53 protein-coding genes (2 of these 53 running past the window's edge) are annotated in these 57,671 nt (G+C 38.2%); 16 read left to right on the top strand and 37 right to left on the bottom strand.

The annotated features are described in order from the left end of the window. Positions 1-450: the 3' portion of a peptide deformylase gene (gene def / locus AC6CHJ_RS03250; RefSeq protein WP_249775626.1), read on the top strand. It extends 105 nt beyond the left edge of the window; the window shows 450 of its 555 coding nt (coding positions 106-555); the start codon falls outside the window, past its left edge; it ends in the stop codon at positions 448-450. Positions 451-492: 42 nt separating this feature from the next. Here the strand turns inward: def and AC6CHJ_RS03245 are convergent, their stop codons facing one another. Beyond that, positions 493-1,266 (bottom strand): Cof-type HAD-IIB family hydrolase, encoded by a 774-nt coding sequence (locus AC6CHJ_RS03245; RefSeq protein WP_249775625.1) that lies wholly within the window; start codon positions 1,264-1,266, stop codon positions 493-495. Between the two features lie 269 nt (positions 1,267-1,535). On the opposite strand from AC6CHJ_RS03245, the gene AC6CHJ_RS03240 reads away from it, so the two are divergent. Further along, positions 1,536-1,745, top strand: a complete 210-nt coding sequence (locus tag AC6CHJ_RS03240) for a DNA-dependent RNA polymerase subunit epsilon (RefSeq protein ID WP_066785028.1) — start codon at positions 1,536-1,538, stop codon at positions 1,743-1,745. A gap of 3 nt (positions 1,746-1,748) precedes the next feature. Then, a complete protein-coding gene (gene rnjA, locus AC6CHJ_RS03235) occupies positions 1,749-3,416 on the top strand; it encodes a ribonuclease J1 (RefSeq protein WP_147194377.1) in 1,668 nt (555 codons plus the stop codon). 48 nt (positions 3,417-3,464) lie between these two features. Here the strand turns inward: rnjA and AC6CHJ_RS03230 are convergent, their stop codons facing one another. The 6 genes from AC6CHJ_RS03230 to aceA all read right to left on the bottom strand — a co-directional run bounded on the left by AC6CHJ_RS03230 (position 3,465) and on the right by aceA (position 8,983). Continuing rightward, entirely contained in the window at positions 3,465-4,124 is a 660-nt protein-coding gene (locus AC6CHJ_RS03230) for a potassium channel family protein (protein ID WP_066785017.1), read from the bottom strand. Between the two features lie 196 nt (positions 4,125-4,320). Continuing rightward, entirely contained in the window at positions 4,321-4,776 is a 456-nt protein-coding gene (locus tag AC6CHJ_RS03225; RefSeq protein WP_066785014.1) for a TlpA disulfide reductase family protein, read from the bottom strand. A 78-nt stretch (positions 4,777-4,854) separates the two neighbouring features. Continuing rightward, the gene (locus AC6CHJ_RS03220) at positions 4,855-5,403 is read right to left on the bottom strand and encodes a peroxiredoxin (RefSeq protein ID WP_066785011.1); all 549 of its coding nucleotides are present in this window, start codon (positions 5,401-5,403) and stop codon (positions 4,855-4,857) included. Positions 5,404-5,742: 339 nt separating this feature from the next. Then, a complete protein-coding gene (locus tag AC6CHJ_RS03215) occupies positions 5,743-5,865 on the bottom strand; it encodes a YhfH family protein (protein ID WP_190323377.1) in 123 nt (40 codons plus the stop codon). Positions 5,866-5,899: 34 nt separating this feature from the next. Next, positions 5,900-7,501, bottom strand: coding sequence for a malate synthase A (gene aceB / locus AC6CHJ_RS03210; protein ID WP_498287269.1), 1,602 nt, complete (start codon positions 7,499-7,501; stop codon positions 5,900-5,902). 192 nt (positions 7,502-7,693) lie between these two features. After that, positions 7,694-8,983: an isocitrate lyase gene (aceA, locus tag AC6CHJ_RS03205; protein WP_498287267.1), complete on the bottom strand. Its 1,290-nt coding sequence runs from the start codon at positions 8,981-8,983 to the stop codon at positions 7,694-7,696. Positions 8,984-9,149: 166 nt separating this feature from the next. Between aceA and AC6CHJ_RS03200 the strand changes: the two genes are divergently transcribed. Beyond that, positions 9,150-9,821: a LytR/AlgR family response regulator transcription factor gene (locus AC6CHJ_RS03200; protein WP_392994760.1), complete on the top strand. Its 672-nt coding sequence runs from the start codon at positions 9,150-9,152 to the stop codon at positions 9,819-9,821. Between the two features lie 52 nt (positions 9,822-9,873). Here AC6CHJ_RS03200 and AC6CHJ_RS03195 read toward each other — a convergent pair whose 3' ends face one another. Beyond that, positions 9,874-12,015, bottom strand: a complete 2,142-nt coding sequence (locus tag AC6CHJ_RS03195; RefSeq protein WP_498287265.1) for a M28 family peptidase — start codon at positions 12,013-12,015, stop codon at positions 9,874-9,876. Positions 12,016-12,488: 473 nt separating this feature from the next. On the opposite strand from AC6CHJ_RS03195, the gene AC6CHJ_RS03190 reads away from it, so the two are divergent. The 6 genes from AC6CHJ_RS03190 to AC6CHJ_RS03165 all read left to right on the top strand — a co-directional run bounded on the left by AC6CHJ_RS03190 (position 12,489) and on the right by AC6CHJ_RS03165 (position 18,431). Continuing rightward, complete coding sequence (locus AC6CHJ_RS03190) at positions 12,489-13,031, top strand: helix-turn-helix domain-containing protein (protein ID WP_066784997.1); 543 nt, start codon at positions 12,489-12,491, stop codon at positions 13,029-13,031. A gap of 16 nt (positions 13,032-13,047) precedes the next feature. Beyond that, positions 13,048-14,151: an ABC transporter ATP-binding protein gene (locus tag AC6CHJ_RS03185; RefSeq protein WP_066784993.1), complete on the top strand. Its 1,104-nt coding sequence runs from the start codon at positions 13,048-13,050 to the stop codon at positions 14,149-14,151. Beyond that, positions 14,144-14,965, top strand: a complete 822-nt coding sequence (locus tag AC6CHJ_RS03180) for an ABC transporter permease (RefSeq protein WP_147194394.1) — start codon at positions 14,144-14,146, stop codon at positions 14,963-14,965. Before AC6CHJ_RS03185 ends, AC6CHJ_RS03180 begins: the two co-directional genes overlap by 8 nt. Beyond that, positions 14,949-15,743, top strand: a complete 795-nt coding sequence (locus AC6CHJ_RS03175; protein WP_066784988.1) for an ABC transporter permease — start codon at positions 14,949-14,951, stop codon at positions 15,741-15,743. The genes AC6CHJ_RS03180 and AC6CHJ_RS03175 overlap by 17 nt, the downstream gene beginning before the upstream one ends. Beyond that, complete coding sequence (locus AC6CHJ_RS03170; protein WP_150283821.1) at positions 15,740-16,813, top strand: ABC transporter substrate-binding protein; 1,074 nt, start codon at positions 15,740-15,742, stop codon at positions 16,811-16,813. The genes AC6CHJ_RS03175 and AC6CHJ_RS03170 overlap by 4 nt, the downstream gene beginning before the upstream one ends. A gap of 445 nt (positions 16,814-17,258) precedes the next feature. Next, positions 17,259-18,431, top strand: coding sequence for an MFS transporter (locus AC6CHJ_RS03165; protein ID WP_147194401.1), 1,173 nt, complete (start codon positions 17,259-17,261; stop codon positions 18,429-18,431). Between the two features lie 92 nt (positions 18,432-18,523). Here AC6CHJ_RS03165 and AC6CHJ_RS03160 read toward each other — a convergent pair whose 3' ends face one another. From AC6CHJ_RS03160 to AC6CHJ_RS03135, 6 genes are all read right to left on the bottom strand, one after another. Next, a complete protein-coding gene (locus tag AC6CHJ_RS03160) occupies positions 18,524-19,651 on the bottom strand; it encodes an N-acetyldiaminopimelate deacetylase (protein WP_392994767.1) in 1,128 nt (375 codons plus the stop codon). 14 nt (positions 19,652-19,665) lie between these two features. Continuing rightward, complete coding sequence (dapD, locus tag AC6CHJ_RS03155) at positions 19,666-20,379, bottom strand: 2,3,4,5-tetrahydropyridine-2,6-dicarboxylate N-acetyltransferase (RefSeq protein ID WP_147194407.1); 714 nt, start codon at positions 20,377-20,379, stop codon at positions 19,666-19,668. A gap of 51 nt (positions 20,380-20,430) precedes the next feature. Beyond that, entirely contained in the window at positions 20,431-21,324 is an 894-nt protein-coding gene (gene ccpC / locus AC6CHJ_RS03150) for a transcriptional regulator CcpC (protein ID WP_066791831.1), read from the bottom strand. A gap of 86 nt (positions 21,325-21,410) precedes the next feature. After that, positions 21,411-21,854 (bottom strand): cyclic-di-AMP-binding protein CbpB, encoded by a 444-nt coding sequence (gene cbpB / locus AC6CHJ_RS03145; RefSeq protein ID WP_147194410.1) that lies wholly within the window; start codon positions 21,852-21,854, stop codon positions 21,411-21,413. A 133-nt stretch (positions 21,855-21,987) separates the two neighbouring features. Next, on the bottom strand, positions 21,988-22,233 hold the full coding sequence (locus AC6CHJ_RS03140) for a hypothetical protein (RefSeq protein WP_147194412.1): 246 nt from the start codon (positions 22,231-22,233) through the stop codon (positions 21,988-21,990). Between the two features lie 81 nt (positions 22,234-22,314). Further along, positions 22,315-24,312 carry a putative bifunctional diguanylate cyclase/phosphodiesterase gene (locus AC6CHJ_RS03135; RefSeq protein ID WP_498287263.1) on the bottom strand — a complete coding sequence of 666 codons (1,998 nt, stop codon included), beginning with the start codon at positions 24,310-24,312 and terminating at the stop codon, positions 22,315-22,317. Positions 24,313-24,804: 492 nt separating this feature from the next. Between AC6CHJ_RS03135 and AC6CHJ_RS03130 the strand changes: the two genes are divergently transcribed. Next, positions 24,805-25,278 (top strand): YkyB family protein, encoded by a 474-nt coding sequence (locus AC6CHJ_RS03130; RefSeq protein WP_147194418.1) that lies wholly within the window; start codon positions 24,805-24,807, stop codon positions 25,276-25,278. 26 nt (positions 25,279-25,304) lie between these two features. On the opposite strand, the gene AC6CHJ_RS03125 is transcribed toward AC6CHJ_RS03130, so the two are convergent. The 4 genes from AC6CHJ_RS03125 to ykzS all read right to left on the bottom strand — a co-directional run bounded on the left by AC6CHJ_RS03125 (position 25,305) and on the right by ykzS (position 27,981). Further along, positions 25,305-26,210, bottom strand: coding sequence for a chemotaxis protein (locus tag AC6CHJ_RS03125; protein ID WP_147194421.1), 906 nt, complete (start codon positions 26,208-26,210; stop codon positions 25,305-25,307). A gap of 134 nt (positions 26,211-26,344) precedes the next feature. Further along, positions 26,345-27,214 carry an NAD(P)-dependent oxidoreductase gene (locus AC6CHJ_RS03120; RefSeq protein WP_498287261.1) on the bottom strand — a complete coding sequence of 290 codons (870 nt, stop codon included), beginning with the start codon at positions 27,212-27,214 and terminating at the stop codon, positions 26,345-26,347. Between the two features lie 311 nt (positions 27,215-27,525). Next, positions 27,526-27,717 (bottom strand): aspartyl-phosphate phosphatase Spo0E family protein, encoded by a 192-nt coding sequence (locus AC6CHJ_RS03115; RefSeq protein ID WP_147194427.1) that lies wholly within the window; start codon positions 27,715-27,717, stop codon positions 27,526-27,528. Positions 27,718-27,792: 75 nt separating this feature from the next. Further along, the gene (ykzS, locus tag AC6CHJ_RS03110) at positions 27,793-27,981 is read right to left on the bottom strand and encodes a protein YkzS (RefSeq protein WP_066784949.1); all 189 of its coding nucleotides are present in this window, start codon (positions 27,979-27,981) and stop codon (positions 27,793-27,795) included. Positions 27,982-28,097: 116 nt separating this feature from the next. On the opposite strand from ykzS, the gene AC6CHJ_RS03105 reads away from it, so the two are divergent. Next, positions 28,098-28,289, top strand: a complete 192-nt coding sequence (locus AC6CHJ_RS03105) for a YkvS family protein (RefSeq protein ID WP_066784945.1) — start codon at positions 28,098-28,100, stop codon at positions 28,287-28,289. A 228-nt stretch (positions 28,290-28,517) separates the two neighbouring features. On the opposite strand, the gene AC6CHJ_RS03100 is transcribed toward AC6CHJ_RS03105, so the two are convergent. Next, positions 28,518-28,967 (bottom strand): MarR family winged helix-turn-helix transcriptional regulator, encoded by a 450-nt coding sequence (locus AC6CHJ_RS03100; RefSeq protein ID WP_147194433.1) that lies wholly within the window; start codon positions 28,965-28,967, stop codon positions 28,518-28,520. A gap of 78 nt (positions 28,968-29,045) precedes the next feature. After that, a complete protein-coding gene (locus tag AC6CHJ_RS03095; protein WP_498287259.1) occupies positions 29,046-30,521 on the bottom strand; it encodes a PAS domain-containing sensor histidine kinase in 1,476 nt (491 codons plus the stop codon). A gap of 298 nt (positions 30,522-30,819) precedes the next feature. Here AC6CHJ_RS03095 and AC6CHJ_RS03090 point away from each other — a divergent pair, with 298 nt between their 5' ends. Then, positions 30,820-32,580: a B12-binding domain-containing radical SAM protein gene (locus tag AC6CHJ_RS03090; RefSeq protein ID WP_147194440.1), complete on the top strand. Its 1,761-nt coding sequence runs from the start codon at positions 30,820-30,822 to the stop codon at positions 32,578-32,580. Positions 32,581-32,654: 74 nt separating this feature from the next. Here AC6CHJ_RS03090 and AC6CHJ_RS03085 read toward each other — a convergent pair whose 3' ends face one another. The 5 genes from AC6CHJ_RS03085 to AC6CHJ_RS03065 all read right to left on the bottom strand — a co-directional run bounded on the left by AC6CHJ_RS03085 (position 32,655) and on the right by AC6CHJ_RS03065 (position 39,597). Further along, positions 32,655-34,004 (bottom strand): TrkH family potassium uptake protein, encoded by a 1,350-nt coding sequence (locus AC6CHJ_RS03085; protein WP_147194443.1) that lies wholly within the window; start codon positions 34,002-34,004, stop codon positions 32,655-32,657. 164 nt (positions 34,005-34,168) lie between these two features. Further along, positions 34,169-34,942: a TerC family protein gene (locus AC6CHJ_RS03080; RefSeq protein ID WP_147194445.1), complete on the bottom strand. Its 774-nt coding sequence runs from the start codon at positions 34,940-34,942 to the stop codon at positions 34,169-34,171. A gap of 258 nt (positions 34,943-35,200) precedes the next feature. Then, on the bottom strand, positions 35,201-36,775 hold the full coding sequence (locus tag AC6CHJ_RS03075; protein WP_147194448.1) for a peptide chain release factor 3: 1,575 nt from the start codon (positions 36,773-36,775) through the stop codon (positions 35,201-35,203). A 268-nt stretch (positions 36,776-37,043) separates the two neighbouring features. Next, positions 37,044-38,525, bottom strand: a complete 1,482-nt coding sequence (locus tag AC6CHJ_RS03070) for a UDP-N-acetylmuramoyl-L-alanyl-D-glutamate--2,6-diaminopimelate ligase (RefSeq protein WP_147194451.1) — start codon at positions 38,523-38,525, stop codon at positions 37,044-37,046. Between the two features lie 16 nt (positions 38,526-38,541). After that, positions 38,542-39,597 carry a M42 family metallopeptidase gene (locus AC6CHJ_RS03065; RefSeq protein ID WP_147194454.1) on the bottom strand — a complete coding sequence of 352 codons (1,056 nt, stop codon included), beginning with the start codon at positions 39,595-39,597 and terminating at the stop codon, positions 38,542-38,544. Between the two features lie 111 nt (positions 39,598-39,708). Between AC6CHJ_RS03065 and AC6CHJ_RS03060 the strand changes: the two genes are divergently transcribed. Continuing rightward, positions 39,709-41,289: a two-component system sensor histidine kinase NtrB gene (locus AC6CHJ_RS03060; RefSeq protein WP_392994871.1), complete on the top strand. Its 1,581-nt coding sequence runs from the start codon at positions 39,709-39,711 to the stop codon at positions 41,287-41,289. Between the two features lie 269 nt (positions 41,290-41,558). On the opposite strand, the gene AC6CHJ_RS03055 is transcribed toward AC6CHJ_RS03060, so the two are convergent. Genes AC6CHJ_RS03055 through AC6CHJ_RS03045 form a run of 3 tightly spaced genes read right to left on the bottom strand, consistent with a single transcriptional unit; the run spans position 41,559 to position 44,088 of the window. Further along, positions 41,559-42,017, bottom strand: a complete 459-nt coding sequence (locus tag AC6CHJ_RS03055; protein ID WP_498287256.1) for an NUDIX hydrolase — start codon at positions 42,015-42,017, stop codon at positions 41,559-41,561. Between the two features lie 32 nt (positions 42,018-42,049). Further along, positions 42,050-42,649 (bottom strand): NDxxF motif lipoprotein, encoded by a 600-nt coding sequence (locus AC6CHJ_RS03050; RefSeq protein WP_147194462.1) that lies wholly within the window; start codon positions 42,647-42,649, stop codon positions 42,050-42,052. 47 nt (positions 42,650-42,696) lie between these two features. Continuing rightward, on the bottom strand, positions 42,697-44,088 hold the full coding sequence (locus AC6CHJ_RS03045; protein WP_498287255.1) for an aldehyde dehydrogenase: 1,392 nt from the start codon (positions 44,086-44,088) through the stop codon (positions 42,697-42,699). 148 nt (positions 44,089-44,236) lie between these two features. Between AC6CHJ_RS03045 and AC6CHJ_RS03040 the strand changes: the two genes are divergently transcribed. Next, complete coding sequence (locus AC6CHJ_RS03040; RefSeq protein ID WP_173668467.1) at positions 44,237-44,389, top strand: hypothetical protein; 153 nt, start codon at positions 44,237-44,239, stop codon at positions 44,387-44,389. Between the two features lie 86 nt (positions 44,390-44,475). Beyond that, positions 44,476-46,629 carry a YhgE/Pip domain-containing protein gene (locus AC6CHJ_RS03035; protein WP_498287253.1) on the top strand — a complete coding sequence of 718 codons (2,154 nt, stop codon included), beginning with the start codon at positions 44,476-44,478 and terminating at the stop codon, positions 46,627-46,629. 457 nt (positions 46,630-47,086) lie between these two features. Here AC6CHJ_RS03035 and AC6CHJ_RS03030 read toward each other — a convergent pair whose 3' ends face one another. From AC6CHJ_RS03030 to purQ, 9 genes are all read right to left on the bottom strand, one after another. After that, the gene (locus tag AC6CHJ_RS03030; RefSeq protein WP_147194472.1) at positions 47,087-48,085 is read right to left on the bottom strand and encodes an inorganic phosphate transporter; all 999 of its coding nucleotides are present in this window, start codon (positions 48,083-48,085) and stop codon (positions 47,087-47,089) included. A 14-nt stretch (positions 48,086-48,099) separates the two neighbouring features. After that, positions 48,100-48,720 (bottom strand): DUF47 domain-containing protein, encoded by a 621-nt coding sequence (locus AC6CHJ_RS03025; RefSeq protein ID WP_066784901.1) that lies wholly within the window; start codon positions 48,718-48,720, stop codon positions 48,100-48,102. A gap of 204 nt (positions 48,721-48,924) precedes the next feature. Next, positions 48,925-50,178 (bottom strand): phosphoribosylamine--glycine ligase, encoded by a 1,254-nt coding sequence (gene purD, locus AC6CHJ_RS03020; protein ID WP_498287251.1) that lies wholly within the window; start codon positions 50,176-50,178, stop codon positions 48,925-48,927. 15 nt (positions 50,179-50,193) lie between these two features. Beyond that, positions 50,194-51,729 (bottom strand): bifunctional phosphoribosylaminoimidazolecarboxamide formyltransferase/IMP cyclohydrolase, encoded by a 1,536-nt coding sequence (purH, locus tag AC6CHJ_RS03015; RefSeq protein WP_498287249.1) that lies wholly within the window; start codon positions 51,727-51,729, stop codon positions 50,194-50,196. An 11-nt stretch (positions 51,730-51,740) separates the two neighbouring features. After that, positions 51,741-52,325 (bottom strand): phosphoribosylglycinamide formyltransferase, encoded by a 585-nt coding sequence (gene purN / locus AC6CHJ_RS03010; protein ID WP_498287247.1) that lies wholly within the window; start codon positions 52,323-52,325, stop codon positions 51,741-51,743. After that, entirely contained in the window at positions 52,325-53,341 is a 1,017-nt protein-coding gene (purM, locus tag AC6CHJ_RS03005; RefSeq protein ID WP_498287246.1) for a phosphoribosylformylglycinamidine cyclo-ligase, read from the bottom strand. The genes purN and purM overlap by 1 nt, the downstream gene beginning before the upstream one ends. A 54-nt stretch (positions 53,342-53,395) precedes the next feature. Next, on the bottom strand, positions 53,396-54,832 hold the full coding sequence (purF, locus tag AC6CHJ_RS03000; RefSeq protein WP_498287244.1) for an amidophosphoribosyltransferase: 1,437 nt from the start codon (positions 54,830-54,832) through the stop codon (positions 53,396-53,398). Next, positions 54,817-57,039 (bottom strand): phosphoribosylformylglycinamidine synthase subunit PurL, encoded by a 2,223-nt coding sequence (purL, locus tag AC6CHJ_RS02995; RefSeq protein ID WP_498287242.1) that lies wholly within the window; start codon positions 57,037-57,039, stop codon positions 54,817-54,819. Before purL ends, purF begins: the two co-directional genes overlap by 16 nt. Next, positions 57,023-57,671, bottom strand: the 3' portion of a protein-coding gene (gene purQ, locus AC6CHJ_RS02990; RefSeq protein WP_498287240.1) for a phosphoribosylformylglycinamidine synthase subunit PurQ. 38 nt of this gene lie beyond the right edge of the window; the window shows 649 of its 687 coding nt (coding positions 39-687); its start codon lies beyond the right edge, outside the window — the gene reads right to left on this strand; the stop codon is at positions 57,023-57,025. The genes purL and purQ overlap by 17 nt, the downstream gene beginning before the upstream one ends.

Below are 57,671 nucleotides of genomic sequence, written 5' to 3'. Positions count from 1 at the left end.
GACCTACTTCAATTTTTGATAAATAGCCAAGACGTAGAATTAGCCGATAAACATGGTTTACGGTCAGGAATTGGAATTGCTGCACCTCAAGTAGATGTTTCAAAAAGAATGTTCGCTCTGCATTTACCAGACAGTGCGGGCAAGCAAATCAGCCTAATTGCCGTTAACCCCAAGATAGTAAGCCATTCTGTAGAAGAAGCATACGTTCCTTCTGGTGAAGGATGCCTTTCAGTAGACCGTGATGTGCCCGGCTATGTACCTCGACCAGCACGCATTACGGTCAAATTTTTCACTCTTGATGGTGAAGAAAAGAAAATGCGGTTAAAAGGATTGCCAGCTATTGCTTTCCAACATGAGTTGGATCACTTAAATGGTGTAATGTTTTATGATCACATTAATAAAGAGAATCCATTTGAAAAGAAACCAAATGCCAATCCGCTGGAAGATTAAAAAAAACGGACTTGATGAACCTTCATCAAGTCCGTTTTTCATTTACCATAATCCCAGTTTTTTCATGGCTTTAGATAAACCATCGTCATCCACATGATCTGTAACAAACGTCGCTGCTTCTTTAGCTTTCGGATGCCCATTTCCCATCGCTACGCTTGTCCCTGCTGCTTGCAGCATTTCCACGTCATTTAATCCATCTCCAAATGCAATAGCATCTTCTATTTCAAATGCAGTATGCTTTAAAAATTGCTGAATGCCATAGGCTTTTGAAACATCTTTATTTATTACATCAACTGAAAACTCATGCCAACGAATCAATTTCAGCTCAGGAAATAGGTTTGCATATCGTTCCTCCCCATGCTCGTCAACATACAATAATATTTGATACGTATTGGATTGTTTATAATATTCAGCGTCCACTTCCGGCATAGGATAGAATAAGGAATCCATGCTTGTACGTACTTTGACATCGTCCTTAGCTGCTGATGTCATCCTCGCATCATCCAAAAATACAACAGGATTATTCTCTTCCTCTGCTTGGACCACCAGTTTCTCCACTATCTCCATGGGAATCGGTCTTTCAGAAATCACTTTTCCTTTATAAACGACATACTGCCCGTTAAAGCTTATGAATGAATTTAGGCCAAGCTCCTCTAATACAGGTTTTAGGAAGAACGGAGAGCGACCTGTCGCAATGACGGCTTCATGTCCGTTTTCCTCAGCTTTTTTGATTGCCTCAAATGTTGCAGGGGGCAATTTTTTCTCCGAATTGTATAACGTACCATCAATATCAAAAAATAAAATTTTCTTATCCACTTGTTAATCCCAACCTTTCTGTCTGTTAAGTGAATTTTCTTTACATTTTCTTTTTAAATGAATATAATAGGGGCAAGGAGTGATCTGCCATGTTCAAACGTCTTAAAAAACAATTGTTGAAAAGGCTTCGTGGCTTGCTCGAGAAAAAAACGATCGCTTAAAGTTATGTTGCCCTTCATATTTTGAAGGGCTTTTCTTTATTTTAGTTTACCTACGTGCTAATATAAAGGAAATGAATTTATTTTGAACGTGTTAAAGGAGAGCAAACAATGATTTATAAAGTATATTATCAAGAAAATATCCTTGAAGTGCCTGTTCGCGAAAACACTAAAAGCTTGTATATTGAAGCTGATGAAGTGCGCGAAGTCCGCGAGAAGCTTCAAGGCCGCGGTTATAACATCGAGTATATCCAATCGCTTGAAGGAAACTACTTGGAATATGAAAAAGCAAGCGAAGATTTCAAATTGGAGAATATCTAATTAATGAAATTCGTCAAAAATGACCAAACTGCAGTTTTCGCACTCGGCGGACTGGGCGAAATCGGCAAAAATACGTATGCTGTTCAATTTCAAGACGAAATAATCTTGATTGATGCCGGCATTAAATTTCCAGAAGACGATTTACTAGGGATTGATTATGTAATTCCCGATTATACCTATCTTGTTCGAAATGTCGATAAAATTAAAGGGTTATTTATTACCCATGGTCATGAAGACCATATCGGCGGCGTTCCATATTTACTTCGCCAAATTAATGTCCCTGTATATGGAGGCAAATTGGCGCTTGGGTTGTTGCGCAATAAGTTGGACGAGCATGGATTGCTTCGCCAAACAAAGCTAATTGAAATCCAGGAAGATGATGTCATCAAATTCCGCAAAACTTCAGTAAGCTTCTTTAGAACAACGCATAGTATCCCAGATGCATACGGAATTGTAGTCAAGACACCACCTGGCAATATCGTGCATACGGGTGACTTTAAATTTGATTTCACGCCAGTTGGCGAACCAGCAAACTTGACAAAAATGGCTGAAATCGGGCGCGATGGCGTTTTATGTTTACTGTCCGACAGTACTAATGCCGAACGTCCTGAATTTACTATGTCGGAACGCAAAGTTGGCGAAAGCATCGATGAAATTTTACGCAAAGTAGAATCTCGCATTATTTTCGCAACATTTGCTTCTAATATCCACCGTTTAAAGCAAGTGACAGATGCTGCTGCTAAACATGGCCGCAAAGTCGCTGTATTTGGACGTAGTATGGACAATGCCATTAACATTGGCCGTGAGCTTGGTTATATTACTGCACCAAAAGAAACCTTTGTAGATGCACAAACATTAAATCGCCTTCCTGCCAATGAAGTGATGATTTTATGTACCGGAAGCCAAGGTGAACCAATGGCTGCATTATCACGAATTGCTAACGGTACGCACCGTCAAATTCAAATACAGCCTGGAGACACTGTTGTGTTCTCTTCTTCACCGATTCCTGGTAATACAACCAGTGTAAATAAGATTATCAACTTATTGTACCGCGCTGGAGCTGAAGTTATTCATGGATCATTGAATAACATCCATACTTCTGGTCATGGCTCACAGCAAGAACAAAAGTTAATGCTACGTTTAATTAAGCCAAAATTCTTTATGCCAATTCATGGTGAATACCGCATGTTGCGTATGCATGGAGACTTGGCAGAAGACTGCGATGTACCAGCAGATAATATCTTTATCATGGAAAATGGTGAGGTATTGGCATTAAGTGCTAATGAAGCTCATGTTGCAGGACGGATACCATCAGGAGCAGTTTATATTGATGGAAATGGTATTGGAGATATCGGCAATATTGTTTTGCGCGATAGACGAATTTTATCAGAAGAAGGTCTTGTTATTGTGGTCGTTAGCGTAGACATGCAGCTACAAAAAATGGTAGCAGGCCCTGATATTATTTCACGCGGTTTCGTTTATATGAGAGAGTCTGGTTCGATGATTAATGAAGCACAGCAAATGTTAAGCAAACACTTGCAACAGCTCTTAATTGAAAAAACACCTCAATGGACGGAATTAAAGAATGAAATTACTGATCTTCTAGAGCCATACCTATTTGAAAAAACAAAACGGCGCCCAATGATTTTGCCGATTATTATGGAAGTATAATAGATTATAATAAGGCCTCCAATACTTAATTGGAGGCCTTGTTTTCGCTTAATTCAGCATTTTCTTCTCAAAGCGGCTTATATCATCATCTTCTCCGATGACAATTAATATATCACCTTCATGTATAACATCCTCTGCTTGAGGTGATACGATAATTTCTTTTTCCCTTTTAATAGCTACAATGTTGATGCCGTACCGTGCACGAATATCTAATCCTATAATGGTATGGCCTTCAAGTAGATGATTTGCCTTTATCTCCATAATCGAGTGTTCATCGGACAACTCTAAGTAATCCAAGACATTATTGGACATCATATTGTTAGCAATCCGAATGCCCATATCACGTTCTGGGTGTACCACGTGATCAGCGCCAATCTTCCGTAGCACTTTTTCATGATAGTCATTCTGCGCTTTTACTGTAATTTTTTGCACACCAATTTCTTTTAAAATTAATGTCGTTAGGATACTCGATTGAATATCATCTCCAATGGCTACAATAACATGTTCAAAATTACGTATACCTAATGATTTAAGTACAGATTCGTCTGTTGTATCTGCTACAACTGCTTGAGTAGCAATTGACGCAAACTCATCTACACGCTCTTGTTGCTTATCGATGGCCATTACATCCGCATCTTGCTGAACAAGCTCTTGAACAATACTACCTCCAAAACGGCCTAATCCAATCACAACAAATTCTTTCTTCATGCCAAATACCTCCGATTTCCCAGCACTTCCTACAAGGTTCTGTATCCATTTTAACAAACAACGTAAAAACATGCTCAGGAAATTTTCATTCTCTCCAATACTACCTACTCTACATTTTGAGCTGTATCCTTGTTCTCATTCACAGAAAAAGGCAGCTGTCTGTACATTAGCTGTACAAACAACTGCCTCCGAATGCTTATTCAGCATTTCTTACTTCATCAAGTACACGATTGACACGTTTTTCAAGCATTTTCATGCCGCTACCACCAGCTTGGAAGTGGCGTAGCTTACCGTCTTTATCGAATACATAGTAAGCTGGAACGTATTGATTTTCAAAAGCATCTGTTAATTTCATATCACTGTCTACAAAAATAGGTTGAGTGATACCATGTTCGTTAGCTACCTCTTTGATTTCTCCTAAATCTAGGTCTTTCTCAGAGCGTGGCATATGAACTGCAATAACATTTAGCTCATCTTTATATTGATCACGGAAGTTGTTTACATCCGGCATAGCTTCCTTGCATAAATGACAGCTAATAGACCAGAAATGAATAAGTGTTGGTTTATCACCCACTAGCTCACTTTTTGTCACTTGGCCATTTAACCAAGCTGTTTCGCCTTGTAATTCAGGCATATCTGCTCGTAATTTCATGCTATTCACCTCTTCATTTAGTTAACATCTGTTTAAAAAAGGGACCTAACATTTGTTAGTCCCTTCGCTTTGCAATGCTTAGCCTTTCAACGTAGCATCGCCAGGACGCCAGTTTGCTGGGCAAAGACCGCCAGTTTGCAATGCTTGAAGCACACGCAATGTTTCGTCTACATCACGGCCAATGTTGTTGTGGTTTACAACTTGGTATTGTAGTTCGCCTTCTGGGTTAATAATGTATAGGCCGCGCAATGCAACACCTTCATCTTCAATAAGCACGCCATAGTCACGTGATACACGTTGGTTGTGGTCTGCAGCTAATGGGAATTTCAACTCGCCGATACCATTTTGGCTGCGGTCAGTGTTGATCCATGCTAAGTGTGTATGAACTGTATCAGTTGAAACGCCGATTACTTCAGCATCTAAATCTTCAAATTCGTCGTAACGGTCTGACATTGAAGTGATTTCAGTAGGACATACGAATGTAAAGTCCATTGGATAGAAGAATAGAACTGTCCATTTGTCATTTTTCATGTTTTCTTCTAAGCTTACTGTGCCAAATTCTTTATTTGGCATTACTGCTTGCATTTCGAATACTGGTGCTTGTTTTGCTACCATACGTTCTGCCATGATAAATCCCTCCAAAAGTTAATATAAATGTAAGTAGCTTATTGCTACGATCCACATTCTACAATAGCAAATAATACTATTAAACGCAAAGGTTTCATGGTATATTTTGAATATTTGATTATTCCTTTTCCCATATTACGAGCTGAAACAAGTTTTCTTAAAGTCATCGGGAAATACCAATTTATGCTATTCCCTTATTATAAGTTGTACTGCTTCTCTGCCACTTCTATGCGAGGCATAAAAAATGTCCCCATCATTATATGAGGACACGGAAATATTGTTATTCGATTGAATGCCAAAATTCATAATCCATCCTTTGTCTCAAGCATTTCTCTATCTTTATTCCTCTTTCGCTCCTAAACACCGTTCACACTCATATAATGTGGATTCTACTTGTTCCACTATTTCACAACCACATTCTAAGCAAAGCTTCGGATACTTTTGAGTGTTTTCGTTTTTCATTAGATCTCCTCCTTAAAATGTTTTATTCCCTTTATCAAATAGACTGATAGCTTGGAATCGTTAGAAATTCTTCAAATGTATCTTGGAGAATTAAACTCTTGAAAATGTCTGTAGCCTTGTCTAATCGGCTTTGCACATAATTCTCTTCACCGAGTTGATTTTTTAAAATCGAAACTTCTTCTTCTAAAATTTTTTGTACATAATGCGCGTCTATTTTTTGTCCATCGATTGTATTTCCTTTTTCATGTCGTATCCATTGCCATATTTGCGTACGCGAGATTTCAGCAGTTGCTGCATCTTCCATCATATTATAAATCGGCACAGCGCCATTCCCCCGAAGCCAAGATGCAATATACTGAACGCCAACACTACAGTTGAGCCGTACTCCTTCTTCTGTAATGGAACCTATTGGCACTTCTAATAAGTCCGTTGCTGTTACATGCACATCATTTCGTTTACGATGAATTTGATTAGGTGTCTTCATATAGTAATCAAATTGCTCCATTGCCACTTGCACTAAGCCTGGATGCGCCACCCATGTTCCATCATGACCATCCTTTGCTTCTCTCATCTTATCCTCTCGTACTTTTTCGAACGCTAATTCATTCGCTTGTGGATTGTCTTTAATAGGGATTTGGGCAGCCATGCCACCCATGGCTGGCGCATTGCGCTTATGACATGTGTGGATACATAATTGCGTATAAGCTCTCATAAATGGCGAATTCATGGTTACTTGGCTTCTATCTGGCAAAATGACTTCATGATGGTTACGTAATCGCTTAATATAACTAAAAATATAATCCCATCTGCCGCAATTTAAGCCGGCAGAATGCTCTTTTAATTCATATAATATCTCATCCATTTCAAAGGCTGCTGTAATGGTTTCAATCAGGACTGTTGCTTTTATTGTCCCTTTTGCTAGCTCCATGTACTTCTCTGAGTAATTAAAGATATCATTCCATAACCTTGCTTCCAAATGGCTTTCAAGTTTCGGCAAATAGAAATATGGACCTGTGCCTTGAGCAATTAACTCTTTTGCATTATGGAAGAAGTATAATCCGAAATCAAAGAAGCTCCCTGCCACAGGCTCACCATCGATCTCTATATGCCTTTCTTCCATATGCAATCCTCTTGGTCTTACGATTAATGTAGCCACCTTGTCATTTAATCGATAGACTTTCCCGTTTGAAGGTTGTGAATAAGAAATAGTTTTTCGTATGGCATCAAATAGATTCACTTGGCCTTCAATCATATTTTCCCATGTGGGTGAAGTAGCATCTTCAAAACATGCCATAAATAATTTGGCTCCTGAATTTAGCGCATTAATGACCATTTTCCGTGTCACTGGGCCTGTAATTTCCACACGGCGATCCTGTAAATCTTTAGGTAATGGTGCGATTTCCCAAGTGCTTTCACGAATTGATTTTGTTTCCTCTAAAAAATCTAGTGTGCCTCCGGCATCTAATTGACGTTGCCGCTCTAGCCGCAAATGTAATAATTCTAAGCGGCGCTGATTGAACTGACGATGCAAAGACGAAATAAACCGAAGTGCTTCTGCTGACAGAATTTGTTTTGTAGAATCGTTTACTAGTCCAGTAATGTTGATGGATGAAGTGACTGTTTGTTGGATACTCATTCGCAACAACCCTTTCTTATTTTCATTTAAATGCTTGCCATCATTGCGCGATAAAGTGAAACTTCATTCAGTGGGGGGTTTTTATCCCCTACTGAGTGTTAGTTGAACCAATCGGGCTTTTACGGGCAGTTAACCCCCACTTAAACTTCTCCGTTACATACTTACGTTTTGAAGTGGGGGTCTTACTGCCCGTTAATGCGGAATAAATTGAGCTGTTTCAGTAGAACCCTCCATCGCTGTTGTAGATGATGTCCCTCCTGAAATAACCTGAGCTACTTCATCAAAGTAGCCCGTACCCACTTCACGTTGATGTTTAGTTGCTGTATATCCATCACGTTCGCTTGAAAATTCTTCTTGTTGAAGTTTTGAATAGGCAGCCATTCCGTTGTTTTTATAATCAACCGCTAGTTTAAACATGCTGTGATTCAACGAATGGAACCCTGCTAATGTAACAAATTGGAATTTATATCCCATTTTCGCCAACTCTTTTTGATACTTAGCAATCGTCTCCTCATCTAAATTTGCTTTCCAATTAAAGGATGGTGAACAATTGTATGCAAGCATTTTCCCTGGATATTGTGCATGGATGGCCTCTGCAAATTGTCTTGCTTCCTCTAAATCCGGCTTAGATGTTTCACACCATATTAAATCGGCATAAGGAGCATAAGCTAGGCCTCGCTCAATCGCCTGATCGATTCCAGCATATGTGCGGAAAAATCCCTCTGGTGTTCGCTCGCCTGTTAAAAATTTAGCATCTCGCGGATCAATATCACTCGTGACCATATCCGCAGCATCTGCATCTGTCCGGGCGATTAGGATAGTCGGTACTCCGCATACATCAGCAGCTAATCGTGCAGCGACTAAATTTCGTATAGCATTTTGTGTGGGAAGCAATACTTTACCGCCTAAATGGCCACATTTCTTTTCAGATGCTAATTGGTCCTCCAAATGCACACCTGCTGCCCCTGCTTCAATCATCCCTTTTATTAACTCAAAAACATTTAGTGGTCCTCCAAATCCTGCTTCTGCGTCGGCAATAATCGGAGCAAACCAATCAAAGCTGTCTTCTCGTCCTTCAACTCCATCAATTTGGTCTGCTCTTTGCAATGCTTGATTGATACGTTTGACCACTTGCGGCACTGAATTAGCGGGATACAAGGATTGATCAGGATACACTTGCCCAGATAAATTGGCATCTGCTGCTACTTGCCAACCACTAAGATAGATAGCTTGTAAACCAGCTTTTACTTGTTGTACTGCCTGATTGCCGGTCAATGCACCTAGCGCATTAATATAGTCTTCTTGCTGCAGTGTGTCCCACAAACGTTTTGCGCCTTTTTCAGCTAACGTATGCTGAATGTCTACTGAACCCCGAAGCTTGATTACCTCTTCCGCACTATACGGACGTTTAATGTCTTGCCATCTTTCATCATTTGCCCAGCTCTTTTCAAGTTTCTCAATTTGTTTTTGCCTTGTTGTCATTTGAATCACACCTTCCGACTTTTTATCATTTTACTGTTGCACAACAGATTTAGTTGTTATAATGTAATATATAACAATAATGCTTTTTTGTATTATTTTTTGGATAAAATGCAACTATTTAGCGATGAAACATTGTTTTTGCATGACAAACAAGGGGGCTTTGGATGTGAGAGATAATGACATCTCGTTTTTATCAAAAAATGTGGCGGAACAGTATTATAATCTGATGAGTGATTGGTTGCCTGAGGAATCTTCAGTAGCAATAGCAGTAGGCGATACGTACGTTTATTTTAATGGCTGCCAAAAACTTCAATTATTTAATGGCAAAAAAGTAGAGTCTGGAAGTATAGTAGAACGCGTCATGAAAGAAAAAAGAAAAATTGAGGAGTTAATGAACGAAGCTTTTTTAGAAAAACCTTTTTATGGGATTGGTTACCCAATTACTTTAATGGGTGAAGCTGCTGTGTTATTGGTAATATTATCTCCCCTTTATCAAGAGATAAAAAATGATCCAATCCGTTTTATAACAGGCAAACAACAAGATGAATGGGTGTTAGTTCCAATTGAAAAAATTACACATTTCGAGAGCTTAAATAAAAAGAATTGGTGTTACACAGATGGTAAGCAGTATACAGTAAGCACAACATTGAAGAACCTTCAGAAAAAGCTGCCGAAAGATTTTCTTCGTATCCACAGATCTTATATAATCAATATCCACGCGATCGATCGTATCACCCGTGATTTTTCCTCCAATTTAATGATCCATATGGAAGATGGAACTGGACTTCCAGTTAGTCAAACCTACTTAAATGAAGTAAAACGCTTACTGGATATATAACTCATAAAAACCCCGCAAAAATAGTTTCTGCTTTTGCGGGGTCTTGTGTTCATTATTTGATTTTTTCCAACTCAGCTTTCAATTGCTGTACATCATGATTTTCTTCTTTTACTGTCTTTTTCAGCAACGAAACTTCATTTTCTAATGCTTTTTGTAATTCTTTTGTTTCTGCATCTAAATTAGCTTTTGGCTTCTTGCTTTTTTCTTGAAGTGCTGAAATGACATCATATAAGTCTTCATGGCCCATCACTCTGCCCGCTCCCCACATTAAACGGTCTGCAGGCTGGTTCATTACATAATCTGTAAAGTACTGATATGTTTCTTTATCAAAGTCGTAGGCATACCAGTTATTATCAACGGCAAACAAGTAGTCATCAAGGGCTTTTTGAGCTTTCCCCTTCTCTATTGCTTTAATGGCAGCAGATAAGTTTTCAATATTATTTTGCGCATGTTCGTGAGGGAAAATAGGTTCATCCTCCCATGTTAAACGAACAAATTGATTTTGCGCCAATTTAAATGTGTGAAGTAACTTACTGTTTACATCACGACTTTCTTTATATAATTTCGCAGCTTTTTTATCTTCGCCTGCTTGTAGCGCTTTTGCATACGCACTATTTATTTCGTTTACCTTTTTATTTGCCTGTTTTGCAGTGCTAATGGCTTCATCAATCGTACTAATGAGTGTGTCGCTTGAAACATTCGAGTCTTTTAATACATCCTGCTTCAATGTCTTCTTCATTTCTTCTAAACGTGTTGTGAAATTTAGCGGCGATACAGCTGTTTGATCATATTGCATAGCCAATAATCCATATAAATTCATATTAAATTGGAGTGCTTTAATATTATTTGTTTTTTCATTATCGAATTGTGAGTGGTAATGTGTATGCATAAACTCACTATCCTGAAAATCATTACGCAATGCTGGAACACCAGCTAACGAGAATGAAAAATCATCAGACCACGTACGGAGTGGCGCCACTACAGAAATCCCTTTTTTATAAACACCTTTGACTGTCGGTACAGTTTTAGCAAATTTCGTAAGGAAGTCTTTGTATTCATATACTGCTCGGATTTCATTTGTCTTGGTATGTTCATATGCAGGTAACTCAAAATTCAAATTGGCAATCGCCTTGCCTACCCATTCAGGATGAACACGGAAGATTTGATTGTAGGCACCTGTAGACCAGTCGTATCTTGTATTGCTTACTCCCCATTCTTCCGCAGCTAATGCATTAAAAATGATAGTTTTTTGGGGTTTATAGCCACTATCTACTAATCCTTTTGCAATCCCCATCAATAATCCTATGGACGCATTATCATCTTGGAATCCATCAAAATAGGAATCATAGTGTCCTGATAAAATTACATATGAATCCGGGTCTTTCCCTTCAATTTTCCCGTAGTAATTATATGTCTTCTGATCTTTTTTCACTGTGGATTTGGCATCAAAATCAACCTGTAATTTATTGTGTTGTTTTTTTAATGCTGCTTTTAATAATGCAGCGTCATTTTGCGACATAGAAAATGCAGGAGCATCATCAGGCCCACAAATATCCTGTGCATTTAAGGCATTTCCATCTACTTCTGCATATCCCTTGCTTTGTACTGCAATGACAGCAGCAGCTCCTTTTAAATGTGCTTGATATGTTGGATAATTAATCCACCAATCCTCGCGCTGATTAATATCTATAAGAACTAGCTTACCTTTAACATCAAGATTCTCTAAATCAGCCGCTGTCCCTCTGTTGGCATACACAACATCAAAAGTTTTAGGTCCTTTCGTATCAAAGTTCGTTTGATATCCGCCAAGAACAGCCAAATGTGTTTTTCCTCTGGCATCTGTAAACTTCAGATCTGCTTTTTTAAAGGTCCAGCTATCGACTGTAATCTCATCTTTCGAAACATCCGTAAGCCCGATTTTTTTCATTTCATTTGCTATTTTCTTACCTGTTTGCAATTCAGCAGTTGATCCAGCTGTTCGATAGCCTAGCTTCTCATTTGTTTTAAATTGCTCTAAACTTTTCGCAAATTCATACGAATAATTTGCGTCTGCTAGCTTTAAATAGCTCTTCGAATCTGTTGTTTCCACTGCTTTCTTTTGTTTTTCCTCTGTACTATTTTTCTCCGGCGTACATGCCACCAATGTAGTTGCGATCAGCGAAATCGCCAATGCACCACCTAAAAATCTTTTCATCAACCACATTCCTTTCCACTAAATTTACTTTGTTCATAGGAATCTTTATTCCCTAATTGCGAGAAAATTCAATCACACTTTTGCTAATCTAGCGAAACCAATTTTTTTCACAAAAATTATTAAATGATAACTTTCAACAAATAGCAATTACTTTTTTTATCAAAAACTTTTATTCTTTCCTTTTATTTCTTATGTAAATGCAATAATTGATACAGTAAAAAAATGTTAGTGTTAAATGCTTGAGGGTAAAGGATTAGTGTCAGTCTATTAAATTATTTGATAAAGAATATTATTTTAGAAAAAAAGGTTGAAAAATATGTCCTATTTTGTATAATAGAATACGTTTCACTAAACTAAAAGTTTTGTCTTAGTAAACTTGTGTTACTTAAAGTTCACCATAAGTAAACTTCCAATAAATGAAAATATAACTCTTTACTAAAGAAAATACTGAAAATAGAGGAGGAATGCATTTGATGCAGATAGGCAAAAAAATCAAACGCCTGCGACTGAAAAAAGGTTTGACGCAAGAAGAACTAGGCGAAAGAACCGATTTGAGCAAGGGCTATATATCCCAGGTAGAAAGGGATTTAAATTCCCCCTCTATTGAAACGCTGTTTGACTTACTAGAAGTATTGGGTTCTACCCCAAAAGAATTTTTTGATGATGAAATTGAAGACCAAAATGTTGTCTATACAGACGAAGAGCATACGACTTTTACAGATGACAAGAAGGGGTATTATTTAAAATGGTTAATCCCCACTTCAAATGAAAAAGAAATCGAGCCAGTGATGATTGTTTTTGAAGAGAATGGCGAATTCAAAAAGTTTGAGCCTTCCTTGTCTGAAACATTTATCTATGTACTATCTGGTCGGGTAAAACTGGTTTTAGGCAAACAAGAATTCGTTGCTTCACAAGGCAGCTCTATTTACTTCGATGCTTCTAACCATCATCAGTTGTTCAACGACTTTGCAGGTAAAACGGAAATTTTACTTGTTGCAACAGAATCTTATTTATAGCTTAGGGGGACCCCAGATGTCGGAAAATGCAATTATCCGCTTTGAAAATGTTTCAAAATCATTCAGTGATGGCACTGTAGTGCTAAAAGATATAAGCTTTGAAATGGAACGAGGCAAGTTCTATACACTCTTAGGGCCATCTGGCTGTGGGAAAACAACAATTCTCCGTCTCATCGCAGGTTTTATGGAACCTACCAATGGTTCAATCTATTTCAATGGCAAAACAATCAATAATGTGCCAGCCAATGAACGCCAAGTCAATACCGTTTTCCAAGACTACGCACTATTCCCTCACCTTAATGTGTTTGAAAATGTGGCGTTTGGTTTGCGTATTAAGAAAGTAAAAAATGAAGAAATCACCAGAAGAGTAGAAGAAGCATTAAGGTTTGTCAATTTAGCAGGTTATAGCCAACGTGAAATCTACGAAATGTCTGGTGGCCAAAGACAACGTGTTGCCATAGCACGCGCTATCGTAAATGATCCAGAAATCATTTTATTAGATGAGCCTTTATCTGCCCTAGATTTAAAACTGCGCACAGAAATGCAATATGAATTGCGCGAATTACAGCAGCGTTTAGGCAAGACCTTTGTATTTGTCACTCATGACCAAGAAGAAGCACTAGCCATGTCAGACGAAATCTTTGTCTTACATGAAGGCCAAATCGAGCAAAGTGGATCACCTGTGGATATCTACGATGAACCAATCAATCGTTTTGTCGCTGATTTCGTCGGCGAATCAAACATTGTGCCAGGTACAATGATTCGAGATTTTGAGGTTACGTTTGCAGGTAAGACTTTTGAATGTGTAGACCAAGGCTTGAACGCCAACGAAAATGTAGATATCGTCATTCGACCTGAAGATTTAGAGATCACAGATGTAGAGCGTGGAAAGCTTGTTGTAACAGTTGATACCCAATTATTCCGCGGCGTTCATTATGAGCTCTCTACCTATGACCAAGATGGGAATGAGTGGCTTGTACATTCATTGAAAAAAGCTGATGTTGGTGCAAAAATCGGCTTAGATTTCGACCCTGAAGCTATTCATGTTATGCGTTTAAATGAATCAGAAGAAGACTTCGATAAAAGACTTGAATCTTACGGAGAAGAAAATAATGCGTAGAAAAGGGAATTTATTATCACTAATCCCCTACTATATTTGGATTCTATTTTTCGTTATTGCACCGATCCTTTTAATTGTTTATTATTCGCTTCTTGATCTACATGGCCATTTCACAATCAATAACTATCGAAATTTCTTGACTAGCGTTTATTTGAAAATGACCTTGAGTTCGTTCTGGTATGCATTTCTCATCACGCTGTTCTCCTTAATTATTTCTTATCCAGCTGCTTATTTAATTACAAAGTTAAAATATAAGCAGTTATGGCTTATCCTGATTATTATTCCTTCTTGGATTAATCTTCTATTGAAAACCTATGCCTTTATTGGCATCTTTGGCAACAAAGGTCCAATCAACGCTTTTGTTAAAGCAATTGGACTTCCAAATCAGCAAATTCTTTTTACTGATTTTGCCTTTGTTTTTGTATCTGTGTATATTTTTATACCGTTCATGATTCTGCCGATCTTTAATGCATTAGATAAGTTAAACCCTGCATTAATTGACGCATCACGAGATTTAGGCGCTTCGAAAATCACTACTTTCAGAAGAGTTATCATTCCGTTGACCATGAACGGCGTTAAAGCGGGTGTACAGGCTGTCTTTATACCGGCACTTTCATTGTTCATGATTACAAGACTAATTGCAGGTAACCGTGTGATTACGCTTGGTACAGCAATCGAAGAGCAATTCTTAACAACACAAAACTGGGGTATGGGTTCAACCATCTCTGTATTCTTGATACTCTTTATGTTTATTATTATGTTGCTGACAGGTGAACGGAAGAAAGGAGTGGCGCGTAATGGAAAAGCTAAATAAACGATCGAAATTGTATTTGGCGCTTGTCTTTGTCATTCTATATGCGCCTATCCTTTTTCTTGTCTTCTATTCGTTCAATAGCGGCGATTCAATGACCAACTTTAAATCATTCACCTTTGCCCATTACAAAGAAGTTTTCCAAGATTCTAGGTTAATCGTTATTTTAATCAATACAGTAGTTATTGCTTTGTTATCTGCATTGATTGCTACGATCATTGGAACTCTCGGATCTATTGGCATTGTTTCTATTAAAAATAGAAAAATGCGCAATACCGTTCTTTCATTGAATAATATCCTGATTGTGAGCCCTGATGTTATTATTGGTGCTTCATTCTTGATCCTCTTTACAATGGCTGGGATTAAACTTGGCTTTATGTCCGTCTTATTATCACATGCAGCATTTAGTATCCCGATCGTTGTGCTAATGGTATTACCAAAATTGCATGAAATGAGTTCATCTTTAATTGATGCAGCGCTTGATTTAGGTGCAAGCCGACGCGATATTTTAACCCGTGTTATATTGCCTTATGTTAAGCCGGGTATCTTTGCTGGATTCTTTATGGCTTTAACCTATTCCTTAGATGATTTTGCTGTCACATTCTTTGTTACAGGAAATGGCTTCAGCACACTCTCTGTTGAGATTTATTCAATGGCTCGTGCAGGCGTCTCGTTAACTGTCAACGCACTCTCAGGTTTAGTATTCTTTGTCACATTGCTCCTTGTATTAGGTTATTACTTTATTACAAAACGCCAAACAAGATCGGGGGCTCATAAATGAAATCTTTGATACGAGCATCGATTGGCATTTTACTTGTATGCGGAATATTAATGTATACTTCACATGCAATGGATGCTACTTCCGGAAAATCCGGGAAAGATATTTTAACTATCTACAACTGGGGAGAATATATTGACCCTGCTTTAATTAAGAAATTTGAAAAGCAAACAGGCATCAATGTTATTTATGAAACGTTTGATTCAAATGAAGCTATGATGACGAAAATCGAACAAGGCGGAACGAATTATGATATTGCCGTTCCTTCTGAATATACGGTTGAACAAATGAGAGAACGCCACTTGCTTAAAAAAATTGATCACAAGCAAATCCCTAATTTGAAATATATTGAACCAGATTTTCTACATCTGGCTTTTGATAAAAAGAATCAATATTCGATTCCTTATTTTTGGGGTACTGTAGGGGTTGTTTATAATAAGAAACTTTTAAAAGACAAGAAATTTGATAGCTGGGATGACCTTTGGGATCCATCACTAAAAGGCAAGGTTATTTTAGTAGATAGCGCCAGAGAAGTAATTGGTGTTGGTCTAAATAGTATCGGTCAATCACTGAATACAACAGACTCTACTGTTTTGCAGAAAGCGACTAATAAACTAATTCGCATGGCGCCAAACGTGAAAGCGGTCATCGGTGATGAGGTAACTCAATTAATGATCAATGGGGACGCGGAAGTAGCCCTCACTTGGTCTGGTCAAGCGGCCGATATGATGTCTGAAAATGATGATTTGACATACAGCGTGCCAAAAGAAGGCTCCAATCTATGGTTTGATAATATGGTCATTCCTAAAACATCGAAAAATATAGAGGGTGCCCATAAATTCATCAACTTTATGCTAGATCCAAAAGTAGCTGCTCAAAACTCTGAGTATGTAGGCTATACAACTCCTAATAAAGCCGCATTAAAATTGATGGATCCTGAAATCGTCAATGATACACGCTATTACGTATCAAAAGACGTTCGTGAAAAATTAGAAGTTTATAAAAACCTAGGAAAAGAAAAGATCGGCGAATATAATGAACTTTTCCTACGCTTCAAAATGTCTATACGTTAATGTATTGAAGAAAGAAGCTGAATCAAAAAAGTTTCAGCTAATGAAAAGACCGAACACCTGTGAAATTTAATTTCACGTGTGTTCGGTTCTTCTTTTGTGAAATTTCGTAATGTGTTCCTTGCTGCAGACTTAGCTTTAATCTCCTCATCACTACGATCTACTAAGATTCACAGGACTCGCCGTACGACTCTCTATAGCTCTTAATTTATATTTATGAAATTGATTGGCTTATAAGGAGTTATTAATTTTTTCCCCTTCTTGTTTCTTAGATGGCATTGGTTAAGTCAGATAAAAAGTAGTCTCCCTAAAATTTTTCATCCTTCTACTTTTTCTACAGATTACTCTGTTATAAAACAGCTTTCTTGAACACCCTATAGACAAAAGGTATAATTTTGATTAGTATTGTTTTATATTTAGCATCACGAAATAATTAAGGAGAAACTAGATGAATAAAAAAAATAGAATAGCTTTAATTCTTTTAATGGTTAATATGTTTGTCACTATGAGTGCAATTGGTTTAATTATACCTATAATGCCCAACTACTTGAAGGAGTTCGGCGCTAAAGGAGCAGTACTCGGCTTTTTGATTTCTACTATAGCTTTTGCGCAATTTATCTTCTCTCCCATTGCCGGCAGTTTATCAGACAGGCTTGGCAGGAAGAAGCTAATCATCTTCGGCCTATTATTAAATGGGACATGCCAGATTTTATTTGGCCTATCTAATCACTTATGGGAACTATTTGTTTTGCGTTTTCTAATCGGTGTTGGGTCCGCCTTTATCACACCGCCTATCATGGCTTATGCTGCGGATATTACTACACTAGAAGAACGCGGAAAGGCAATGGGGCTTATCGGGGCTGCTATTTCTTTCGGCTTTATGGTTGGACCAGGGATTGGCGGCGCTCTTTCAAATGTAAGCTTACACTTCCCATTCTTTATAGCTGGTATCGCAGCTCTTATCGCAGGAATACTTTCTATCATTTTATTACCCAAAACGACACCTGCTGTTGAAGCACAACGAAGCGGAAATAATATTTTAAAAGAGATGGCAAATTCCTTTAAAAAGCCATACTTCATATTATTGCTTGTTGTATTTGTCTTCTCATTTGGTATTGCTAATTTCCAAGCTACATTATCAATGTTTTTGACATATAAATTTTCTTTCACTCCTAATGACATCGCCATCATTATGACTGTCGGTGGTTTTGTAGGTGTAATTGTTCAAGGCGTTCTGATCAACAAACTATTTAAACGCTTCGGTGAAATGAAGATCATATTAGTGAGCTTAATTGTAGCTGCTCTTGCTATGCTCGGAATGGTCTTTGTGAGTTTCTACTTCTCTATCTTGCTCGTAGCGACACTTTTCCAAACCGCAACAACCTTAATCAGACCTTCTGTTAATACAATGATTTCGAAGGTAGCGGGTAATGAACAAGGCTATGCGGCAGGTATGAACAATGCGTATATGAGTCTTGGAAACATGATTGGTCCTGCACTTGCAGGTACTTTATTGGACATCCATTTGAATACGCCATTTATTTTAGGCGCAATTATTCTAAGTATTTGTTATATCATTACCTTCACATGGAACCGTAAAAAGTTCTCCACTATGATGTAAAAAACGGCACGCAGTTCACTCACTGCGTGCCGTTTTCTAATTTAAAGGCTGTAATTCTATTCTATGCATTTCGTTTACATCCTATAAAATATCTATCTCTTTTTAAAATCTCTTAAAAATTGTTCTACAAAACGAACATTGATGTCCAATAACATTTCATCCGGCTGCAATGATGCATGATGCAGACCATATGGTGAATTTGCGCCAGTCCAAAACATCGCACCAGGAATCTCCTTTAAAAAGAAGCCGAAATCCTCTCCAGTCATGGCAGGCGGACATTCATACGGTGTGGTGCCGGCAACCTTTTCTGCTGTCTCTAGCAACTGCTTTGCACAATAGTCCTCATTGTATACTTGATAGTATGACGCCCCATAATCTATGCTTACTTCGCAATCATACGCTATTTCAATTGATTTACAGAGTGCTTCAATACGCTCTTTCATCAAAAGCATCGATTCGGCAGACATGGTACGAATTGTTCCTTCTAATCGAGCATCTTCTGCAATACTATTTTGGACATATCCTGAAACCATTTTACCGATGGTAATAACACCGCTATCTAATGGATTTAAATTTCGACTTACGATGGTTTGTAGCTGCATGATTAAATTAGCTGCTGCTACAGTCATATCCTTTGTATGCTGTGGAAAAGCTGCATGCCCTCCTACACCATGCAAATCAATAAATAGTTCTGATGTATTAGCAAATAACAAGCCTGCTCTTGTCGCAATTGTTCCTACAGGATATTCAGGTGCGATATGAAGCGCAAATAGATAGTCAGGTAATAAATCCTTACGCTCCCTTTCCATCCATTCAAGCATCGGTTTAGCGCCACCCGGTCCTTCCTCTGCAGGCTGGAAATAGATAATGGTCGTATTTATAGGCTGTTGCTCTGAAAAAGCTTTTATAAGCCCTATAGCAATGGCCATATGAAAATCATGACCGCATGCATGCATAAAACCCTGGTGTGTTGATTCATATGGCAAGCCTGTATTCTCTTCGATTGGCAAACCATCTATATCTGCTCGCCAACCTATTTTGAATGAAGGCCTCGTACCCTGGATTGTGAGAATAATACCTGTCTTCCATAGGTCTACTTGGAAATAACTCTTTTTTAACTCTTCTATAATAGCTAATAAGTATTTTTGCGTTTTGTCTTCTTGAAATCCAATTTCAGGAATTCTATGTAAATCCCTTCTTATCTCCACTAAAGACTTCATCGAAATGGCACCTCTTATATTTGTCGAAGATCCTGCATGATTTCAGATTTTGATTTCGTTTTTTCATCGATCTCTTTGATGACACGAGCCGGTGCACCAACTACTACTGTATACGGCGGCACGTCTTTTGTCACGATAGCACCTGCTGCTACTACAGCGCCTTCGCCGATTCGGCATCCCTCTAAAACAACAGCGTTCGCACCTATTAATACATTGTCTTCGACAACTACCGGATCTGCACTAGGTGGTTCAATAACCCCTGCAAGCACCGCTCCAGCTCCTATGTGGCAGTCCTTTCCAACAGTCGCACGACCGCCTAATACGGCATTCATATCAATCATCGTACGGTCGCCGATTTCAGCTCCAATATTAATGACACTGCCCATCATAATAACGACGTTTTGGCCAATTGTCACTTGATCTCTAATGATTGCTCCTGGTTCGATTCGTGCATGGATATCTAACAACTCTAGTGTTGGTACAGCTGAATTTCTTCGGTCATGCTCTACCACATAATCTTCTATCGTCTCTTTATTCTCTTCTAAGGCTTTTTTGATATCTTGCCATTCACCGAAGACAACCGCAGCATCTTTTTCACCAAAGACTTTGCTGTTTTCTCCGAAAGGAATGGAAGTGATATCTTTACCCTTCACATATACTTTTACAGGTGTAGCTTTTTTGGCATTGGCTAAATAAGAGATAATTTGTTCTGCATTCAACTTTTCCATTAGAAACCCCCCTATCAATTTCTACTATTGTACATGATAAAAAGGATAATTTCATTTATTTTTTGAATAATCATACAAACATTCCGCTTGTTTCTTCGCTACCTCCACAAAAGCGGCAACTTGGCGCAATTCGAAAGCAGAATCATATCCGATCAGCCAGGTATCCCTTGTAATATTGAATGCTTCTTCCTGATTTGTGAGAGGAATCCTGTTAACATCCTCTTGTCCCGTGAGTGTAATGGATGGAAGTATGGCATATCCGATACCGTTTAATGCCATTTGCTTGCATGTTTCGATCTGATCGACAATAATCTCATGCTTTGGATTAGATGAAAAATGCCGCTGCCACCATTGCTGTATTTCTTGATAATAATTCGAGTCACTTTTAAATTGTATGAATGGCCGAGTGGTTTTAAATACATCATCCAGCGTTTTTATTTCTGTATCGACTAAATAAAGAGTATCTCGAAATAGATGCTGCTTTTCTCCTTTCCAGTCTGTTTGTCCTCTGACAATGCCGACATGTGCCTCCCCATCATACAGCGCTTTGACAATCTCTGAGCTCCAACCAGTCATTAAGGAAATCTTGGCGTCAGGATATTCGGTCACAAAATCCTTTAATACTTTTGGGAGCCAGGTATGCCCAACGATGGAGGCACAAGCAATTTTTAATGTGCCGTGGACTTTAGAATTTAAGGCTTGTATGGATTCAAAAATTTCTTCTCTCTTTGTAATCATCTCTTCCGCATATTGAATAACTAGCTCGCCTGATGCAGTGGCTGTCAGTCCTTTTTGTGACCGAATAAAAAGCTGGGTACCCCAATCTTTCTCAATCGATTGCAGCCGTTGTGAAAGGGCTGGCTGTGATAAGAATAATCGCTCTGCGGCTTTGCGCATATTGCGCTCCTCTGCTAATACCTTAATAATTTGGGCATCATTGGTCATAGTCATAAATACCACTACTCCTTTTAAAATTCGTCATAATAGTTGTGGATAAAAAAAAGGCCCATGAAATGAGCCTTTCTATTACTCTAGCTATTCGGTTGATAGATATGTTTTTTTAATTGTTTTAAAATAACACGTCTTGTCATAATACCAACAAATGTTGAGTCATCATCTACAACACATAAAAAAGCATGGTTAATGACTAAATCTAATGCTTTTTGGAATTTATCATTAATATTTAACATGGCAACATCAGCATCCATGATGTCATTTACTTTTATTGTATCTAATTTTTCAAATTCAATGTGATCGAGACCTAAAATAGATTCAGTAATCATGCGCATACTAAGCAACCCCTGTAAACGATAATCCATATCCAGTACAGGGATAGAAGAATATCCTGTCTTTGTCAACACGAGTAAAGCATGCTCTGCGCTATTGCCTAATTGGACATGGGCAACTTTATCAGAAGGTATAATTAAATCTGCAATCGGCGCTTCAAGGAATTCTCTGCTACTTGTCGAAATCATAGTATTCTACTCCTTACTTGTTCATAAAGTGAACAATTAAAACTACAATTTCATCTTACCATATATTATTCAAAGATTTCCATTAATGACCGAAAAAGCGTATACATTTTTCAAAAGTTACCCTGCCCCTATTTTAACGATATGCCAAGATATTATAAAAGACAACAAAGGTAATAAATATCCCCGCGATCAAATAGCACCAAATAATGGGATTCAACATTGTCGGGTGATTTTCCACCGTCTCAGAATAATTTTGATCCTCTACAGTTGATTGAGCTGCTTGTTTTTTTGCAATGCCCATAGTCCAAAATAATGCTATACCTGCAATAAGAACGCAAACAATAATTAATGGCCATGTCAGTTCACCCGTGAAATTCAAGAAAAAACCTTCTTTCTTTTTCATGTAGTATGAAACATCTCCGATTAATTAATGCATGGAATATGACTTAAAAATTCCTTATCACTTTTTTAAAGGAATTTCCTTCATTAGCTCATAAATCGGCAACGGTTTGCTGAAGAGAAATCCTTGAGCCTTTTTACATTGCTGCTTTTTTAAGAAACCAACGTGTTCTTCTTTCTCTACACCTTCTGCTATGACATCTAAGCCTAGATTATGAGCGAGATGGATAATGGTTTGAGCAATAGCCTTGTCCTTTTCATCTGTATCCATATCACGGATAAAAGATTGATCAATTTTTATAATATCAATTGGGTACCTTTTAATATAGCTTAATGAGGAATAGCCTGTTCCAAAATCGTCAACTGAAATAATCAGCCCCATACTCTTTAGTTGTTTTAGAATCTTCATCGTATCTTCTGCATCCGTCATAGAGCTCTCTGTGATTTCGAGTTCTAACAGAGATGGTTCAATTTCATACTTTTCTAAAAAATAAAGAATCTTGGATGCTAACTGATCTTCGCGAAATTGTTTTGGCGAAATGTTGACTGCAATTCGGATATTAGAGATACCTTGTACTTTCCATTCATATAATTGCTTACATGCTTCCTCCAGTACCCAATTACCTATATCTACGATAAGCTCTGACTCTTCTGCGAGTGGTATAAAAACACCAGGTGAAACAAAACCAAATTTCGGATTTTGCCAGCGCAACAATGCCTCGAAACTTGTAATGGTTTCTGTTTCTAAATCTATTTGCGGTTGGTAATACACCATTAATTCATTTTTTTCAATGGCTCTGCGCAGATGAGCTTCCATGAGAGCTGTGTTTTCGAGTTGATTTTTCATTTTGCTTTGGTAAAAACGATATGAAGATCGTCCTTTTTCTTTAGCATATAATAAAGCTTGATTTGCTTTTTGCAAGAGCTCCTCAATAGAAGCCCCATCATCAGGAAAATAGGTTATACCAATAGAAGCTGTTGTAGCTAATTCAGAATCCTCGATAAGAAACGGTTTTTTCATACTGTAGATGATATCCGCAGCCACTTGCTGTACTTGCTCTTTTTGAACATTTTGCAGGACAGCAACAAAATTATCGCCATTCAACCGATAGATTGATCCTATACTCTTGGTTATCTGAGAAACACGTTCAATAGCTGCGTTGATTATCATATCGCCTGCAGCAGTCCCATACGTTTTATTGACCCTTTTAAAGCGGTCGAGATCAATGGACAATATGGCTGATTTTTGATTCGTTCTCATCGAGTCTTTTATAATTTCCTTAAAATGTACGCTTAGCGCCTTACGATTCCATGAACCTGTCAGTTGGTCATGATAGGTAAAATAACTCGTGTCGCTTTCACATTCACGAGAAGGCGTTATATCACGCAATATTAGAAGGATTTTAGAGACTTTTTGCTCTGTTAGCATTGGAATACTTTTTATAAAAACAATAACAGATTTTCCTTCTATTGTTTTAAGGCCTATATCCGCTAACTCAATACTCTTTTGAGAAGAGATTGTTTCATCTATAAGCTTTTGTATCTCTTCCCTTGCAAATAGACTCACATATTTGTCTATTTGTAGGTTTGCCCCAACAAATCCAAATTTGCCATTTGCCGCAGCATTGCTGTGAAGAATATTGCCTTCTTTATCCACTACTAAAATAGGGTCGAAATTTTGTTCAAGTAATTCAAGAAACGCTGGATCTTGTGGATGCTTATGTATTGTACAGTAATAGAATTGATCTTCGGAAACCGTCTCTTCCGTAACAGTTAATAAGTGTTCTAGATTCTCAAAAGCTGCCGTCTCATTAGCGCACACTGTTAGAATCATTGTTTTCAAATGTTGCCAAATTACGCTTGGCAAATAACGGTGAGCTAACTCTGTTTTTGGAAAGTGGAGCCCTCCAAATTCATTTTGTGCCATGTCATTAGCATACATTATAGAGTACTGTTCGTTAGATTTACGAATAAGGACAGAAAGACCACTCTGTTCTATACTGCTATATTGATTTACTATATATTGCAAAGACTTTTGGTCTAAAGTTGTTTTTTTCATTTAGCGCCTCCACAAAAAGGTGTACTTTAGACTATCATAATAGATTTCAAAAGAATTATATAGATTAAAAACAAAAATTTTTTGAATTTAATGAACCCTTTTTACCTATTTTCCATAAAAAGTCGCATTCAAAAAATAATTAATAATCCCTACTATGCGTTTAGTCCCATTTCGCTTCCTTCATTTATTATTTTCACTCTGTTTTTTGTTAAGAGGTTTATAGCATGCTTATTTGGGATAAAAGAGATAATTAGAAAGTATATTCTTCTGTATATACAGATATAATTGATTGGTATTATAATAGAAAAAGTAAGACCTCATCATGTTGTTTTAAGGTTTTGGAGGCAGTTATATTTCCGCTCGGGGCTATCTTGCACCCGTGTAATATGCGCCAAATCATTCTATTATCTTGTATGAGAAGTGTTTTTTCTTTTGTTTCCATACTATTCCTTTATATTGAAATTATTTTTTTAGCAGAAAGGTAGGAATACGATGAGCAATCGCCCCCACAATGGAGATATAGCTACAGCGATTTATATAGTTAATAAACATGCAAAAACTGCCCCTGATAATAAAACTCTTTATACATTAAAGCGATTAGCCCTCGATAAGATGATTAAGATGGGATGCGCAAAAAAAATAGGACTTCAATTCGTCAAAAGACCACGGTTTAGCCAACAGCAGTCCGCTGTGGTCATTCAATGTTCTGATTACTATTTCCACTCATTGCCGAAGAAAGAAGACTTCAAGGAATTGCCTCATTTAGGTCACTTAGATGAGAATTATCGAAACCCTAGACGTAGTATGAGTCTAAGCAAGGCAAAACAAATATTGACTAACTTCCTTGAGCCGGAAGCTTCTCCATCTTCTATCCCTAAACGAAAAAAAAGAACTCCTCGAAGCATTTACGAGGAGAACAGAAAAAAAGGACTTTACCAAATGAACAGCTATTTTTATGGCCATTAAAAAAACCGGAGAATTCTCTCCGGTTTTTATAATACATATTGATCGATTTTTAAAATTAAATCAGCTATTTCTGGCTTGCTGATTTGGTCTTCAGCTCCCACTTTTTCTCCTTTATGTCTCAAATCATCTGTTATAAGGCTTGAAAAAATGATGACAGGCAATTTGCTTAATACAGGATGAGATTTCACCTGTTTTGTTAAATGATGCCCATCCATTTGCGGCATTTCAATATCTGTTACCATCAATTGGACATATTCGCTAATATCATCTGTTTTTTCCGCAATGCTTAACAAATATTCTAATGCATCTTTTCCATTCTCAAAAAATTCGACATTCGCATAGCCAGCCTCTTCCATCGTATCGTGCAGGAGTTTACGTAAAAGTGGTGAATCTTCTGCAATCACGATTTTCTTTTCAGAGCGGCTTCGTTGTCCTAACTTTTTAATGGAAGACACATTAATACCGGAGTCAGGATTGATATCTACCATAATCTTTTCAAAATCAAGCAATAATAGCATTACATCATTTTGCTTGATGACACCGATGACTTGTGAATTTCCCCCTTGATACATATCTGACGGCTTTTCTATAAGATCCCATGAGATACGGTGGATTTGCGTTACATTATCTACATGAAAGACAACTCGTTGTCTATTAAACTCAGCTACAATATACTTATGCTGTTCGCTATAAGGCGTATTGGACAATCCCAAAACCTTTTTCATATCAACAACCGGCAAAACCTCACCGCGCAATTGGATAATGCCTTCTACATGTGGGTGTGCATGCGGAATAAAAGTAACAGGTATAGGTTGAATTATCTCTTTTACTTTAATAACATTAATACCGAATTTGTTTGTCCCCATTTGGAACTCAACTATTTCAAGCTCATTTGTACCGCTCTCAAGCAAAATACCTTTATTTTCATTCATCTGAGCTAATACCTCCTACAATTCTCCCATAATTACCCCAATTGTATCATATTACATCATTTGCATATAGAAGAATTATTGACAATAAGTAGTCAATTTTTGCATTAACATCAAACCACGTAGCTCAAAAGTAACTAACTTTTATAATAATCAACTAATGCTTGAGTACCTAAATCATCATATCCCTTTTGCGATAACTCCTCGTACATTCCTTTTGCAAGAGATAGACCCGGCAATTGGAGTTCCATCATTTCTGCTTCTTTTAAGGCAATGCCCATATCCTTGATGAAGTGTTTAATATAAAATCCTGGTTCTAGGTCTCCCTTAACAATACGTGGAGCTAAATTGCTTAAAGACCATGATCCAGCTGCTCCGGTGGATATGGATTGAAGTACTGTATTAATGTCGAGCCCTGCTTTCTTGCCATAAACGATTGCTTCACATACACCAATCATATTGCTCGCAATGGCAATTTGGTTGCACATTTTTGTATGCTGTCCCGCTCCAGCCTCTCCTTGATAAATAATATGTTCACCAAATAATTCAAATACAGGTAGTACTTCTTCAAATACATCCTTTTTGCCGCCTACCATGATGGAAAGTGTCCCATTTTTCGCGCCAATGTCTCCACCTGAAACAGGAGCATCCAATGCTTCCATCCCTATAGTCTCAGCATGTTTAGCAATTTTTTTAGCTAGGGTTGGCTGAGATGTAGTCATATCAACTAATCTTGTTCCCTCTTTGCTCATTTTAAAAATACCGTTTTCTCCAAAATAAACTTCTTCCACATCCTGCGGATAGCCTACCATCGTGAAAACAATTTCGGTATTTTCCGCTGCTTCGCCTGGACTTTCAAACCAGCTTGCCCCTAGTTCGATTAAAGCTTCCGCTTTTGCTTTTGTTCGCGTATAAATATGTACTGTGTGTCCTGCTTTTAATAAATGCATGGCGATACTTGATCCCATTACACCAGTTCCAATAAAGCCAATGGTCCATTTTTTCATATTATGACTCCCCCTTTTTATTGTTGTGTTCATTATATCAGAATTTTCATTCCTCTTTATTATACAAGAACTTTCTTAGTACAAAAAAAGAGCAGATACGTAAAGTACCTGCTAAAGAAAGGGGGAAATGAGATTGTTGCTGTGTTCTTTATTATTATTCCACGCTACAACAAATTCTAAACCACCTTGTGTAAATTTTTTTATATAGTGTAAGTAGATAGCCAAAAGTATTACCAAGGCTTATTGTGTCTTTCATTTGCTGGAAGTAAATAAATCTACAAAAAAAGATAACTCCTAATAGGAGTTATCCTTTAAAATTTCACTAAATCTTCATCCTTAGGATAATCTTGTTCATGCTCTTGTTCTTGCTGATAAGTGTTTAGTAAATGATCTAACTTTTTACTTAAGCGGATGGTTTCAATATTAGAAAATCCCTTCTCGATACCTGATTGAATCATTTTTTCACGTGTATTTTCTAATTTTTTTAAAATGGACTCAGACATCCACCATCCTCCTCTCAGTAAAGTATTGTTTTTCTTATCCTATTGCAGATGTAGCTTGTCTTATGAAATTCTATTTTAACTTCGCGGTTCTTTCAAGTAAACATAGATTATATCTCCACCTTGTTTGGCGATCCCTTGAAAATGCTTAAAGTCTTCTCTTTTAATTAATTCTTCTCTCAGTTGATAAAATTCATGTTTATCTACTTTTAATTCTTGAATGTTTCCATTTTTTAAATCGTCTAACTTTTGTATGTAATCGTTCATATTCGCAACTCCCTTTACGTATAATATCAAAAATCTACATAAAATGGTTTTCACTTTACGAAATAACTATTTTAAGGCAAACTGTAAAGTAACTAAAGTTAAAGGGGCTGGTACTTATGAAAATAGCTGAAATTGGGAATGTCATTGAATTCGGAAATGGACTACAGGGAATTGTCGAGAAAGTGAATGAGAATTCTGTGATCGTGAATCTAACGTATATGGAGAATTTCAATTCACTTGAGATTGAAGAAAAAACTGTTGTTAACCATAAACGCTATAAAATATTAGCAGCTGCTAATAACAATTAATATAACGCATTACATATTCTTCAACCATGTTGTCTCTACGAATACCAAACATTTTGTGCTGCTCTATAAGAGCGGCATTTTTTATTAAACAACCTATAAATACTTCTATTGTCTGTTTGTCTTTTTACGTTTAGCATTTTCCCTAGATCCTCTTTATACTGTAATGCCCTCTATTATTATGACAAAAAGAGCGATGTATGTGTCTTACATCACACCACTCTTTTGATCTTAATAAGACAAATCTTTAATTGAGAGCCCTAGTTTTTTTAATAAATCAATAGCTAGGTCTTTTTCTTCCCCAGTCAATACACTTGTAATTTCATGCAATTGTTGTTCATGCTTAGGAAACAGCTCGTCCATAAACTCAGTACCTAGGGGTGTAATTTCAGCATATGTTATGCGCCGATCAGATGGACATGATACGCGCGTTAAGTAACCTCTTTTTTCTAATTTATCAACAACATAAGTGATTGACCCGCTAGCCAGTAAAATCTTATTTCCTATTTTTTGGAGGGGCTGTCTTCCTTTATGGTAAAGTAATTCCAACACAGCGAATTCTGTAGGATTTAATCCATTCTCCTGGAAGAATTGGTTTGTGCACTCATTTATAGCTTTTGTTGCCCTCGAAAGTACAATAAAGAGTTTCAATGACTGCTTTATTTCATCTTGTGTTGCCATTCTTGTTCATCCCTTATAATAAATCTTGATTTTAAGATATTATACCGCTGTGGTTAATACTTTGTCAAAAGGGTGATGTTATACAGAATAAAAGCAATCGCTCTGTTCTGTAAGATCAGCGAAGTCTATTTCCAAGCTTTTTTCTGCCACCATCTCTCTTTGTTTTTGGATTACAAGTGGAAAATCAATACTGAATATCGTGCCCTCTCCTACTTTGCTTGTGGCTGTGATTTTACCATTATGTTCTTCAACAGTTTTCGCCACAAAAGCAAGGCCTAATCCAGTACCTTCTGATTTAGTAGTGTAGAAGGGAGTAAAGATATTTTCCAAATCGTTTTCAGACATACCTGTACCACTATCTTCAATCGAGATGGTCACTTTATCGTAATACTTGATTTGTTGTCGAATGACAATCTTGCCACCTGAAGGCATAACCTCAAAAGCATTCTTTAATAAATTGATTAGCACCTGCTTCAGTTTGTGGCTATTCCCTAAAATTAAATCTTCTTGATAAAGGTTTTTCTCATATTCTATCTCTACATGCTGCATAATTGATTGGGGCTGCATCAGCTCAATCGTCTCTTCCATTAACTCGCTAAATGAGAAAATATTCATCTCATAGCCACCTGGCTTGGATAAATCTAAGAATTCATTTACAATATTTTCGATACGCTCGATTTCTCTGTCCAAAACAGATAAATAACGCTTATTTTCACCTGTGGCTGTCATTTTCATTAAATCTGTAAAACCCTTTAATGTTGTCATAGGGTTTTTAATTTCATGTGCGATACTTGCTGCCATCTCACCGACCATTTGAAGTGTTTGCTGGTGTTCCAGCCGATTCATCATCATAATTCTTTCCGTTTCATCGCGAATAATTGTTAAATGAATATCATCCTGGCTGTCATAATTGCTCAATAACTGTATATAGCGCGTGCCCTCTTTCATTGGCACTTGAACGGTTAATTCTCCCTTGCCCGTTTCTTTTAAAGAACAGAAGAATTTATGGATATCATACCCTTCATTAGGGAATAACTTCCACAAAATAGAGATATCTTGTCCAATGATACTATGCAGGGAAACATTTAATAATTTGGCGGCCATTTCATTCATCTCAACAATTCGCTTATCAGCATCAGTTAAGAGAAGACCACTCTCAGATTGGTCAAAAACACGTCGGAACTTTTTCTCAACGGCGAGATGCTTATCAACTTTACTAGTAACCTCCGAGTAGTGGAAGCATAGTAAAATCCAATCGTATACATCTGAATAGCAGCTCGTTACTTTCATATCCTCTATTTTAGAGTTTAAGGTGTTAATAGACATCTTCTCAGTTGTATACGAACGAGTTTTAGTATTTTCAACAATCTTCTTCCATACATCGTAGGAATCTTCGCTTAGCCAATTTTTTATATCAATATCTTCTTCTACTTGTAAGTGTTCTTTGGCCAATTCATTAGCAAATAAAATATGGAATCTGTGGTCAACAATTATAATTGGTTCTTCACATTCTTGAAATGTAAAATCAAAATTACTGAAAAATCGTTGCGGCATTAACTAATCACCAATCCCTTCTTTTTATCATTCTATGAATTTCGCCAATAAATTATGACATCAAATTAGCACTAAATAAGATGAAACTCTACTAAATAGGAGTTTTAATGTCCTAAATTACCTCCGTTCGAAATTAAATTATTAATATTCAGATTATTTCATATAAATCAAATTCTATAAATAGGACTTTTTACTTTAAATTTTTTTGTATAATTACGCTAGTATCTTTATCTTAAAACAACTCTGTTAAATATACAAGATATTTCCACTCGACAAATTAGCTAAAAGGAGATTCCCTATGAATATTGTTCTTGCAACACTAAATGCCAAATATATCCACACTAATCTCGCTATCAGATATTTAAAAGCTTATGCCCAGCCTGACTTCAACCCAGTTCTTGCAGAGTATACGATTAAAGACCCTACTTTTAATATCGTATCTGATCTCTATCGAAAATCTCCAGATATCCTCGGATTCAGTTGTTATATCTGGAATATTGAAGAAACAATCAAAGTAATACAAATGGTGAAGAAAGTCAGCCCTCATACGAAAATTGTCCTAGGAGGCCCAGAAGTAAGTTATGATGTCCATGTTTGGCTCAAGCGTTTAAAAGAAGATGTTGACTGCATTATTATGGGCGAAGGTGAGCATTCTTTTAAACAACTACTTCATTATTACCATGGACAAATTCCTCTTTCTGAAGTGCCAGGCATCGCTTATTTAAAAGAGGATAAGGTTGAAATACATCAAGCGGCACAAAAAGTTGATTTGCGTGACATGCCTAGCCCTTATCGTTTTGAAGAAGATCTTCCCCATCTATCAAAGCGAATAGCCTATATTGAGACAAGTCGTGGCTGTCCTTTTAACTGCCAATTTTGCCTTTCTTCTATAGAAGTTGGTGTTCGCTACTTTAACCGCGAAAAAATAAAAGAAGATATACGATATTTGATGAATAACGGCGTCCGGACGATAAAGTTTGTCGATCGTACTTTCAACATTAGCAGAAGCTATGCAATGGAAATGTTCCAGTTTTTAATAGATGAACATCAAGAAGGTGTCGTATTCCAATTTGAAATTACAGCAGATATCATGCGTCCAGAAGTTATTCAATTTTTGAATGACAATGCACCCAAGGGTTTGTTCCGCTTTGAAATTGGCGTACAATCGACAAATGACTTAACCAATGACCTAGTGAAGCGAAGACAAAACTTCTCCAAATTAACTCGTACAGTGACAATGGTAAAAGAAGGAGGCAAAATTGATCAACATTTAGATTTAATAGCAGGACTTCCAGAAGAAGATTATCACAGCTTCCGCCAAACATTTAATGACGTATTTGCTCTACGCCCAGAAGAATTACAGCTAGGTTTCTTAAAGTTACTGCGTGGCACTGGACTGCGCCTGCAAGCGAAACAATACGGCTACGATTATGTGGATGTAGCTCCATATGAAATTGTCGCAAATAATGTGCTAAGCTTTGATGATATGCTTCGGATTAAACAAACCGAGGATATATTAGAGAAATATTGGAATGATCACCGAATTGATTATACGATAGATTATTTGGTCAGTAGCGTCTTTGAAACACCATTTGATTTCTTCCAAGAATTCGGAACCTATTGGGACAATCAAGGCTGGTCACGTATAGGCCACCAGCTTGAAGATTTATTCTTACGCTTGATAGCATTTCTAGAACAGCGCGGAAACGTAAATATGAATATCATTGTAAGTTTGCTGCAGCTAGACTATTTAAAAGCACAGCGTTTCCAGCCTCGTAAACCTTGGTGGAAAAATCAGCTACCTGAAATTAAATCAAAAGATATACTGAAAGAAATACGCTTACACCCTGAAATGGCCGGCAGTGCATTTGCCCAATTCAATGTAGGAGAAAAAGAACTGTATAAGCATACACTGCTTCTGCCTTTCTATATCGATTTAGATTTACTGAATAATAATAATGAGGTCAAAGAGTGCAATGGTTATCTAATGACCTATTTCCGCAAAGATGGAGCTCCGTACTTTGCTTTTATCCGTGAAGAACAAATGGCTTACAGTTAATCATGTATGCAAAAAAAGGGCTCCTCTAAGGAGCCCTTTTTAAAATACTCAAGCTTAATTTATCCATTTACAAACTATCCAATAATAACCCGTTCCTTCGGATAATGATATTTCGTCTGTTTCGCTTTTCCGCCAAGAGAGTAAAGGAATGAAATCATTCCTACCCTGCCTATAAACATTAAGAAAATCATAACAACTTTCCCAATGCTAGAAAGGTGCTCAGTTAACCCTAATGACATACCACATGTACCGAACGCTGATGTGATTTCAAAGAGAATTTCAATCAACGATGCATGCGATTCAGTTAATGATAAGATCATTGTTGCTAATACTACTAAGCATGTAGACAAAATAATCACCACATAGGATCGAAAAACATCCAGGACATGGATTTCACGATGAAAAATTTGAATATCCTGCTTATTTCGTGCAAAGTTGATTAAAAATAAAATAGCAATCGCTAAAGTGGTTGTACGAATACCTCCACCAACAGAACTTGGAGACGCACCAATAAACATTAATAGGCTTAAAAAGATATCTGTCGCTTGATGGAACTGCGTTACATCAATAGTCGTTAATCCTGCTGAACGTGCAGAGACTGAATGAAACATAGCTGTAAAGAATGCTTGATGCCAGCTCATCCCTTTAAATGCATTGAATGCCTCAAGTAACAGGATAACTGCTGTCCCCACTATGAATAAAATAGCGTAGGTAGACGTGGTGATTTTTGTGAAAAGTGAAAACTTAAAGTTTGGCGTCTTATTTGACAAAAAGGCCTTCACTTCAATTAACACCGGAAAACCAATAGCACCAAGCGCGATCATAATCATATTAATAACTTGAACAAAATAATCATGTCGGAATAGATACATAGAATTACCTGTAATATCAAATCCTCCATTTGTAGTCGCTGATATAGCTGCAAAGAACCCATTATAGAGCGCTTCTAAAAATGTATCAAAATACTGAGTGAAATATAGTGTTAAAATCGCAGTGCCTATTAATTCAATCATTAGAAGAAGCTTGATGATTTCTTTAATCAAATGGACAACACCTGATAAATTATATTGATTATGATCCACCATGATTAATTGCCTTTCACGCAGCCCAATCTTCTTTCCAAAAATAAGCCAAGTAAAGGTACCTAATGACATAATACCAATTGCGCCGAGCTGCATAATAACCGACAACATAATAACCCCAAAAACAGAGTATGTTTCAGAAATATTATTTACAGTCAGCCCAGTAACGCTAACAGCACTCACAGCAGTAAATAAACTGTCTAGCAAAGATACATGGACATTTTCCTTATGCACACCAGGTAAAATTAATAAGATGAATGAAATAGCGATCGCTATAAAATAGTAAGTCACGATTGCTTGGAACGGCGTTAACCGCTTTTTAAAACCTTTTGCTGAAGCCATTATTTCGGTCCTTTCATTGTTAACCAAGATACATACACACTATTGTATTGAATAATGAACGAAAAAGGAAGGGTATTAGGGAAAAGATTTACTCTTTGCTATCTTTCCCTTTTTAAGCAAAAAAAAATCCCATTCCCTACTACAGGGAATAGGATTTCCTATCTTTATTTTTCTGGTTCATTTAAGGATTTTGTTTTATGACTTACACTCAATATATAACCACCCGCAAGGATAAGAAGAAGAACAACCCAAAATATCACTTTCCAAGCAATTGAATGTGGGAAATCCTCGTCTAAAATACCAACCTGTGGATGTGCAAGAGTCATCACGCCTAGTTTTACACCAACCCAGCCTACAATCATAAATGCTGCTGTTTCAAATGAAGGATATTTCTGTAATAACGAAACAAACCATTGTGCAGCGAATCTCATAATAATCAAACCGATAATCCCACCTAAGAACATGACCGCAAATTGTCCTGCATTAATGCCTCCGATAGAAAAATCTCCCATGTGAGGCAAGGTAACAGCAAGTGCAACAGCTGCCAACATTGAATCTATCGCAAACGCTAAATCTGCCATTTCTACTTTCACTACTGTTGCCCAAAATCCTGAAGCTTTCTTTTGTTTAACAGAATCTGAAGAACCTGTTTGATGCTTTTTCATATCATACAGATGCTTTCCTGAAACAAATAGAAGATAGATTGCACCTATTGCTTGTATCCACCACCACTTTACTAAAAAAGTGATTAAAAAAAGTGCTGCAAAGCGCAATACAAACGCACCAATCAAACCATAAAAGAGCGCCTTTTTTTGTTGAAGTGGCGGTAGATGTTTCACCATTACAGCCATGACCACCGCATTATCTGCCGCAAGCAGACCTTCTAATACTATTAATATTAATAGTACCCATCCGTACTCTAGTAAAATCGTTTCCATAAAAGTTATTTCCTCCCTTAAATTTGAAAATAAAAAGACCTCTGCCTATAAAAGGCAAAGGTCTCGCTTAGCATTCGTCATTTTTGGATGCTTCTCATAACCGATGGCGTTGCTGCCATGTAATGACGATTATGAGGTAGGTTTCCCTATAGCTACTCCCCTTTGACATGTGTCAAAAGAAGTTATACAGTTTGTTAACTCAGTATAGCAAAAAGTATTCAAAATGTAAATGCATTTTTGTAGATGAAAACATTTGAATTACAATAAGCTATATAAGCGAATATCCGGATTTTTATCATTAAACCAACGCATAGCAAATTCATTTTCGAATAAGAATACGTAGTTGTTAAAACGGTCATGCACTAGCATGCTGCGCGGGCCGGACATTGATTCTTTGACATCTTCTTCGTTTTCAATCCAACGGGCAATTTTACTGCCAATTGGCTCCATATGAACATCTACATTGTATTCATTTTTCATACGGTTTTCGAAAACTTCAAATTGAAGCTGCCCAACAGCACCCAAGATCACATCTTCTGTGTGTAGAGTTTTATAGTATTGGATGGCCCCTTCTTGCACCAACTGCTCAATACCTTTATGGAAATGCTTAGACTTCATAACGTTTTTAGCTGTTACACGAACAAACAGTTCAGGTGTAAACTGCGGAAGCTTTTCGAATTGGAATGTTTTCTTTCCGCCGACAATCGTATCACCGATTTGATATGTTCCGGTATCATAGAGACCAATAATATCGCCTGCTACCGCTACATCAACAGTCTCGCGGTCATCAGCCAAAAATTGAGTAGATTGTGTCACTTTAAAGGATTTTTTCGTACGAGATAAAGTGATGTTCATACCGCGTTCAAACATACCTGATACAATCCGGACAAACGCAATACGGTCCCTATGCGCTGGGTTCATATTTGCTTGAATTTTAAAGATAAAACCTGAGAATTCTTGATCCAACGGCTCTACAATTGTTTCCTCTTCTGTCAAACGAGGCTGAGGCGTAGGTGCGAATTCTAAATATGTTTCTAAAAATGTTTGAACACCAAAATTTGTTAAAGCAGAACCAAAGAATACTGGTGTTAATTCCCCTCTTTTGATACGCTCTTTTGAAAAGCTATTTCCCGCTTCATTCAACAGCATAATATCATCCATTGCTTGCGTATAGTAGGATGTTTTTTTCATCTCATGGTCAACAGCAAGCTCGCCGTTTTCATCTAACGGTAAAAAGCGTTCATCTTCTTCTGTACGGAATTGTTCAATTCGGCTATTGTAACGGTCATAAATGCCAAGGAATTCTTTCCCCATACCGATTGGCCAGTTCATCGCATACGATTCAATGCCCAATACTTCTTCTAGTTCTTCCATTAATTCTAAAGGCTCTTTACCTTGACGGTCTAATTTATTGATGAATGTAAAGATCGGAATACCTCGCATACGGCATACCTTAAATAACTTCAACGTTTGGGCTTCAATCCCTTTCGCTGCATCAATAATCATGACAGCACTGTCAACAGCCATTAACGTACGGTACGTATCTTCTGAGAAGTCTTGGTGTCCAGGTGTATCCAAAATGTTTACACGGCAATCATTATAGTCAAATTGCATAACAGAGGAAGTAACAGAAATCCCCCGTTGTTTTTCAATCTCCATCCAGTCAGATGTCGCAAATTTGCCAGATTTCTTCGCTTTGACAGTACCCGCATCACGAATAGCACCACCAAAGTATAATAATTTTTCGGTCATCGTTGTTTTACCAGCATCCGGGTGAGAGATAATGGCGAACGTACGACGGGCTAATATATCTTGTTCAAGCTTAGCACTCATATTGTAATCTCCTTTATTTCTTTAAATAGTGATTTTTGCCTGGGATCTATAGTTAGTCTACATCGGATTCATCCTTTAATATTTTTCACTAAGTGAATTTTTATATTTTAATTTTAATGAAAGATTTGGAATACCTTCACAATCAGTTATCCCATTTTCTTGTAGAATTATAACTTCGCCGTTTTTTAATTAAAACTTAACCTTGCAATTATATCAAAAAAAGTGAGGGTATTCATACCCTCACTTTTCTTAAATGATGTAATTTTAATTATCGATTAGGTAAGTTGAATTTTTCCCTTGCAGCTGCTAGAGCAATCTCTGCATCGCTGTGTGGGTATTTTTCATTGCCAATGATTTGATAATCCTCATGACCTTTCCCTGCAAACAAAATAACATCGCCGGGTTCAGCCACTTCGATTGCATGGCGTACAGCTTCTGCACGATCACCGATACAACGATATTGATCATGCTGCATCCCTTTTTCTAAACCACTTAGAATGCTGCCATATTCTTCATAACGCGGATCATCTGTCGTTAATATAACATAATCAGCTGCAGAGGCTTTTTTAGCCATATCCGGACGTTTTAATTGGTCACGGTTGCCGCCTGTGCCTATTAGAAAAATGAGCTTATTTTTCTTATATGGCATTGCAGCAGTAATAGCTTTTTCAATTGCATCAGGTGTATGAGCATAATCAACGAAGATTTGTATAGGGAAATTCTTTGGCGATACTTGTTCCATACGGCCTTTTACAGGTTTTAATTGTTCTAGCTGTTCAATAATTTCTTGTACTTTATATCCTTTGCAATATAATGCGGCTGTAGCAGCTAAAGCATTATAAATATTAAATTCGCCAAGCAATTGCAATTCAACGCTAAATGTTCCTTCTGGCGTTACCATGTCAAAATAGGTGTGATGGTCATGATACTCACAGTTAATGGCTCTAAACAATGCGTCTTCATTGTGCAGACCATAAGTCCATATTGGATATGGGGTAAGACCCGCATATTTTTCAGACCACTTATCATCTGCATTTAATACAGCATGTTTATCTTTCTCAAGATCTTGGCCAAGCTGAGAGAATAACAAACCTTTTGCATTTCCGTATTCCTCCATCGATCCATGGAAGTCAAGATGGTCATGTGTTAGGTTTGTAAAAATAGCAACATCAAAGTCTACGCCCGCAACACGGCCTAAAACAAGACCGTGAGAGGAAACTTCCATTACCATTGTTTCACAGCTCTCCGCTTTGGCGCGGAATATCATTTGTTGTGTAGATAATGCATCACTTGTTGTGTTGCCTGATTCGTATAAAATTCCGTTCAAATTAAAGCCAATAGTTCCTTTTAATGCAGAACGAACGCCAAGCCCCAATAAAATATTTTCGATCATTGTAGCGACACTTGTTTTGCCGTTTGTTCCCGTCACTCCGAACATTATCAAGTCTGTTGATGGATAGTCAAAAAACCGTGCTGACAAAAGGCCAAGCGCTCGATTTGTATCGCTAACGATGACTTGCGTTACATCTCCTGACAAATCAAGTTGCTTTTCAGTAACGATAATAGTAGCACCTTGGTCAACCGCATTCTGGGCAAAGTCGTGCCCATCGACTGTATAACCTTTAATGCATATAAATATACTTTTGGGTTCTACACCACGAGAATCAATCGCAATGTTTTTTATTTGATCTGGCAATGTTCCAATGACTTTTTTACTCGGTAAACATTGTAATAACTGTGTTGCTTGCATTCTTTATTTCCTCCTATTACTCGTCACACATGGTTGACGCCACATACGCAGATACAAGTTGAGCTGTATTCTTAATTGAATCAATATGTGTCCGTTCATACGCGTGAGATGACTCAATCCCTGCACCAAATAATGCATGCCGTATATCAAAACCAGCGCGAATGGCGGCAGAAGCATCTGAACCATAGTAAGGATAAATATCTAGTTTGTAATCTATGTTGCTTTCTTTTGCGAGCTTGACTAAATGCTGTGTCAGCTCATAGTGATAAGGACCGCTTGAATCCTTCGCACAAACGGAAACAGTATATTCATCAGATGATTGGCCGTCACCAATCGCTCCCATATCTACAGCTATATATTCGACAACCTCAGAAGGTATGCTTGCATTGCCGCCATATCCAATTTCCTCGTTGTTTGAAATATAAAAATGCGTTGTATACGGCAATTCGATCTTTTCAGCCACGATTGTTTTCACGAATTGAAGCAGTATAGCTGCACTTGCTTTATCATCCAGATGTCTAGATTTAATGAAACCTGTTTCAGTTGCTTCATAACGGGCATCAAAAGAAACAAAGTCGCCTACTTCTATACCGATTGATCGGCTGTCCTTTTCATTAAACACCTTTTCATCAACTCGAACTTCGATATGTTCCTCATTGCGGGGTAGCTCGCCTGCTTTCTTGTATACGTGAACAGATGTTTCGTGCATGAGAATGGTACCTCGGATTTTTTTGCCGGAAGCCGTATGGATGGTACAGGACTCACCCTCTACAGCATTCCATCTGAAACCGCCCACCATCGTCAGTGCCAGGCGACCGTTTGATTTGATTTCTTTTACCATAGCGCCCAATGTATCAACATGAGCTGTCAGCAAGCGATGGCGTTGCGTATTCTTGCCTTCAAGTGTAGCAATGACAGCACCCTTATTTGTTTTGATGAATGGAACATTATTATCTTCCAAATATTCACTAATAAAATTCATAATTTTTGTTGTATAGCCTGATGGACTTGCAATATTCACTAATCTTTCTAGCAATTCAACTGTTTCTTCTTCGTTAAATCTATTTTTCAATGCAATTCCCCCTACTTGTTCTCTCATCATATCAAAATAGGACATTTTACGACAACGTAAAATCATGTATGATGGAAGTATGAAAATATTTAGTACTTCCGAGGTGTCTTAATGAAGCACTCTACCATATTAAGAAAAAAGAATCGCTTCGTACTGTTAATTTTAGTAGCGGCGACCATTTTTCATACATTGATTAATTTACTTGGATTAATAGATGATGGCCAACTCTTAACGCTTTCGTCTATTCTATTTTGTATCTGTATTGGTATATTAACCTATTTTAAGATTGATGAACGACTGATTTGTATTCTGTTGGCAATAGGACTCAATTCATTTGTTGTACTGATTAATCTATACTTTAATTATACACATCATTTGGTCCTCTTTATATTATTACTTTTTATCTTAGCTATCTATCATTCTTTTTGGCTGAATTTTGCTATGATGTCTATCTCATTGATTGAATTTTATTTTCTATTAAAATTTCATTATGAGCCCTTTTCTAAATTCTATAATTCAACAGATATGACGATATTCTTTTTAATTTTTATATTCTTAGCGGTAATTGGAATTATTCAAAGCAACTATTTGAATTATAGATGGAAAAAGGTTGAACAAGTAGCTGAAGAGAAACAGCAAGAATTATTGTCAAAAGAAGGCTACCTGCACCTATTTTTTGAAAATGCGAAAGATAGTATTGCCGTTTTTGATTTGGAAGGACGTGTAGTAGCAGTAAACCCTGCTTTTGAAAAATTGTATGGATGGCGTAAAGAAGAATGTATTGGAAACGAGATTCCGCTTGTTCCACCAGAAAATTTAGCGTATGCAAATGAGCGTTTACGCCATTTGTTAAATGGAGAAAGCTTCCATTTATTCGAGACAAAGGATATGAAAAAAGACGGTACTTACTTTGATGCTCAAGTAACACTTTCACCAATACTTGACGATGAAGGCAAGGTTATTGCCACATCTGTCATTACTAGAGATATATCCTATAAAAAAGAAGCCGAACAAATGCGAATCCAGTCAGAAAAGTTAAAAGTTGCAGGTGAAATTGCTGCTGGGGTCGCTCATGAAATTCGTAATCCTTTAACGGTGATTTCTGGTTTTGTTCAAATGATGAATAATGAGCAAAATTCGCCTTACACCTACTATACAAATCTAATTAACGCAGAGATTGACCGTATAAATTTAATCATTAGCGAGTTCTTAGTTCTGTCGAAACCTCATTCAAAACAAGTGAGAGATTTTGATGTTAAACATGTGGTATCTGATATCTTATTATTGTTCAAACCAGAGTTACAAATGAAAAATATTTGTCTACTAGAGGATATTCCGGATAACAATATTGTATTAAGAGGTGACTCTAATCAAATCAAACAGGTCTTAATTAATTTGATAAAAAACGCAATCGAAGCGATTGAAACTGATGGCACCATTACGATTTCGATTAAAGAAGCAGAAGAAGGTTATTGTGCGATTCGAGTGGCAGATAACGGGCAGGGAATGTCTGAGGAAGTCATTCAACATATTTTCGAGCCATTTTATACAACAAAAGATGCTGGGACAGGGCTTGGTATGATGATCTCTGAAAAAATTATTCAAGAGCATAAAGGTTGGATAGAAATCAACAGCAGGGTTGGAGAAGGAACTGAAATATCCATTTTCCTAGAAATGCTGTCTGAATCGTAAGAAGTTACAATAAAGCTATTTTGTATTTAGATAAAATTTTGATACGAGGACTGAAAAGTCTCCCTTTTAGACAACTGCGAGTATGGAATGTGAAATCGTTCTCATACTCGCTTTTTTTATGGAAGACGTTGCCACTGTTCAAGACAGGCTGTACCATTCTGCTCAACAACATAGCTAATTTAAACATATGAAAAGAGGCAATTTCTATCCAAAAACAGAATAGCTATTGCCTCTTTTTATAATAATTACTTGATCTAAAAGGGTTGAGCCTATTCTTGCATTTGGCTCCGAATATATTCACGGATTATCGGCAAATCTGGTGGGCTTATGTTAGAAGGGATACTATTTATATGAAAGAATTTTAAGTCCGCAACCTCGTTTTCTTCTGCCTTTATGATTCCTTTATAATCTTTACATATATAAGCTGCTACTACATTATATACCTCATCACCATGAGGATATTGATAGTAAAGATCTTGGCCAGAAAAAACCTCTAATAGTATTAAATTGTTTGCAGTTAATCCTGTTTCTTCAAATAACTCTCTTTTGGCAACTTGTTCTAATGTTTCCCCTATCTCCATAGAACCACCGGATAACCCCCAACAATGATTATCCTTGCGAAGTTGCAACAATAGCTCATTTTTGTTATTAATAAGAATTACACATGCACCTACCATAATTAAAGGTCGACTGCCCACTATATTTCTTAATTCCTTAATATATCCCATATCAACCTCCGATAGCCTAAAAACTAATCTCTCTATTTAGTACCTTCACGTCCAAATGCTATTGTTTGAATATTTTCCTTATCAAGGAATGCTTCTATTTTTTTCTGTTCTTTGCCATTGACTACCCCATTTTTCTCAATGAGTGAACCAATGTTTAATTTAGAAAAATCCCCATCACTAACCTTATCAATTATTGTGTTTAATTCATGAATATATTCGTTTGAAGCCGTTATATAACGACTGATTCTTTCAGATTCTTCTTGATACCCTTCCGGTAAAGTATTATTCGAGATATATTGTGAGAATGATTCATCATTTTCTTTTATAAGCTTGTTAATCCTGTTCAGCTTTTTTGATTCACTTTTAGATAATTTCTCACCGTCATAAATATTGTCCTCAAATGGTTCACTAGCACGTTCTAATTTTTCATCACTATCTAGGTAGGTTTGTATGCTACGTTTCATTTCCTCTTTGTTAAGAGTTTGGTTTTTTTTGGTTGAATTGAAAACAGTACGCGGAATTTTCACATCTGCTATAAGTGGTGTATCGTCTTCCGCATCATCGATATATTCTTTCTGAGAACAACCACTCAGTGCACATACAATTAAGAAGCCATAAACAATTTTCCTCATATATTTATTCTTCTCCCCCTTAAGCATAGAGATTTCTCATTTGTCCTTTATCGCAAAACAGTGCGAATCAACTTTGCCTTTTGCTTATAAGGTGGATACAATAAATTATTCGCTAGTTTACTAGATCGTTTAAGAATAGATTTTGGATGTGTAAAGCATTCAAAACTAGCCTTACCGTGATAATTGCCGATACCTGACGGACCAACTCCCCCAAATGGCAGGTGGGTATTCCCGACATGTGCCATCGTATCATTAATGCACCCTCCGCCAAACGGCAATTCATCTAAAAAGTATTGAATGGCTTTTTCGGTCTCAGAAAAGAAATAAGCCGCAAGCGGTTTTGGCTTCTGCTTGATCCGATATATAGCCTCAGGCAAATCATCATACACTAATAAAGGAAGGATCGGACCAAAAATCTCATCTTCCATCACAGGATTATCCCATCTAATATCTTGTAAAACAGTAGGTTCAATATACAAATCTTCTCTGTCTACATTCCCGCCAAACAAGAGATGTTCCTTTTCCTTTGTGAGCAGTTGATTCAGCCGATCGAACTGCTTAGCATTGATAATACGTCCAAAGTCCGGACTCTCTTGTGGATTGGAGCCATAAAACTTTTGCAGCGTTTTTTTCAAATGGCGGATGAATGTTACTTTCACTGATTCGTGGACAAGCACATAATCCGGTGCCACACATGTTTGGCCTGCATTTAAAAATTTCCCCCACACAATACGTTTTACTGCTACTTCAATATTAGCTGTATGATCTACAATGACCGGGCTTTTACCACCTAGCTCAAGCACGTGTGGTGTTAATCGTTCGGCACATGCTTTGGCTACGATTTTCCCTACTCCTACACTGCCTGTGAAAAACACAAAATCAAAAGGTGCATGGATAAGTATGGATGTTTCCTCCACTTCGCCCTCTACCATACGTACATAACGTTCTTCAAATGTTTCTTCAACTATTTTTTGTATGACAGCTGCTGTGTGTGGAGCAGACTCTGTTGGCTTCACAATTGCTGTATTTCCACCAATAATGGCGCCAATCAACGGCTCCATGACAAGCTGGAATGGATAATTAAATGGGCCAATGATTAATGAAACACCATATGGTTCTCGAACCACCATGCTTTTGGCAGGTTGGAAATAGATCGGAGTAGGAACAGCTATAGGATGCATCCATTCTTCTAAATACTTCAGCATAAAACTGATGCTTTCTAATACAATACCGACTTCTGTCGAGTAAGCCTCAAACTCACTCTTATGTAAATCTTGATTTAAAGCGCTCATTATTTCTTTTTCGTTTCGTTGAATGGATCCCTTTAATTTCTTTAACTGTTCCCTACGGAATTCCAGTGTTTTTGTTGCACCCGACATATAATATTCTCGTTGCAAAGCGATCATGTTTTCAATATCTTGTACAGTAAAATTCGCCATAAAATCCCTCCTACAAAGTATAAAAAAAACCAACTTATCCATACTAATTTCAGCTAAATAGAATGTTGATTTTGCCAGTACGCACTGTCTTTTTTCAAATTGTACCATTTGTGAAAAATGAATACTAGTCGCGAAGGGAGTCATTAATATGATAAAAACAGACACTTGGTGGGAATCTTTATTTTCAGGGGATTTATCAATTGGACTATCACTGGAACGTCAACAGGAGCTAGAAGATGAAGGATTTTTGTATTTGCAAAATACAGAACGTTTTGAACGACAAGATGAGTTAACGATCTAACATATACCTTCATCTTACTTCAAGCATGTATACGCAACTATCCGTATACATGCTTTTTTCACTTTCAAAAAAAGGTGGAGACAGGAATGAACAAAAGTATCCAAATTTATAAAAGAGATATAAAAAATATTGTCATAAACAGTAGTTCAGCCATTATCATATTGGGGCTAATTATTCTACCCTCTCTTTATGCTTGGCTTAATATCGCTGCTTCTTGGGATCCTTACGGAAAAACCAATCAGATCCCCGTTGCTATTGTTAATGAAGATCAAGGAGCAACAGCTGGGAACCGCTCGTTTAATGCAGGGAAGGAATTAGTAGAGCAACTAAAAGGCAATCATGATATGGATTGGAAGTTTACAACAAGGACTAAGGCGTTGGATCGTTTGAATAATGGAGACTATTTCTCTGTCATCATCATTCCTAAAGGGTTTTCTAAGGAACTAGCGACTGTCACAAGCGGGCAGCCCCAACGCGCCAAGATGGATTACTTTGTAAACGAAAAGATTAATTCTATTGCTCCGAAAATCACCAGCAAAGGTGCTAGTGTTTTAGTCGAATCAATGAGCAGCAAATTTATCGGAACAGTGAATGGTATTATCTTTGATATTATGAACAGGCTTGGCGTAACGATGCAGGAAGAATTGCCTGATATCGAAAACTTTAAAAATTTGGTTTTCACTCTAGAAAGAGATTTACCGTCTATTTTCAACAAGCTTCAACGAGCGCAAAAGGACCTCAATAGCGCTGGTCAAATTCTTCAAAAAGCTAAAAAGGATTTGCCAGAAGCAAAGGCTTTAACACAAGATGGTCTTTCCACGATCAATCAGACATTAACTTTCATCAATAATGCAGAAACAAAAATAAATTCGCTCAAACCCCAAGTAAGAAATGATGTTGAAAAAATCCAGCATATTGCTACATCTGCCCAAGATCTCATTACAGCCTTAAACAACGATAACTTCACGCCTGCCACTTTGACTGATATGCATAATAAACTGAACCAGCAAGCGAGTACTGCACTTGAAAGATTGACCGCTATTCACACTGTCCTGACAACACTGCAACAAAACAGCAATAATCAACAAACAACGGAGGACCGTCAAGCGTTAGACAAAGCTTTACAGCAAACAGCCAATGCTCAACAAGCCATGGAAACCCTGCAGCAAAATATACAATCAAACACAGACCAAGTACAAGGGCTTTCTCAAAGGGTTGGAAAGCTACGGGAGTTTTCAGATACTGCCCTCACTGGCCTAACGAATTTTACGAATGAATTCGACAATGTTATTCAACCTACAATCGATTCACATATCAACCATATAAAAGAGATGCTAACAGGAGCGAAGGGTATATTGACAGATATCCAGTCCACTTTCCCTGAAATAACACGCTTATTAAACGTATCTGATAGTGCATTAGCTAGCACCAACCAAGGATTGCAAAAAGCAATTGCTGATTATCCGCTTATTCATAGTCGTGTACAAAAGCTCGCCAATCAAATACGCAGTTTCGAGAAAGAAACAAATCTTAACAGTGTCATCCAATTGCTCATCAATAATCCGACCGCTGAAAAGACCTTTTTTGAAGAACCTATTAAGATGAAAGAACATCGCGTATTCCCTATCCCTAATTATGGCACTGGCATGGCTCCGTTTTATTCTGTCTTGGCCATTTGGGTTGGCGGACTACTGCTTGTTTCATTATTGGCGACAGACGTAGAGGATAAGCAATATACTGTTCGAGAAGTATACTTTGGTAAGCTGCTGACATTTTGGACGATTGGCCTTTTGCAAGCGCTAATTATTGTATTAGGCGACCTTTTCCTCTTAAAAGTCTCCGTACAAGCACCGCTTCCTTTTTTACTCTTTAGCTTATTTATCAGCATTGTATTCATGACCATTGTTTACACGCTCGTTTCAGTCTTCGGAAATATCGGAAAAGCCTTATCCATTGTCCTGCTTGTATTGCAGCTGGCAGGTTCAGGAGGAACATATCCTGTCGTTTTGCTACCCAAGTTTTTCCAGATCATTAATCCTTACCTTCCCTTTACCTACGCGATTTCCTTGGCTAGAGAATCTATTGGCGGGATCATTTGGCAGAAGGTCATTTTAGACTTAACCTTCCTAGGTGGCGTCTTGCTATTTATCCTGTTATTTGGAAGTATTTTTAAAAAGCAAATGCAAACCATGACTTTAAAAATGACCGAGAAATCCAGAAAATCTGGTTTATTCCACTAAATCTACGTATTTCACATCAAAACGATACAACGTATTGACATTTGATGTTTTGAAAATTATGATAGATGGAGATTCTTACACAAGTAAGACTCAATAATCTCAAATAAGAGCCTTGCACAATTCCTGTGCAAGGCTTTTGTTTGCACTTTATCCTACAAATGATTCATTTCAGTAAAAATAGCTTGTCTTTTTTAAAAACCGTACTATAATATACAATTAGGTGCCAAACCTACGTGAGATTTATTCGTAAATCATCACAAAAAGGAACTCCATAACAGCACGGATTGCTGGGAGTTCTTTTCTATTAGCAGGCAGATGAGCGCCTGCTTTTTTATTTTGATTTGAAATTCCATACCATCTTTTTCTTCAGAGAAAACCTCCAAAGTTATTCTACATACAAACAATCCATACACAATAAAAACTGCCAACTCCAAAAGAGATTGACAGCCTAATTCTATTAAAATATTAAGTTTAGTATAAAATAACAAATGGCAGCTAAGGCAGCCGACGTTGGCATCGTAATAATCCATGTCATAACAATTTTGCGGGCTACTCCCCATTTAACGGCTTTTACTCGTTGTGCCGCGCCTACACCCATAATAGATGAAGAAATAACATGAGTTGTACTTACAGGCAAATGGATCAGCGTCGCACCGAAGATAATGGATGCGGATGCTAAGTCTGCAGCAGCACCATTAATTGGGCGAAGCTTCATAATTTTGCCGCCTACGGTTTTGATAATTTTATAGCCTCCGATAGACGTACCTAACCCCATCGCTGTGGCTGCTGCAATCCGCACCCATGTTTGAATTTCATCGCCTGTTTGCCAGCCTGCAGCAATTAACGCCATTGTCATAATACCCATAGCTTTTTGGGCATCATTGGTGCCGTGTGTAAATGATTGAATCGCTGCTGTACAAATTTGCAAGTAGCGGATCCCTTTATTGGTCTTATAAAGATGTGCCTTTTTAAAGATGACTTTGAAAAGAGACATCACAATGAACCCCATTGCAATAGCAATGAACGGCGAAAGAAGCAATGCTTCCAAAATTTTAAGGAAACCACCGTAATTCAAGATGCTAAAGCCTGCAGCTGCAATGGCTGCACCTGCAATCGATCCAATGATGGCATGCGAGGAACTAGATGGAATACCGAAATACCATGTCACTAAATTCCATATAATCGCTGCTATTAATGCTGCGAGAATTACCACTGACCCATTCTCTAAGGCGAAAGGATCGACAATATCCTTGGTAATGGCTTTCGCAACTCCTGTAAAAGTGATAGCTCCGATAAAGTTCATTACAGCAGCCATCATAACAGCTACTTTTGGCGATAATGCTCTTGTGGATACTGAAGTGGCAATCGCATTAGCTGTATCGTGGAACCCATTGATAAAATCAAATGCTAAAGCGAAAATAACAACGAGAACTGTTAATAGTATGATTGAATCCATGCTGCACTCACTTTCTATGCATTACGCATAATGATGGTTTCCATTGTATTTGCTACTTTTTGACATTCATCCGCAATATCTTCTAGTTGCTCGTAAATATCTTTAAATTGAATAATGCGGATTGGGTCTTTTTCATGTAAGAATAACTGTTTAATGGATACACGCAGTACTTCATCACATTTACTTTCGTAATCTTTTATTAAAATTGCATTTTCACGCATGCTTGTTAGATTTTTATTTTGCAATTTCTCCATTGCTTTCACAATTTCATCTGTACTCTTCACAATATATTCGATAAATGTATTCATAGATTCATCAATATCTGTTAACGCAAACATATCAAAATGTGCAATACATTCTTCCATGCCGTCCAGTACATCATCCATGCTGTTGGCTAGTGCCAAAATATCTTCACGTTCAATTGGAGTCATAAACGATTTATTCAACATCACAATTAACTCATGAATCAACGTGTCACCGTCAGTTTCATACTTTTTCATTTTTGTGCTAATTTCCTGTAGATCCTCAAAATTTTTAATTCGAAAATCATTGGCAAAATGCAAGGCTTCTTGTACATTCACTGATATTTTAACTAAGGCATCAAAAAATGGATCTACTTTCTTTCGACTAAACATAAAATCCCCCTGAAAAAGTTAGTATATACTATGTGCTGTTTGCAAAAATAGCATATCAGTAATTAAAATAAATTGCTTGTAAATTTACACTACTTAATAGAACATTTACAATCCTGTAACATTACTTACTAACTTTTTCAATAATTTCGATTTTATTCTCTTATAAACCTGAATATAAACTTCAACAACAAAAAAACCAGCCGCTTAGAGTGCGGGCTGGTTCAGTTTCAATGCTCGGTTGCCGATATCATTTCGCCAATGCAAGCCATCGTTCTTTATTTTTTTAATTTCTTCATACACTGTTTTATGTGCATCCTCCAAATCAGTTCCTTCAGCTGCAACAACTAGAATTCTTCCGCCATCTGAAATCCATTTACCGTCTTTAGATTGAGCTGTTCCAGCATGATAGATATGTACATCAGAAGATATTGTTTCCATTCCATCAAGTGAAATTCCTTTTGTATAATCTCTTGGATAGCCTTCAGCTGCAACAACTACGCCTAGCACTGCCTCTTCTTTCCATTCTAGCTCCATGTCTCGTCCATCTAAAACAGCTTCGATGGCCTCTGCTAAATCAGAACCAAGACGTGGCAAGACCACTTGTGTTTCCGGATCACCAAACCGAGCGTTAAATTCAATCACTTTAGGACCAGCATCGGTTAAAATTAGCCCGGCATACAGTACACCAGTAAATGGGCGTCCTTCTGTAGCCATCGCTTTTGCGGTCGGCATCAAAATATGATCAAGCGCTTCCTGCACGATCTCTTTTGAAATTTGTGGAACAGGCGAGTATGCCCCCATTCCTCCCGTATTCGGGCCCGCATCTCCATCAAAAGCTCGTTTGTGGTCCTGTGCAATAGCCAATGGGTACACTTTTTCTCCATTTACAAAAGCCATGAAGGAAAACTCCTCTCCTTCTAAAAATTCTTCGATCACCAATTTTTCGCATGTTAATTCTGACAATGCCTGCAGCGCCTCTTCTTCTGTCATAGCCACTACTACACCTTTACCAGCAGCTAGGCCATCTGCTTTCAATACAATTGGTGCCCCTTTTTCCATAATGTAAGATTTAGCAAGAGCAAAGTCAGTAAAAGTTTTATAATGTGCTGTGGGGATGCTGTATTTTTTCATTAGATCCTTTGCATATGATTTGCTTCCTTCAATCTCTGCCGCTAGCTTTGAAGGTCCAAACGCACGCAGTCCAGCCGCCTCAAAATCGTCTACTAGACCCTCCATTAAAGGTATTTCAGGACCTACAATAGTGAAAGTAATTTGATTTTCTTTTGCAAATGCGATAAGTCCGATATGGTCATTTTCATGGACGTTACATAGTTCAGCAACATCGGCCATTCCTGGGTTTCCTGGTGCTACAAAAACTCTATCAACATGCTCGCTCTCCGCAAGTTTTCTTGCAATAGCGTGTTCTCTGCCACCACGTCCCACTACAAGTACCTTCATCCAATCACCTCATTGTTAATGTTTAAAATGTCGAACACCTGTGAATACCATGGCAATTCCATATTCATCCGCTTTTTGTATAGAATCCATATCTCTAATAGAACCTCCAGGCTGAATAATGGCCGTAATGCCCGCTTTAGCAGCAGCTTCTACTGTGTCCTCCATTGGGAAAAAGGCATCTGAAGCCATAATACTGCCTGCTGCTTTTTCTCCTGCCTGTTCTAAGGCGATGCTAGCTGCGCCTATTCGGTTCATTTGACCTGCTCCCACACCAAGTGTCATTTGATCGTTGGAGACAACAATTGCATTGGATTTAACATGTTTCACAACCTTCCAGCCAAATTTCAACGCCTGCCACTCTGTTTCAGTCGGCTTCCGTTTTGTAGGCACTGTAGTTGTCGTTTCATCCAGCTTGGCATTATCACTATCTTGTACCAACAGCCCGCCTTCAATGGAAGAGATTCTTCTTTCTACATTTGAACCAGCCTCAAATGGGATGGTTAACAGACGAATATTCTTCTTCGCTTTTAAGAGATTGAGCGCTTCTGGTGTAAATGAAGGAGCGATAATAATTTCCAAGAAAATGCCGCTGAGTTTCTCAGCAGTTTTCACATCAACTGTTCGATTTAAAGCCACTATTCCTCCGAAAATAGAAGTTTCATCTGCTTCAAACGCCTTAGCAAAAGCTTCGGCTATTGTGTCACCTGTACCTACACCACAAGGATTACTATGCTTCACAGCAACCGCCGCGGGTTCTGCAAATTCCTTTGCAATTTGAATGGCCGCGTCTGCATCATTGATATTGTTGTAGGAAAGTGCTTTTCCATGAAGCTGTTTTGCTTTAGCGATTGAGAAAAGAGAGCCTAGTGGCTTTTCATAGAAAGCAGCTTTCTGATGTGGATTCTCTCCATAACGTAAGGATTGTTTTAATTGGTAAGTCACTGTTAGGCTTTCCGGATTTTCCTCCCCTGATAGTTCTGTCATATATTGGGCAATCATCGTGTCATAGGCTGCTGTATGGCGAAAAACCTTCGCAGCTAGCTTCCGATTTGTTTCAAATGAAACACTTCCTGTATGGGCTAATTCTAAAAGGATGCCTTCATAATCTGCTGGGTCAACAACCGCCGTAACATATTGATGGTTTTTAGCACTTGATCGAAGCATCGATGGTCCTCCGATGTCAATATTCTCGATGGCTTCTTCCCAAGTTACATCTGGTTTTTCAATGGTTTGTTGGAATGGATATAAATTGACGCAAACAAGCTGAATGGGTGCGATGCCATGCTCTTCTATCTGACGAAGATGGCTTTCTTCACCATGCTTTGCTAACAGTGCTCCATGAACCATTGGGTGGAGTGTCTTTACTCGTCCTTCCAAAATTTCAGGAAAACCGGTCACTTCACTGATGCCTGTCACTTCAATGCCCTCGTCCAATAGTGCCTTTTTTGTACCACCTGTTGAAATAATTTCAAATCCAGCATTCTTTAAACCCTTCGCAAAATCAATAATCCCTTTTTTATCTGATACACTCAGCAATGCTCGTTTAGACATATGATTCCTCCTCAACCTATGTTTACATGTTCTTGTTGAAATAGTTCTTTTAATACAGATGGATAAAGACGGTGCTCTACTATTTGAATACGTTTCTTCAACGATTCTTCCGTGTCATTCTCATAAATTCGCACGGACTCCTGTGCAATGACAGGTCCTGTATCCATGCCTTCGTCCACATAATGGACGGTGACGCCTGTCTCCTTTGCCTTTGCATCAAGTGCCTGCCCTATTGCATCTTTACCAGGAAAAGCTGGTAGTAGTGAAGGATGGATATTAATGATTCGTCCTTCGTATTCCCGTAGAATGGTCGGCCCAATAAGGCGCATATAGCCTGCTAAAATGAGATAGTCCACGCCTTCTGCAAGTAAATGCTCTAGGATTACTTCTTCATATGCTTTTTTACCTTCGTATTCCTTTGGATTAAAGCAAAAAATAGGAATCCCCAAGCCTTGGGCACGTTGTAGAACATAAGCCTCGTGATGATCACAGACAAGAAGGGACGTTTTTATTTTTAGTTCTTTCTTTGCTTCAGCTTCCATGATGGATTGAAAGTTTGAGCCGTTGCCTGATGCAAAAATAGCAATTTTTTTCATTAGGCAAACGACACTCCTTCCCCTGCAACTGTTTCGCCAATAATATAGGCTTCTTCACCTGATTTTTTAAAATGAGCTACAGCACGTTCGGCGTCTTCACGTTTCACGATCACAGCCAAACCAATGCCCATATTAAAGATTTGGTACATTTCATGTGTTGAGATTTGCCCTTTTTTCTGCAATAAAGAAAATATTGGGTGAACCTTCCAGGTGTCGAGTTTCACAACTGCTCCTACTCCGGCAGGCAGCATGCGAGGGAGATTTTCTACAAAACCTCCACCTGTAATATGGGCCATTCCTTTGATTTCAAATTCTTGCATCGCAGCCTGAATAGCTCTTACGTAAATTCTCGTAGGTGTAAGCAGCACATCGCCTAGTACTCCATCAATCTCCTCAACATACTGATCCAAAGGCATATCTTCAACAACTTTTCGTACTAACGAAAACCCATTACTATGAATGCCGCTTGAAGCAAGTCCAATAATCGCATCGCCAGGCTGGATGGATGCTCCTGTGATTAATTGAGATTTCTCGCACGCCCCTACAGCGAAACCAGCCACATCATATTCATCCGCATCATACATGCCAGGCATTTCAGCTGTTTCGCCACCGATCAATGCACAACCTGCTTGCTCACAGCCCTCTGCAATTCCTTTTACAATGTCTTCAATACGTTCCGGCACAGCTTTGCCCAACGCAATATAATCAAGAAAATAAAGTGGCTGTGCTCCCTGTACGACAATATCGTTTACACACATTGCGACACAGTCAATGCCGATTGTGTCATGGCGTCCCATCTTCATCGCTAGAAGAAGCTTTGTCCCAACGCCATCTGTACCTGATACTAAGACAGGTTCCTTTAAACCTAGTGTGGAAAGGTCAAATAGTCCGCCGAAGCCGCCAAGTCCACTCATCACTTCTGGCCTCATCGTTCTTGCCACATGTTTTTTCATGCGTTCTACGGATTCATAGCCGGCTTCAATATCTACACCAGCTTGTTTGTATGCATTTGCCATGGAATGACTCCTTTTTAGCATTTCTATTTTTTACCAATATTAATTGTTTGAGCGTCAGTTAGCTCCCAATTTTACTTCTTCTACTGTTAGATTTTCTGATACAGGTTCTGATGCCGGATAAATTTCCGTTGGGTATTGGCCTGTAAAACATGCTAAGCATTGCCCTCCATCTGCATAAGGCCTACCAATTCCCTTGACCATGCCCTCTACACTTAAGAAAGTAAGCGAGTCTGCTCCAATCAATTCACGCAGCTCCTCGACTGACAGTTTCGATGCGATCAGTTCGTCTTGCGTCGATGTATCGATACCATAAAAGCAAGGATTTTTAATAGGCGGTGAGCTGATACAAACATGCACTTCTTTCGCCCCCGCTTCTTTCAGCATGGCTACAATTCGTTTGCTTGTTGTTCCTCGTACGATCGAATCATCGACCATGACTACACGTTTACCTTCTACAACCCCTCTCACAGGTGAGAGCTTCATTTTCACCCCTTGCTCCCGAAGAGACTGTGATGGCTGGATAAATGTTCGTCCGACATAACGGTTTTTTATGAGGCCCATCTCGTATGGAATACCAGATGCTTCCGCATAGCCAATCGCTACTGAAACGCCAGAATCGGGTACCCCCGTCACGACATCTGCATGGATCACTGATTCTAGCGCCAGCTGTTTCCCCAAATTTTTACGCGCTGTATGAACATTAATTCCATCTACATTGCTGTCAGGACGAGAGAAATAAACATATTCCATTGAACACATCGAGCGCTGTGTCGCATGTGCGAATCTCTCAGAATGAATGCCTTCCTCATTAATGATCACAAGCTCACCCGGTTCAATATCCCGTATAAATTGAGCGCCGACGATGTCTAAGGCGCATGTTTCAGAAGCTACAACAACCGCATCGCCAATCTTTCCTAAAGACAATGGCCTAAGACCATGTGGATCAAGAGCTACCATCATTTCCGTCTCGGTCATGATTAAAAAAGCATATGCTCCCTTTAACATCCCAAGCGCATTTTTAACACGCGTCTTCAAATCAGCAAAACCACCGCGTTTAATTAGATGAGCAAGAACTTCCGTGTCTGAAGTGGTCTGAAAAATGCTTCCCTGTGCTTCCAGCTGATCTTTTAACTGTGCCGCATTCACCAGATTTCCATTGTGTGCCAGTGCAAGCCCACCGCTTTGTGAGTTAAAGAGGAATGGCTGGACATTTTCATATCCGCCACCTCCTGCTGTTGCATAACGTACATGTCCAATCGCCGCATGCCCAGAAAGTCCTTGCATTTTTTCTGATGTGAATATTTCTGTGACAAGTCCTTCGCCTTTTGCACCAGTTAGATTTTTTCCATCTGTTAAAACCATTCCGCAGCCTTCTTGCCCTCTGTGTTGAAGGCTATGGAGTCCGTAATATGTAATATTTGCTGCATCCTGATGGCCCCATATCCCAAATACGCCGCATTCTTCATTTAAACCCTTTAATTCAGCAAGCATGGGATTGCTCCTTTCCACACATCCTGCAATTCTTGGACAGCCGCATCTATTAGTAGCTCTCCCTTTTCGTTATGAACGATAAGCGTTGGTGTGGACGTCACTTTACCGAGACATACAGCATCATCCATCAATGCTTCAAATGCAGCTTGATTCTCTTCCTTAATCGATAGAAGGAAACGAGATTGTGTTTCACCGAAGAGTGCTGCTGTTTCAATACCTTTTATAGATACTTTTACTCCCAATTGATTTTGACCAAATAATGATTCAGCCAGTGCGATAGATAGCCCACCTTCAGAAATGTCATGAGCTGATGCAACAAGTCCTGATCGAATCGCTTGAAGCAATTGGGATTGGCGCTTTTGTTCGATTTCTAAATCAATAGCTGGGGCACTCCCAAAGATCTTTCCTTCTACCATCTTTTGGAGTTCACTTCCACCAAACTCTTCCTTTGCCTCGCCGATGATATAAATCAAATCACCCGCATCTTTAAACGTTTGTGTCGTGATATGTGCTGTATCTTCAATAAGCCCTACCATGCCTACTACAGGGGTTGGGTATACTGCTTCACCATTTGTTTCATTGTAGAGCGAAACATTACCGCCAATTACCGGCGTTTTCAGCGTTCTGCAAGCTTCGCTCATTCCGTCAGCCGCTTGCTCAAGCTGCCAGAAAATCTCTGGCTTTTCCGGGTTGCCGAAATTCAAGCAATCTGTAATAGCAAGTGGCTCTCCGCCGGAACATACAATATTTCTAGCTGCTTCGGCTACAGCGATTTTCCCTCCGTTTTCAGGGTCTAAGTATAAGTAACGCGAATTGCAGTCTGTTGTCATTGCAAGAGCCTTTTTCGTTCCTCGAATGCGGACAACTGCGGCATCAGAGCCCGGCGCTACGACTGTATTTGTTCTCACCATATAATCATATTGGTTGTACACCCACTCTTTGCTGGCAATAGTAGGCTGTGCCAAAAGATTCAAAAGAGTCTCTTTATAATCTGTAACCACTGGAACTTTTACGTTCATTGCTTGGAAATCGCGGAAAAACTGCGGCTCTTTTGATGGTTTATGATAGACTGGTGCATCCTCGGCAAGTGCATCCACCGGCACCTGTGCTACTTTTTCGCCCTGATGGAATAGTGTCAATTGGTGATCATCTGTTACTCTTCCAATAGATACGGCTTCAAGGCCATATTTCGAAAACAATTCGACGATTTCGTTTTCACGACCCTTTTTAACAACAAGTAGCATGCGCTCCTGTGACTCGGAAAGCATCATTTCATAGGCGGTCATATTTGTTTCGCGTTGTGGAACATGATCGAGATGCATTTCAATGCCAGAACCAGCTTTGCTTGCCATTTCGGCAGAAGAACTGGTTAAACCTGCTGCACCCATATCTTGTATGCCAACAAGCGCATCTGATTGAACAAGCTCAAGACATGCCTCAAGCAATAGTTTTTCCATAAACGGATCACCGACTTGAACGGCAGGGCGTTTTTCTTCGGATGCTTGGGAAAGCTCCTCTGAAGCAAATGTAGCTCCATGAATTCCATCGCGTCCTGTTTTTGCACCTACATACATGACAGTATTCCCTATGCCATGCGCTTGGCCTTTTTTGATATCCTTATGTGCAATTAAACCGACGCACATCGCATTGACAAGAGGATTGCCTTCATAGGAAGAATCAAACTGGATTTCTCCTCCTACTGTTGGAATGCCAATGCAATTTCCATATCCTGCAATACCTGCAACTACTTCTTTGAACAGGTATTTCACACGAGGATTTTGCAGTTCTCCAAAACGAAGCGAATTTAATAAAGCAATAGGGCGTGCTCCCATCGAAAAGACATCACGGATAATACCCCCTATACCTGTGGCAGCTCCTTGATAGGGTTCGATAGCCGATGGATGATTGTGGCTTTCGATTTTAAATACAACGGCTAAATCGTCACCGATATCGACAATCCCTGCTCCTTCACCTGGTCCCTGTAATACTTTTTCGCCTGTTACAGGAAACTTCTTTAAAATGAGCTTTGAATTTTTATAGGAGCAATGTTCTGACCACATGACAGAAAAAAGACCTGTTTCCGTGTAGTTAGGCGTGCGTCCCAGAATTTTTTCAACCAATGCAAATTCTTCATCAGATAATCCCATTTCAGCATACAAACGATTTTCTTTAATGGATTCAACAGTAGGTTCAAGCAGTAACGACATGTGATTCCCTCCAGCTCTTAACGATTGATTGGAACAGCTTCAGCCCGTCCTCTGATCCTAGGAGCGCATCTACAGCTCGTTCAGGATGTGGCATCATACCCAGCACATTGCCTCTCGCATTCATAATGCCGGCAATATTCTCGAGGCTTCCATTCGGGTTTTCTTCATGATAGGTAAACAGGATTCTATTTTCTTTTTTTAATTCTTCTAGTGTTTGATTATCGCAATAGTAATTTCCTTCACCATGTGCAATCGGAATGGAAAGCACTTCACCAGTTGTATATAGATTGGTGAAAGGAGTCTGACTGTTTTCTACTTTTAGTTTCACATTTCGGCAAATAAATGAAAGCTGTTCATTTCTTCTCATCGCGCCAGGTAAAAGGCCTGCTTCCAATAAAATTTGAAATCCATTGCAGATGCCAAGCACAGGCTTCCCTTCCACAGCTGCCTTAACTACCTGCTCCATGATAGTTGAAAAACGCGCAAGCGCCCCACTTCGAAGGTAGTCTCCATAAGAAAATCCTCCAGGAAGCAAAATGCCATCATAGCGATCTAGATTGTCTTCAGTATGCCAAACATAATCCACCTCTTCACCAAGCTCATCCTTGATGGCATGGTACATATCAGCATCA

Source organism: Rummeliibacillus sp. GQ308 (genome assembly GCF_059759115.1).
This window is presented reverse-complemented; position numbering and strand designations above follow the sequence as displayed.

Coding starts and splice junctions, on each gene's coding strand:
- AC6CHJ_RS03240 (WP_066785028.1), top strand. CDS start 1,536: ATGATTTATAAAGTATATTATCAAGAAAATATCCTTGAAGTGCCTGTT.
- rnjA (WP_147194377.1), top strand. CDS start 1,749: ATGAAATTCGTCAAAAATGACCAAACTGCAGTTTTCGCACTCGGCGGA.
- AC6CHJ_RS03230 (WP_066785017.1), bottom strand. CDS start 4,124: ATGAAGAAAGAATTTGTTGTGATTGGATTAGGCCGTTTTGGAGGTAGT.
- AC6CHJ_RS03225 (WP_066785014.1), bottom strand. CDS start 4,776: ATGAAATTACGAGCAGATATGCCTGAATTACAAGGCGAAACAGCTTGG.
- AC6CHJ_RS03220 (WP_066785011.1), bottom strand. CDS start 5,403: ATGGCAGAACGTATGGTAGCAAAACAAGCACCAGTATTCGAAATGCAA.
- AC6CHJ_RS03215 (WP_190323377.1), bottom strand. CDS start 5,865: ATGAAAAACGAAAACACTCAAAAGTATCCGAAGCTTTGCTTAGAATGT.
- aceB (WP_498287269.1), bottom strand. CDS start 7,501: ATGAGTATCCAACAAACAGTCACTTCATCCATCAACATTACTGGACTA.
- aceA (WP_498287267.1), bottom strand. CDS start 8,983: ATGACAACAAGGCAAAAACAAATTGAGAAACTTGAAAAGAGCTGGGCA.
- AC6CHJ_RS03195 (WP_498287265.1), bottom strand. CDS start 12,015: ATGAAAAGATTTTTAGGTGGTGCATTGGCGATTTCGCTGATCGCAACT.
- AC6CHJ_RS03190 (WP_066784997.1), top strand. CDS start 12,489: ATGCAGATAGGCAAAAAAATCAAACGCCTGCGACTGAAAAAAGGTTTG.
- AC6CHJ_RS03185 (WP_066784993.1), top strand. CDS start 13,048: ATGTCGGAAAATGCAATTATCCGCTTTGAAAATGTTTCAAAATCATTC.
- AC6CHJ_RS03180 (WP_147194394.1), top strand. CDS start 14,144: ATGCGTAGAAAAGGGAATTTATTATCACTAATCCCCTACTATATTTGG.
- AC6CHJ_RS03175 (WP_066784988.1), top strand. CDS start 14,949: ATGGAAAAGCTAAATAAACGATCGAAATTGTATTTGGCGCTTGTCTTT.
- AC6CHJ_RS03170 (WP_150283821.1), top strand. CDS start 15,740: ATGAAATCTTTGATACGAGCATCGATTGGCATTTTACTTGTATGCGGA.
- AC6CHJ_RS03165 (WP_147194401.1), top strand. CDS start 17,259: ATGAATAAAAAAAATAGAATAGCTTTAATTCTTTTAATGGTTAATATG.
- AC6CHJ_RS03160 (WP_392994767.1), bottom strand. CDS start 19,651: ATGAAGTCTTTAGTGGAGATAAGAAGGGATTTACATAGAATTCCTGAA.
- dapD (WP_147194407.1), bottom strand. CDS start 20,379: ATGGAAAAGTTGAATGCAGAACAAATTATCTCTTATTTAGCCAATGCC.
- ccpC (WP_066791831.1), bottom strand. CDS start 21,324: ATGACCAATGATGCCCAAATTATTAAGGTATTAGCAGAGGAGCGCAAT.
- cbpB (WP_147194410.1), bottom strand. CDS start 21,854: ATGATTTCGACAAGTAGCAGAGAATTCCTTGAAGCGCCGATTGCAGAT.
- AC6CHJ_RS03135 (WP_498287263.1), bottom strand. CDS start 24,312: ATGAAAAAAACAACTTTAGACCAAAAGTCTTTGCAATATATAGTAAAT.
- AC6CHJ_RS03130 (WP_147194418.1), top strand. CDS start 24,805: ATGAGCAATCGCCCCCACAATGGAGATATAGCTACAGCGATTTATATA.
- AC6CHJ_RS03125 (WP_147194421.1), bottom strand. CDS start 26,210: ATGAATGAAAATAAAGGTATTTTGCTTGAGAGCGGTACAAATGAGCTT.
- AC6CHJ_RS03120 (WP_498287261.1), bottom strand. CDS start 27,214: ATGAAAAAATGGACCATTGGCTTTATTGGAACTGGTGTAATGGGATCA.
- AC6CHJ_RS03115 (WP_147194427.1), bottom strand. CDS start 27,717: ATGTCTGAGTCCATTTTAAAAAAATTAGAAAATACACGTGAAAAAATG.
- ykzS (WP_066784949.1), bottom strand. CDS start 27,981: ATGAACGATTACATACAAAAGTTAGACGATTTAAAAAATGGAAACATT.
- AC6CHJ_RS03105 (WP_066784945.1), top strand. CDS start 28,098: ATGAAAATAGCTGAAATTGGGAATGTCATTGAATTCGGAAATGGACTA.
- AC6CHJ_RS03100 (WP_147194433.1), bottom strand. CDS start 28,967: ATGGCAACACAAGATGAAATAAAGCAGTCATTGAAACTCTTTATTGTA.
- AC6CHJ_RS03095 (WP_498287259.1), bottom strand. CDS start 30,521: ATGCCGCAACGATTTTTCAGTAATTTTGATTTTACATTTCAAGAATGT.
- AC6CHJ_RS03090 (WP_147194440.1), top strand. CDS start 30,820: ATGAATATTGTTCTTGCAACACTAAATGCCAAATATATCCACACTAAT.
- AC6CHJ_RS03085 (WP_147194443.1), bottom strand. CDS start 34,004: ATGGCTTCAGCAAAAGGTTTTAAAAAGCGGTTAACGCCGTTCCAAGCA.
- AC6CHJ_RS03080 (WP_147194445.1), bottom strand. CDS start 34,942: ATGGAAACGATTTTACTAGAGTACGGATGGGTACTATTAATATTAATA.
- AC6CHJ_RS03075 (WP_147194448.1), bottom strand. CDS start 36,775: ATGAGTGCTAAGCTTGAACAAGATATATTAGCCCGTCGTACGTTCGCC.
- AC6CHJ_RS03070 (WP_147194451.1), bottom strand. CDS start 38,525: ATGCAAGCAACACAGTTATTACAATGTTTACCGAGTAAAAAAGTCATT.
- AC6CHJ_RS03060 (WP_392994871.1), top strand. CDS start 39,709: ATGAAGCACTCTACCATATTAAGAAAAAAGAATCGCTTCGTACTGTTA.
- AC6CHJ_RS03055 (WP_498287256.1), bottom strand. CDS start 42,017: ATGGGATATATTAAGGAATTAAGAAATATAGTGGGCAGTCGACCTTTA.
- AC6CHJ_RS03050 (WP_147194462.1), bottom strand. CDS start 42,649: ATGAGGAAAATTGTTTATGGCTTCTTAATTGTATGTGCACTGAGTGGT.
- AC6CHJ_RS03045 (WP_498287255.1), bottom strand. CDS start 44,088: ATGGCGAATTTTACTGTACAAGATATTGAAAACATGATCGCTTTGCAA.
- AC6CHJ_RS03040 (WP_173668467.1), top strand. CDS start 44,237: ATGATAAAAACAGACACTTGGTGGGAATCTTTATTTTCAGGGGATTTA.
- AC6CHJ_RS03035 (WP_498287253.1), top strand. CDS start 44,476: ATGAACAAAAGTATCCAAATTTATAAAAGAGATATAAAAAATATTGTC.
- AC6CHJ_RS03030 (WP_147194472.1), bottom strand. CDS start 48,085: ATGGATTCAATCATACTATTAACAGTTCTCGTTGTTATTTTCGCTTTA.
- AC6CHJ_RS03025 (WP_066784901.1), bottom strand. CDS start 48,720: ATGTTTAGTCGAAAGAAAGTAGATCCATTTTTTGATGCCTTAGTTAAA.
- purD (WP_498287251.1), bottom strand. CDS start 50,178: ATGAAGGTACTTGTAGTGGGACGTGGTGGCAGAGAACACGCTATTGCA.
- purH (WP_498287249.1), bottom strand. CDS start 51,729: ATGTCTAAACGAGCATTGCTGAGTGTATCAGATAAAAAAGGGATTATT.
- purN (WP_498287247.1), bottom strand. CDS start 52,325: ATGAAAAAAATTGCTATTTTTGCATCAGGCAACGGCTCAAACTTTCAA.
- purM (WP_498287246.1), bottom strand. CDS start 53,341: ATGGCAAATGCATACAAACAAGCTGGTGTAGATATTGAAGCCGGCTAT.
- purF (WP_498287244.1), bottom strand. CDS start 54,832: ATGCTTGCTGAATTAAAGGGTTTAAATGAAGAATGCGGCGTATTTGGG.
- purL (WP_498287242.1), bottom strand. CDS start 57,039: ATGTCGTTACTGCTTGAACCTACTGTTGAATCCATTAAAGAAAATCGT.